The following is a 56,817-nucleotide window of genomic DNA, read 5'->3' on the forward strand; positions in this document are numbered from 1 at the left end:
CGGAGAGGTGGAGGTGTGGAGGCTGGGGTGCTGGTGCTGGTGCTGGTGCTGGTGCTGGTGCTGCTGCGGCTGGGGGCGGCCGGTGCGGGTGTCCGGGCCCGAGGGCGGGGCCGAGGCCGGGCCCGAGGCCGGTGCCGTGGCCGATGTCCGGTCAGCTGCCCGGTCCGTGGCCAGGTCCGAGTGCCGGGCCGGTGCCGGGGTGCCGGGGGCGTCGTGGCGGGGCAGGGCGAGCAGGACGGCGACGGCCACGGCGGTGCCACCCAGACGCAGCGTGAGGCGGAGCGGGTCGTCGGGCAGGGGTTCGCCGAAGGTGAAGGTGCCGCACACGGTCGTGAAGACGCAGGTGACGGTGGAGCAGACGGGGACGATCACGGAGGCGCGGCAGCGTTGCAGGGCGGTCTGGGACAGGACCAGGCCGGTGGCTCCCGTGAAGAGGAGAAGGTAGGGATACGGCGAGCGGAGGAGTTCCGCGGCGGCGCCGGGGATGTCCCGGGTGGTGAGCAGGCCGGCGACGCCTTTGATCGCCAGCGAACTGACCCCGTAGAGGAGGCCGACGGCCACCCCGTAGGGGACGCCGGCGGTCGGCAGGCGGTGGCGGCGCCTGGCACGGCGTTCCGCCGAGCCGTACAGCAACAGACCTGCGGCCAGGGCCGGTACGGCGATGGCGAGCAGCGTCGCGGGCGGCGCGGTGCGGGCGATCGCCCTCGCGTCGTCACTCTGGAGGGAGGAGACGACCATCACCAGCGCGACGAGGATCGCCACGATGCTGCGCCGCTCCCGGCCGCTGGTCCGTTCACCCAGCACGACCGAGGAGAGCAGAAGCAGCAGGACCAGGCCCGAGACGAAGATGCCCTGGGCCGCGGCGATGGGGAGGGTGCGGTAGACGGCGAGTTGGGCGGCGAAACCGGCGGCCAGGGCGAGCGAGCCGCCGATCCACAGCGGGCTGCCGAGGAGGTGGCGGACCACCCGGGCCGGCCGCCGGGTGCTCAGCGCGGGCAGCGTGGACAGCGCGCGCTTCTCCAGCACGAAGCCGGTGCTGTACAGGACGTTGGCGAGCAGTGCGGACGCCACGCCCCACCACAGCATCGCCCTACTCCCTTCTCCGACGGGCATGCGCGAGCAGGATGGAGGCCAGCGACGGGACGTGGCAGGCGGCGCGGTCCAGGGGGCGCAACGGGCGCGGCACGTCGTGGTACGGCGCCCCGGCGATCCGTACGACGTCGAAGCCGGAAGAGGTGAGGAAGCCGCGCAGCGCGCGAGCGGTGTAGAGGCGCAGATGGCCGACGACCTGGGTGCCGGGCCGGCCGTGGATGCGGCGCATGCTCACCTCCGAGAAGACGGGCTGCACTCCCGCGAGCAGCAGGCCGCGGTTGTACCAGGCGGCGAGGTTGGGGGTGGACAGCATCAAGTGGCCGCCGGGACGCAGGACGCGGCGCAGTTCGTCGAGGGCGGCGTCGGGGTCGACGAGGTGTTCGATGACCTCGCTGAACAGCACGGCGTCGGCCGTCCCGGACGCGAACGGCAGCCCGCCGTCGGTCAGTTCACCGCGTACCGCGTAGGGAATGCGGGCCGCGGCGCGGCGCAGGGCGTCCTGCGACCAGTCGACGCCGACCAGCCGATGCCCGGCGAGGGCGTCCGCGGCGGTGGCCGCCGCGGTGCCGTCGCCACAGCCGATGTCGAGGATGGTGGCGGCCGGCGCCCCGGAGCGTACGGGCCCCAGGGCGCGGGCCAGCAGCAACGCTTGCCGCCGGCTCCGGGCGTCGCCGGACGCGACCGGCACGGCTGGATTCTCGTAGAAGTCGCGCAGTCCGTCGGGTGGGGCGGTGTCGGCGGCCCGGTGGCCCGTGCCAAGGGGCCTCGACGGCGTGGCCGGGCTCGCGGTGGAGCGGGTGTCGGGCGGCCGGGTCATGGGGCGTCTCCTTCGGCCGGGGGAGCGAGAGGGCGCGGTGGTAAGGAGCGAGGGTCGGCGTTAAGGGGCGCTGTTGGTGGGGGAGTTGCCGGCGCCGGTGGTGCTGGTGGTGGGGGTGGAGAGCCGGGCGAGGGGGCGGTCCAGGCGGTGGCGGTGAGGGAGGCGGCGAAGAGGGCGCCCAGGCGCGCACCGGCCGCGTCGTCCAGGAGGGCGTGTGACCAGCGCAGTGCGAGCTGGATGCGGCCGCCGACGGACACCGTGGTGACGGTCAGCCCACGTGGCATCCGGGCCGGGGCGGAGAACCACACCGCGGTGGGGCGGCCGGCGTCGCCGAAATCCAGCGGGTAGGGGATGCGGCCGATGTTGGAGAGCAGGGTGGTGGAGGTCCAGGGCGCGGCGACGGTGCGCAGGGCGCGGGTGGCGGCCGCGCGAAGTCCGACGGGCAGGGCCGGGGTCGTCAGCAGCGTCCCCGCCAGACCGAGTTGCGAACCGGGAGCCGACTTGAGGGCTCGGGTGCGCGACGCTGTACGACGCAGCAGCCGGGCCACCGCGTCCGGGTCGGGCGGGTCGGCGCACAGCAGCTCGGCGTCCCGGCGCTCCTCCGGGCCGAACCCGACCGAGACCAGCCGGGTGCCGTTTCCGATGGGCATGTTCGACCCGCGCGGACGGTCATCGACGGGCATGGTGACGACGACGGGGGAGGCGGGGCTGCTGCCGTGCAGCCGGTTCCAGCGGGCGACCGTCAGACAGGTGGCGACGAGGAGTTGGTCGTTGACCGTGTGCGGCGCCCGGCCGTCGACACGCGGCGGCCGGGCCGGCACGGGCAACTCCACGATCAGCATGCCGTTGCCGTGGGCGGAGCTGGAGCTGGAGCCGGGGCCGGGGCCGAGTTCGGAGTCGTAACCGGCGCCGTACCCCGTGCCCGTGCCCGTCCCTGTGAACGCGCCGTTGTCCTTGCGCCCGTGTGCCTGCTCATGCCCCTGCCCTCCGCCGTGGTCGGCTGCGATGCGGGCCGGGCGGGAGAGGGCGCGACGGGGGGCCGGTGGGGAGTCGGGCCGGGCGGGGGCGGTGCGGGGGCCGGTTTCGTGGGGGCGTACCGGTGGTGGGGCGGGGGAGTTGTCGGCGCCGCCGTACAGTTCGGCGGCGGTGGCCAGGACGCGGAGGCAGGCCGGGCCGTCCAGCGCTGTGTGGTTGATGGTGAGGAGCAGGACGGTGCCGCCGGTCCCACCCGGTTGTTCGATCACCTCCAGCCGTACGGGTGGTGACGCGTCCAGTGGTGGGCAGTTGGCGAGCGCGCGCTGCCTGGCCTGGGCGAGTGCGTCAGCGGTGGGGGGCGGGAAGACGACCGGGTCGGTGTCGGGGATGGCGGTGAGCTGCCACTGGTAGCGGCGGCGCCACCAGCGGACGGGGGCCTGCCGCATCAGGATGCGGGGGTGACGGGCGAGCGCCTGGTGGAACGCGGCGCGGATCCGGGCGCGGTCGATTCGGCCGGGGAGGTGCACTTCGATATGTACGGTCTCCGGCTCGTCGTCCTGAAGACAGTGGCGGGCGATCTCGTCGACGACCGGGAAGGGGACGTGGCCGACCACGGGCGCGCGAGCCGTGGTGGAGCTGACGTTCTGCCGGGCGTCCGGGGCGATGTGGGCGTCGGGAGCCGTGGGGCTGTCCGGGCTGAAGTGATCCCCCGAAGTGGCATGGTTCCCCAGCCCCGCACGGTCGTCCAGCCCCGCACCGTCACCCGGCCCCGCAGGGTCACCCCGCCCTGCCGCGTCACCCGGGCACGCACCGTCGTTCGAGGTCTCCACGGGCCGGTATCGGCGGTCGGCGGCTTGCTCGCCGGACGCGCGGCGCCGAGCCGGTTCCAGTGCGGTCATCGGGCGGTCTCCTCCCCGCTGTTGTCGGGTCGGCCGGGGCGGTTCCTTCGACGCTGTTCGGCCCACTTCGGTCCGCCGCCCTGCGACCGCCCGCGGGCCATGATCGGCCGCCCGACCTCGGCCGCACCGTTTGCCGCGTCCGCCCGATCCGACCCGTCGGCTGCCACGAACCCGCCGTCCGCGTCCTCGGCCCCCGCCCGCTCGGCCCCCGCCCCTCCGGCCCCTCCGGCCCCTCCGGAGGCTCCCGTCCCGCGCCGGCGGCGAGGCAACGGCGGCCACGTTGACGAGACCGACGGGTCCGACGGGCCCGTCGGGTCCGACGAGGGTGACGAGGGTGACGAGGCCGATGAACGCGACGCGGCCGCCGCGGCCGCCGACGATGACGCCGCATGCCGGTCCGGCACGTGTGGCGCCCTGCTGCTCGTCGCCCCTGTGCCGGAGTCCGTGCCCAGGTCACCGCGCGGGACCGCCGCCGGGCCCACCGCTGTCCCGTTCGCCCGTATCGCGCCGGTGGTTTCCCGCCGCGGGGGTACGGTCACGACCGCTGCCGCGAGCGCCAGGAGGGCCAGTGCCTGTGCCATGCTGCTGAAGGCGCCCCGATCGGCGGCGACGGGTTCGCCGGCACCGAGGGCCGCGGTGATGCCCGCACCGAGCATGGCCAAGAGGGCGAGCGGACCGAGGAGTTCGGGCCATCGGTGGGCGAGGACCGCCAGTACCGGCACGATCAGGGCGTACGGGCCGGCTGCCAGTGCCACCACCGCGGTGAGGGCCAGCGTGCCCACGAGCCAGGAGGGAGCAGGTGGTGCGGGGAGGGCCGGGGGCGGCGTGCGGGGGGAGCGCCGGATCAGGGCGGAGGCGAGGAGCAGCAGCACGCCCAGCGCACCGCCGACCAGGCCGAGGTGGTAGGTGGTGGCCGGGCGGTAGGCCAGTTCCACGGTACCGCCGGCACCGGCCGGGACGAGGAAGGCCTGCTGCCAGCCGTCCACGCGGAGCGGTGTCAGTTCCCGGCCGTTGAGGGTGGCGTGCCAGCCGTCGTTGGCGTTCTCGTGCATCTGGAGGTACGCGCCGGGGCCGGACCCCACGGCGACGGAACGGCGATCGCCGGACCAGACCTTGGCGGTCACCTGGCGCGCGGGGGTGGCGCTGGCGGAGGAGGAACTCCCCGCGACCTTCCCCGTCCCCGTACCCCCGCCCGTCGTCAGCGTGATGTCCGTCAGGGCCAGCGGGCCCTGGTCGCCGGCCTCCACGCGGTGGCGGCCGGCCGGCAGTTCCAGGCGGCCGTCGCGGGCCTCACCGGCGCACAGCTCCACATCGACCGGGCGGCGTTCGGTGAGATCGCGGACGTACCCGGATGCCTTGGTGGCGTGCAGGGTGCCGTCGACGGCGAGGGCCGGGCCCTGGCCGCAGCCGAGGGAGAACCGCTTGCCGGCCGCGGGCCGCGGAGTGCGGTACGCGTCCAAGGCCGGGAGGTAGACCTCGCTGAGGCCGACGGGCAGTTGAAGGGCCTGTCCGGCGACCGGGTTGTGCAGGGTCAGCGGTTTGACCTTGCTGATGGTGATGTCGAGCCGGTCGGTGGTGATCGGGTCGAAGCGGGCCTGCCCGTTCTCGTCGACCCCCGCGGTGGCGGCCCCGTCGGGGGAGTTGATGAGGATCTGCTCGGGGCGGGTGGAGACGCCGCCGGCCGCGGCCAGCACGATCTGGTCGACCTTCTTCCGGTCGGGCCAGCGCAGATGCAGGGTGGGCCGGTCGCCCGCGATCCAGGCGGTCGTCAGATCCCCGTCGACGAGGTTGCGGGGGCTGAGTGACTGGCCGAAGCCGAAGCTGGTGGAGTCGGCGGTGGCGGTGATCCGGTCCTTCTGTTCGGGCGCCGTCCGGTCGAGGAGCTGGTCGAGTTCCGCGCCGGGCACGGCAAGCGCCTTGCCGGAGACGGCGTAGGGCGCGTCCGCGTCGGTACGGAACTGGCGGTGCAGCCCCACCTCGGCGGAGACCGGTGACAGACCGCCGGGGTCGCTGCCGCGGTGCAGGGAGTAGGTCGTGGCGGCGGCGCCGGAGTTCCGGGCGTCGGTGGGGAGTTGCAGCAGGCGGGTGACCTGGACGCCGGGGACGGAGATCTCGGAGAAGCCGGCGCCGGAGAGGCCGGCGCGTGGCGTCTGCGAGCCGAGAATGGTGACCTTCAGCCATTTCGCGGTGCCCGCGGGGGCCTTGACCTGCTGCTTCGTTCCGTCGGGCCGCAGCGGGCTCTCCGCGCTGCCGCGGTCGGTCTCGACGCGCACGGACGTGGGGGCGGCGCGCAGCCCGTCCCCGGGGAGCGGGGTGAGGGAGAGCGCGGCGGGCAGGGTGGTGGGCAGGGTGAAGGCGATCCTGGTCCACTGGCCCACGGGGTCGCCTGCGCTGCCCTCTGCCCAGGCGGTGTCCGGGTTGCCGTCGAAGGCGTTCACCGGGTCGTACTGCGGCAGGTGGAAGAGCCAGTTGCCGCTGGTGGAGGCGGTTACCGAGGAGGCGCCGCGCAGGACGGCGGTGGTCTGGTGGCCGGGTCCGGGCGTGGGGAGGATCTGCCGAGGTGGCCGGCCGGGGTCCTGGACGCTGTCGGGGTGGTTCGTCTCGCCGGCCGTGTAGGTGTACGAGGTGTTGCTGTTGACCAGCCCGAAGCGGGTGTCGGCGCGGCGCAGCCCGTCGGCGGTCAGTTGGAGCGGTGGGGTGCCGATACCGGGGTGGCGGTCCCCAGTCAGCACGGTGGGCCGGTCGCGCAGCGTCGGGTCGGCCGACAGTTGCAGGAGTGTCTCGGGGCCGCCGCTGAGCTGCGCGGTGTCCCCGACTGCCCTGGTGGTGACGGGGCCGGGCTTCGGGGTGTCCCGGGGCCGGTAGATCTCCACGGAGCGCTGGCGGGGATAGAGGCCCTGGATCTGGAGCGGGGCCCCGGCCGGGATGCGGCCGCCGGTGGTCAGCGGGCCGAAGGCCGCCGCCTTGCGGTAGCCGGAGGCTTCCAGGGTGCGTTTGACGGTCTGCGGCGGGACGTAGCCGATCTGGTCCGGGTCGAGATCGTTGCGTACGACCACGTCGTGGAGGCCGGCCCGGTGCAAGTAGTCGCGCAGGCCCGGTACTTGGGCGCCGGTGAGCAGGGCCTGCTCGACGGCGTCCAGGGTGCGGCGGGCGCCGGGTGTGCCGAAGGGGACGAAGTCGCGCTGCGCCCAGGGCGATGTGGCGAGGACGTCCAGGGGCTCGTCGATGGGGGAGCCCCAGGTGTAGATGCCGTGTGCGGTGGCGGGGACGACCAGGGCGCGGTTGCCCGGACTGTGGCTCTTGAGCCAGCCGGCGGTCTGTTCCCAGTAGGCGGGGAGCCGGGTGAAGGCGCCGGGCTGGAGGATGCTGCCGGTCAGGAAGGGCAGGGCGAGGGCGGGCAGTACCAGCACGGCGGTCAGCAGCGGCAGGAGGCGCGGCGGGAGGCGGCGGGCCGGGGCACGGCGGCGGGCGCCTCGGCGCGCGCCGGTGGTGGCGAGCAGATGCGCCAGCCCCAGCGTGAGCGCCAGCGCGAGGCCGGGCGTGAACTTGTAGATGTTGCGGAACGGGCGCAGCCAGCCGTTCAGCCAGTCCTGCCACACGCCGTGCACGGGGCCGCCGAGCGCTCCGCCGTAACCGGCGAGCGCGATCAGCGCGACGGTCAGGACCGTCAGCAGCAGCCAGCGCCGCTCGGGCAGGTCCCGGCGGGCGAGCCCCGCGAGGCCGAGCGCGGCGGCCAGCGCCGAGCCCAGGACCGCGAACGTGTTGGCCGTCATCGTCCAGCCGGCCGGCAGCCAGGGCTCACCGAAGTTGAGGTAGCCGACCCAGTTGCCGGCCCCGCGCAGCAGTTCCGTGGCGGACATGGTGCCCGTGGTGGTGTCGGCCTGCTCGATGAACGGCATGAAGTTCTCGCCGTGCACACCCAGCAGGAGGAGGGGGACCACCCACCAGGCGGTGGCCAGCAGCACACCGGGGACCCACCAGGCGAGCAGCTTCGGCCGCCGTGGCCCGGTGCGGGAGAGCAGATAGAGGCCGACGGGCAGGAGCGACGCCAGCGTCGACGCCGCGTTGACACCGCCCATGAAGGGGATCAGCAGCGCCGAACGGGTCGCGGCCGTGCGGGCGGAGAGCCGCGGGTCGGTCAGCGGTAGCAGGACCCAGGGCAGCAGCGCGCCGGGGAGCGCGGCGGCGGAGGTCGAACCGATGACGATGGTGAAGGTGGGCCACAGGGCGTAGCAGGCGGCTGCCGGCAGCCGGGCCGGTGGGGCGCCCACGCGCAGCCGTTCCATCAGTCGCAGCGCGCCCCAGAACGCGGCCGTGACGATCAGCGACATCCACAGCCGCTCGGCCAGCCAGACGGGCAGCTGCACCAGATCGGCCAGGCCGTAGTAGGGGAGGGTGGGGAAGGCGTAGCCGATGTACTGGTCGGCGATGCCGCCGAAGCCGGCCCGGTCGTGCCACAGCTGCCCGAGGTCACCGAGGAACTTCCACGGGGCGGTGGTCACGCCGAGCTTCGTCTCGAAGGTCATCTGCCCCGGCGAGGGCACGAGGAAGCCGGCCAGGGCGGCCGCCCAGAAGGCGAACAGCCAGCGTCTGCGGCGGGGTTCGCCCGGTGGCGGGCCGGCCGGGGGCGGTGCCGGGGTGCCGCCCGGGTCGGGTGTGCCCGGTGACATGGACTGTTCGAGGGTGTGGGTCATCGTGACCGCCGGGGGACGAGGGGCTGCCGGTGCGCGACGCGGGGCGCGGTCACGGCAGCCGCCGGAGGATGAGGAGAAGGTTCCAGGTGGCGACCTCGCGCACGCCCGGGAGACGGGGGATGGTCTCGGCGAGGAACGGCGCGTAGCGCGAGCGGGCAGAGACGACGGCGATGTCCTCGCGTGCCCGTACGTGGCGCAGCGTGCGGCCGATGTGCACGGCGAAGAGGTTCTCGCCCAGGGTGTGCTTGGCCGGCCGGCCGGTGCGCCGCCGGTAGCGGGTACGGGCCCGCTCGGCTCCCAGGTAGTGCCAGGGCGCGGTCTCGTGGCCGCCCCAGGGGGAGAGCCAGTTGGTGAAGGAGACGTAGATCAGTCCGCCGGGGCGGGTGACCCGGATCATCTCGCTGAGGAAGGTCTGCGGGTCGGCGACATGCTCCAGGACGTTGGAGGAGAAGCAGATGTCGGCGGCGCCGTCGGCGAGCGGCAGCAGATAGCCGTCGGCGACCACCGCGCCCTCCGGGGCGTGGCCGCGGGAGGTCAGCTCGGCCGGGTCGGGCTCGAAGAGATACCCGTGTGCGCCGCGGCGGCGGAACTCGTCGGTGAAGTGTCCGCTGCCGCCGCCGATGTCGGCGACCACCGCGTCCTTCAGGGGGGCGTAACGCTCGACCTGGTCGGCGGCGTCCCGGGCCAGCAGCCCGTAGCAGTGCTCCGGTTCTGTCTGCTCTCGCAGGAAGGCACGGAAGAGGGTGTAGGACCTGCGCAAGGAAGGGTCGCGCACCGGAAGTTCACCGCCTGGGGAGCGTCTGCAGGAAAGCCTCCGCGGCGACCGCCCGGAAGCTGCGGACCGTGTGGCCCCATCGGAAGCGGTCGGCGCGCTGTGCGGCGGCGGCTCCCAGGGCGTGCCGGCGGTGGGCGCTGAGGGCGAGGGAGCACCAGTGCGCCGCGAACGCGCTCTCGCCGCGGGCCAGCAGCCCGGTGGAGCCGTCCTCGACGGAATCTCGGAGGCCGGGGATGTCGAAGCCGACGGCGGGGGTGCGCCGGGCGGCGGCCTCCATGACCACCAGGCCCCACCCCTCGACAAGTGAGGGGTGCAGCAACAGCCAGGCCGAGCAGAGGAGTTGGTGCTTGCGCTGTTCCGAGATGTGGCCGGTGAAGGTGACGTCCGGGCCGGCCATGGCGGTCAGTCGTGCCCGCTCCGGGCCGTCGCCCACGATGACCAGCCGTCCGCCGGTCACCGGGCGGACCCGTTCCCACAGGCGCAGCAGCAGGTCGATGCGCTTGTACTCGACGAGCCGGCCCATGGCGAGGAAGAGCGGCTCCGGCGCCTCGGGCACGAGTGGGCCGGGTTCCTCCACCCCGTTGTGGACCAGGCGGACGCGGTCCGGTGCGACGCCGAGTCCGTGCAGGGCGGTCGCGGTCGAGCCCGAGACGGCGACCATCAGGTTGCGGCGGTGGGTGCCGGCCAGCGCCCAGTGCTCCAGGCGGCGGCCGAGCCGGGCGGCCGGGGCCGGGTAGCGCATGCCCCACAGGTCCGTGTGGACGTGGTTGACCAGGCACAGGGTCGGCCCGCGGTGCCAGAGCGGCGCGAGGTAGGGCATCCCGTTGCACACCTCGACCAGCAGGTCGCAGTCACCGACCCGGCGGTTGAACTGGCGTGGCACCCGCAGGAAATGACCGGCGTCGCCGCCTGCGGACACCACCCGGTAGCCACGGCCGGGGGCGCCTCCCGGCGCGAGCGGAGCCGAGAGCTCGGGGGGAGTCGGCCCGCCGCAGAGCAGCGTGACCTGATGGCCGTGTGCGGTGAGTCCTGCGGCGATCCGGTCCACCAGGAGCTCGGAGCCGCCGGCGGCTGGGTTTCCCAGGTCGCGGCGGGCGAGGAAGACGATACGGCGGGGGACCGGGGGCGGCCCGGAAGCGGGGGGCGCTGATGGTGCGGAGGGTGCGAGCGGGACAGGCGAGGGCGCGAGGGGCAGGGACGGTCGTACGTGCTGGGGCATCTGTGCTCCAACTCGTCTCAGGGTGCGGTACCAGCGGTGGGGGACGTACTGCGTGCTGAGTCGTGGGGGCCGTGCTGCGGCGGGTGCTGCGGTGTGGAGTTGTCGCGCCTTTCCTCTCCGCGGCGAGCAGTGGGGGCTGCTGCCGTGGGCCCGCGGTGTGCGGGACGTACGGGCCGGTGGTCACCGCGGGGGGCGCGGCGGCCACCGGCCCGGTGCCTGCCCTGGGGGAGCGGCGGTTTACCGGATCGGCGTTCCTGGGTGCCGGTTCCGGGACCTGCGGTCTCCGGAACCGGCCGGGCTTGGGGCACTGCGGATTTCTGCCGACCGCATGGCCGGACGTCTGCGTGTGGGGTCGATAGTTTTCGCCGCCGTGTTCGATGCGGCTACTCACCGGAATGACAAAATCCGCCCCCGCCGGGGCTGATGGTTCATCACTTCGCTCAGGACCGGCCGGTCGACCGCCTGCCGCGCACCACCAGCACCAGGCCGGTCAGGGCCAATACCGTGCCCGTCGACGCGGCGCCCACCGGAAGTGTCCGGCCGACCAGTGCGAGCTTGTCGCTGTCCGCCTTCGCCAGTGCCACCTGCGCGCGCTGCGTCGCCGGGGTGAACCGGAGCTTCTCGCCGTGCAGCAGCGTCACCGCGGTACGCCGGGCACCGGGGGCGCGCAGCGTCTTGAGCGGCGAGATCGAGGCGTTGATGATCCGGCCGGTGCGCTGCTCGACGACCAGCTCGATCCCGGAGTTGGCGTACCACTCCTCGGCCTGGATCTGGCCCTGCCCCGGCCGGCCGACCAACCGGCCGGGGACCTGGCGGCTGCCGGTTCTGGTGGCCTGCACCGTCCCGGTGAAGCGATAGCCCTGGTATCCCTGGATCTTCTGCAGACCGGCGAAGCGGAGGGGGACGGCCGCCCCCAGTGTGTTGTCCCACCAGCGGTAGGTCCTGCGCTGCACATCGAAGGGGAATTTGAGGTAGGCGTCGCCGTCGAAGCGGGTCGGGGCCTCCTCGCAGCAGTGCACCGGGGCGTTGCTGTGCCGGTCGGTGACCCAGCGCTCGGTGGTCCACTGGAACGCCTTGCGGGGGTCCTTCAGGGCGAGGGTCCGCGGGGTGTCGACCGTGGTGGAGACGTCCCACACGGCCCGCCCGCTGCGCTCGCTCGCCGCCACATCGCCCAGGACGTGCCGGGTGATGGTGATCTTCTGGCGCTCCCTGGTCCTGAGCGACCCGGTGTCGAAGTAACTGCCGGTGCCGGTGAAGACGGTGGTGGCGTCGACATCGACCGGGGTGGCCTTCGCCCGCGGCGTGACGTACCAGGCCAGCAGGGGTGCGAGGGCCAGCAGGAAGACGCCGAGACCCCACAGGATCAGCGACAGGGGCGACGTCGAGGGAGAGCCTGACTTACCGGATTCACGCATACGAGCACTCCTGGAAGCGGTGAGGGGAGACACGCTCTGGTGCACGTGCGGCGACCTGATGCGCCATGGGCCGGGAACGTAAGGGAACTCTTGACAGGGCGTCAATGCCCTTCCACACTCGGCAGGCACCACGACTGACGTGGTGCCGCGCTGTGGGAACGCGGCACCGAGCCGGACCACTTCCGGGCGCCGGGGGACACCCCCGGGCCCAGGACCGTGCCGGGTGCCGCACCGAACTCGACGGGGACCGACGACCGGTCTCCGGCATCGACGAAGGGGCTCGCCGCGCCATGCACCGAATGCTCGCCGCCGCACTCACCGCGCTGACCGCCACCGCCTTGGCCGTCGGCGCCGCGCTAGGCATCGTCGCCGCCCTGGAAGCTCCGCCCGAGCAGCCGAACGTGCCACTGGTGACCTTCGACCGGGCCGGCGAGTAGGGGCCGGCATGCTGAGGAGGCCGCGTCCATGGTGACCGCCGTCCGCTCCGCCTGGCGGGAGGTCCCGCCGTACCAGGTACGGCAGTTCGCCGCCCAGGCGCTGGAGGAAGTGCCCACCCTGGCGGCGGACATCCTGCGGGAGATCCGCCGCGAGTACCCACAACTCCCCCTGGTGCCGGACGACTTCGGCGAACCCCGCGCGCTGGTCGGCATCCGTCAGTCCCTTGAGCACTTCGTCGCGCACCTGACGGCCGGCCTGGACCGCCCGCACGTCCACCCGCGGGTCTTCCAGGAGTTCGGCCGCGGCGAGGGCATCCAGGGCCGCAGCCTGGACGCCCTCCAGGCCATGTACCGGCTGGGCGTACGGCTGGCCTGGCGACGGCTCGCCGAGATCGGCCAGCAGGTCGCCATCCCGGCCCCCGCGATGTACGAACTCGCCGAGTCGGGCTTCGAATATCTCGACGGGCTGGTCGCCGAGTCCGTACGCGGCTACGCGGAGGCCGCGGCCCGCCAGGCCGGGGAGCGATTACGCCTGCAACGCCGGCTCATGGAGCAGCTGTTCACGAGCGCCGGCAGCCCGGGGCCGGGCGGCGCGGAGGCGAACGCTCCGGGTCCGCGGGCCGAAGGGCACGGCCTGCGGCGCCGGAACCGGGAGGGCTGCGCCGCCGACGCGGACGGCCGGATGCCCGCGCTCGCCGAGCGTGCCGCCCGGATCGGCTGGCCGCTGCCGGAGCGGGTCGCGGTCGCGGTCCTGCTGCGCCCGGCCCGGGAGGCGGTGGCGCCCGCCGTCGCCTCCGACGTGCTGCTGGACATGGAGTGCGAACGCCCACGGATGGTGGTGCCGGAGCCGGACGCCCCCGGCCGCGGTGAGCTGCTGCGCCGCGCGGCCGCCGGCTGGTCCGGCGCGATCGGGCCCGCCGTGCCGCTCCTGGACGCCGCGAAGTCGCTGCGCTGGGCCGGCATCGCGGTCGATCTGATGGAACGCGGCCTGCTGCCCACGGGCGAGCTGCTGCAGTGCACCGAGCACACCGAGGCGCTGGTACTGCTGCCGCCCGAGGAGCTGATCGAGGACCTCGGCCGCCGCCGGCTCGCCCCGCTGACCCGCTGCGGCCCCACCCACGGCCGTCGGCTCGCCGAGACCCTGCTCGCCTGGCTGGAGACCCGCGGCGGCGCCCCCGAGGTCGCCGCCCGGCTGGGCGTCCACCCGCAGACCGTCCGCTACCGGCTGCGCCAGATCAAGGAGTTATGGGGCGAGGACGTGGACGACGCGGACCGCCGCTTCGAACTGGAACTGGTCCTGCGGGCCCAGCGACTGCGCGGAGAGTTGAACTGACGGTCGCGTGGGGCGCGGGCCTCACTCCGGTGCGAGGCCCAGCATCCGCTGGAGCAGCTCCTTGAGCAGGGTGCGCTCGGCGACGGTCAGCTGGCCGAGGGGTTCGCGGGCGAAGTCCAGCGAGCTGCGCAGCCGCTCGGCCGTGCGCGCGCCCTCATCGGTCGGGGCGGCCAGCTTGACGCGGCGGTCGGCCGGGTCGGGGCGGCGCTCCACCAGGCCGCGGGCCTCCAGGCGGTCCACGATTCCGGTGACATTCGACGGCTCGCACTTCAGTCGCTGCGCCACGCGCCGCATGGGCAGCGACTCAACGGCAAGGAGGCTGAGAACCCGCGCCTGGGCGCCCGTGAGGGAGTGCTCGGCCGCGGCGTGCTCGTACTCCTCGTAGTAACGGGCGACGACGGTGCCGATGAGGTCGACGACCTCGACGGTCAAAGGGTCTGCGCGCGGTGTCATGCAAGCCAGGATACCCATTTGCTTGACAAGATGAAATATCGAGGAGCATGGTTGTTTCAGTACATGAAGCATTAGGAGGAGCGCTCTTATGTCCGCACTGCCCACGACCGGCCGTGAATGGCACCTCGTCGCCCGCCCGCACGGCTGGCCCACCCCGGAGGACTTCGCGCTGCGCGAGGCCGCGGTGCCGGAGGTCGGCGAGGGACAGATCCTCGTCCGCACCCAGCACTTCTCGGTCGACCCGTACATGCGCGGCCGGATGAACGACGTCAAGTCCTACGTCCCGCCGTTCCAGCTGGACCAGCCGATGGACGGTGGCGCGGTAGGTGAGGTCATCGCCTCCCGCGCGGACGACATCGCCGTCGGTGACCACGTCCTGCACGGCCTCGGCTGGCGGGAGTACGCGGTGCTGGACGCCAAGCGTGCCGCGAAGGTGGACCCCTCGCTGGCTCCGCTGACCGCCTACCTCGGCGTGCTGGGCATGCCCGGCCTGACCGCCTACGCGGGCCTGCTGGAGGTCGCCTCCTTCAAGGAGGGCGACGTCGTCTTCGTGTCCGGCGCGGCCGGTGCGGTGGGCAGCGAGGTCGGCCAGATCGCCAAGCTCAAGGGCGCCTCCCGGGTCATCGGCTCCGCCGGATCCGACGAGAAGGTCAAGGTCCTGGTCGAGGAGTACGGCTTCGACGCCGCCTTCAACTACAAGAACGGCGACGTCCACAAGCAGCTGAAGCAGGCCGCCCCCGACGGCATCGACGTCTACTTCGACAACGTCGGCGGCGACCACCTCGAAGCGGCCATCAGCGCGCTCAACGTCCACGGCCGCGTCGCCATCTGCGGCATGATCTCGATGTACAACTCCACCGAGCCGTCCCCGGCGCCCCGCAACCTCGCGATGGTGATCGGCAAGCGGCTGCGCCTCCAGGGCCTGCTGGTGAGCGACCACTCCGCACTGCAGCCGCAGTTCGTCGAGGAGGTCTCCGCCTGGATCCGCTCCGGCGAGCTGAAGTACGGCGAGACCAAGGTCGCCGGCATCGAGAAGGGCGTCGAGGCCTTCCTCGGCCTCCTGCGCGGTGAGAACACCGGCAAGATGATCGTGAGCCTCGACGGCTGACCCCGCGGAGCGGACCGTTAGGCTCTTCGGAAGCCGTCGCGATCCGTGGGCGCGAGTCGCGGCGAACCACAGGAGGATTCTGTATGTCCATCCAGACCGTCGACGTCGTCTACACCGCCGTCGCCACCGCTGAGAACGGCCGTGACGGCCGCGTCGCCAGCGACGACGGCAAGCTCGACGTAGTCGTCAACCCGCCCAAGGAGCAGGGCGGCAGCGGCGCCGGCACCAACCCCGAGCAGCTCTTCGCGGCGGGCTACAGCGCCTGCTTCCAGGGCGCGCTCAGCGTCGTGGCCCGTCAGGAGAAGGCGGATGTCTCCGGCTCCCGGGTGACCGCCAACGTCGGCATCGGCAAGACCGAGGCGGGCGGCTTCGGCCTCACGGTCGAGATCACCGCCTCGATCCCCAATGTGGACGCGGCCACCGCCAAGGACCTCGTGGAGAAGGCGCACCAGGTGTGCCCGTACTCCAGCGCCACCCGTGGCAACATCGAGGTCAAGCTGACCGTCGCCTGACGCGTCACGCACAGCCGAAAGCCGAGGGCCGCACCCACCGGGTGCGGCCCTCGGCCGTTGGGCACCCGGGACGCCTAGGGCTCGCGCGCCTCGCGGTCTCGCGTCCGCTGCGCCGCGGTCCCGCAGTTTCGCTGCGCCTCTGCGCCGCGGTCCAGCAGCCCGCGGTCCCGCAGTTCCGCTGCGCCGCAGCCCCACCCCGCTCATGCCGCCCACCGGCGACCACCTGCCACATCGCGAGCGGTGGCCCCGTGTCGGTCGCCGGGCCGTGCCTGCCGCGCCGAGCGGTGGCCTGCGGTCGGTGGCCGGGGCTGGTGCCTGTCTCGCGAGCCCCGTGCCGCCCACCTGTCACATCGCGAGCGGTGGCCTGTTCTCGGGCGCCCGGCGGTGCGCCTGCCCTGCGTGCTGGCCCGCTGCCGGCAGCCCGGAGCCGTTCCTGCCGCGCGTGTGGTGGCTCCGTGTCGGTCGCCGGGCCTGCCTGCCGCCCGTGTGCTGGCCCCTGTGCCGGTCGCCGCGCCGTGCCTGCCTCGCGAGTGGTGGCCCCGTGCCGGTCGCCGGGCCGTGCCTGCCGCGCCGAGCGGTGGCCTGCGGTCGGTGGCCGGGGCCGGTGTCTGTCTCGCGACCCCCGTGTGTGCCGCCCACCTGTCACCTCGCGAGCGGTGGCCTGATCTTGGCCGCCCGGCGGTGTGCCTGCCTTGCGTCGTGGCCCGCTGTCGGCCGCCCGGAGTCGTGCCTGCCTCGCGAGTAGTAGCCGCTTGCCGCTGCCTGCCTGCCGGTCGCTCCGGCGGCCCCCGCCGCCTCGCGAGCGGGCCCGGCCCCTCCCGCCCCGATGCAGGGCCCCTCGCGTCCCGAATGTGACGTACACCACCTCATCGACGCCTTGACGCGCCACGCGTGTAATCGATTACGTGGGGCCTCACGAAATCGATTACACGGCGCCTCGCACAGCCGGGCGCACGTGATCGCACCGACAGGACGGCAACGGCGCCATGGCGAATATCAAAGAGGTGGCAGAACGGGCAGGTGTCTCCGTCGCCACCGTCTCCCGGGTCCTCAACGGCCACGGCCCGGTCGCCGAGACCCGCGAGCGGGTGCTCGCCGCCGTACGCGAGCTGGGGTACCGCCCGAACAACGTCGCCCGCGCCCTGCGCACCGCCAGGACCGGGGCGCTCGGCCTGGTCATCGGTGATCTCACCAATCCGTTCTTCACCGAGCTGGCCGACGCCGTCGAGGACGCGGCCCGCAGCCTCGGCTACAGCCTGGTCATCGGCAACGCCGGTGAACGCCCCGAGCAGCAGGACGACTACATCCGCACCCTGCTGGACCGCCGCATCGACGGCCTGCTGGTCAGCTCGGCCGGGACCGGATCAACGATGCTGACCGAGGTCGTAGCCTCCGGCACCCCGCTCGTCCTGCTGGACCGCACCGTGCCGGGCATCGACGCCCCCTGCGTGCGCGCCGACGGCCGCGCCGCCCTCACCGACCTCGCCGCCCACCTGGCCGCCCTCGGCCGCCGCCGCCCCGCGATCATCGTCGCGCCGGCCGGTACCCCCACCGGCGACGAGCGCCTCGACCTCTTCCGTACGGCGCTGGCCGCGCACGGCATCGCGCTGCCCGACGAGCGCGTCGGCGCCACCCCCGACCTCCAGCACACCGGCGGCCGGCGAGTGATGCGTGACTTCCTCGACCTGCCGGAACCACCGGACGCGGTACTCGCCACCGACAACCTGATGGCGCTCGGCGCGATGGACGAACTCCGCGCACGCGGCCTGCGGGTTCCCGACGATGTCGCGCTGGTGGTCTACGACGACGTGCCGTGGTTCACGCACACCGACCCGCCGCTGACCGCCATCGCCCAGCCCACCAGGGAACTGGGCAGGGCCGCCGTGCAGACCCTGCTGGAGCGCATCGAGGGCCGACCCGCCGACTCGGTACTGCTGCCGGCCCGGCTCGTGACGCGCCGCTCCTGCGGTGAGCCGCCCGCCCCCTGAACCCATCACAGCACCACCCGAGAGCCACCTGAGGAAGCACGACCGAGGAAGAGAGGGGCAGCGCATGACCGGCGTCAAAGACGACGTACCGGGCGGCCGCGAACTGCTGCGCGTCGAGGGGGTGACGAAGTCGTTCCCCGGGGTCCGTGCGCTGGACGGGGTGGACCTGAGCCTGCGTGCCGGCGAGGTGCACGTCCTGCTCGGCGAGAACGGCGCGGGCAAGAGCACGCTCATCAAGATGCTCTCCGGCGCCCACCGCCCCGACGAGGGCAGGATTCTCGCCGCCACCGGCGACAACGGCCCGGACGGCGCGGCGGACAAGCCGCGCGAGGTGCAGATCCGCTCCGCGCAGGACGCCGAACGCCTCGGCATCGCCACCATCTACCAGGAGTTCAACCTCGTCCCCGGCCTGACGGTCGCCGAGAACATCTTCCTCGGCCGGCAGCCGCGGACCGCGCTCGGCCTCGTCGACAAGAAGACGATGCGCACCCGCGCGGCCGAGCTGCTGCGGCGGGTGCGCCTCGATGTCTCCCCGGACACGCCGGTCGCCGCTCTCGGCATCGCCCGGCTCCAGATGGTGGAGATCGCCAAGGCCCTCAGCCTCGACGCGCGCGTTCTGATCATGGACGAGCCGACCGCGGTGCTCACCTCCGAGGAGGTGGGGACGCTGTTCACCATCGTCCGTGAACTGCGCGCGTCCGGCGTCGGCATCATCTTCATCACCCACCACCTCGACGAGATCGGCGTGCTCGGCGACCGGGTCACGGTGCTGCGCGACGGCCGCTCGGTCGGCGAGGTGCCCGCCACCACCGACGAGGACGAGCTGATCCGGCTCATGGTCGGCCGGGACATCGCCGAGCAGTACCCGCGCGAGCGCCCCGAAGAGCCAGGCGCGCCGCTCCTGCGGGTGCGCGGCCTGACCCGGCACGGCGCGAAGGCCGCCAAGGGCGCACCGGCCCGGCCGGTCTTCGAGGGCATCGACTTCGAGGTGCGGGCCGGTGAGGTCGTCGGCCTGGCCGGGCTGGTCGGCGCGGGCCGTACGGAGATCGCGCGGGCGATCTTCGGCGCGGACCGCCACGACGCCGGCACGGTCGAGGTCGACGGCAAGGAACTTGCGCGCGGCGACGTGCGCGCCGCGATGCGCGCCGGGCTCGGCCTGGTGCCCGAGGACCGTAAGGGCCAGGGCCTGGTCCTGGACGCGTCGCTCCAGGACAACCTGACGCTGGCCAGGCTGGATCGCGATCTGCGCGGCGGTCTGGTGGACCGCGGCGGCCAGCGGCGTGCTGCGGCCGAGGTCGCGGGACAGTTGCGGGTCCGCATGAGCGGCCTGGGCCAGAGCGCCCGTACGCTCTCCGGCGGCAACCAACAGAAGGTCGTCATCGGCAAATGGCTGCTGGCCGAGACCAGGCTGCTGATCCTCGACGAGCCGACGCGCGGGATCGACGTCGGCGCCAAGGTCGAGATCTACCAGCTCATCAACGAGTTGACGGCGGCGGGCTGCGCGGTGCTGATGATCTCCAGCGATCTGCCCGAGGTCCTCGGGATGAGCGACCGCGTGCTGGTGATGGCGCAGGGCCGGCTGGCGGGTGAGCTTCCGGCCGGGCAGGCCACCCAGGACGCGGTGATGGAACTGGCCGTCCAGTCCCCGAAGTCCGCCGGCCCGCTCCCGGCCGCCGCGTCCGCGGACGACATACCCCACCCCGACGACACACGTCAGAGCGCGATGGAGGGCTCCGATGACTGAGCTGCTGAAGACCCCCGACCGGACACCCCCGACCGCCGGCGGCAGGGAACATGCGCTCGGGCAGTGGTTCACCCGCGCCGTCCTGAAGAACGGACCGCTGGGCGGGCTCATCGCCCTGGTCGTGGTGATGGCGGTGCTGTCCAAGGACTTCCTCAACGGACAGAATCTCCTCAACGTCGGCGTGCAGGCGTCGGTCACCGCGATCCTCGCCTTCGGCGTCACCTTCGTGATCGTCTCGGCCGGAATCGACCTGTCGGTGGGCTCGGTCGCCGCCCTGTCCGCCACCGTCACCGCGTGGGCGGCCTCCGGCGACGGGCTGCCCGTCGTGGTCGCGGTGCTGCTGGGCCTCGCGGTCGGCGCGGCGGCCGGACTGGTCTCCGGAGCGCTTGTCGCCTACGGCAAACTGCCCGCCTTCATCGCCACGTTGGCGATGCTCTCGGTCGGCCGGGGCCTGGCGCTGGTCATCTCCGGCGGCTCACCGATCCCGTTCCCCACCTCCCTGAGCGCGCTCGGTGACACCCTCGGCGGCTGGCTGCCGGTACCCGTCCTGGTGATGGTCGCCATGGGGCTGATCGCGGCCCTGATCCTGGCCCGTACGTACTCCGGCCGCGCGATGTTCGCGATCGGCGGCAACGAGGAGGTGGCCCGCCTCTCCGGCATCAACGTCAAGCGCCGCAAGCTCGTCATCTACGCGCTGTCCGGCCTGTTCGCCGCGGTCGCCGGCATCGTGCTGGCGGCCCGGCTCACCTCCGCGCAGCCGCAGGCCGCCGGCGGCTACGAACTCGATGCCATCGCCGCCGTCGTCATCGGCGGCGCGAGCCTCTCCGGCGGCTCGGGCAAGGCGTCCGGCACGCTCATCGGCGCGCTGATCCTCGCCGTCCTGCGCAACGGCCTCAACCTGCTGAGCGTCTCGGCCTTCTGGCAGCAGGTGGCCACCGGGCTGGTCATCGCGCTGGCGGTGCTCCTGGACACGCTGCGGCGCCGGAGCGTCCGATGAGGGCCCGGGTCAGGGCCCTGGCGGCGGGATCGGCCGCGGTCGTCGCCCTCGGACTGGCCGGCTGCGACCGCGGCGGCGACACGGATCTGGGTCTCGCGCTGTCCACCCTGAACAACCCGTTCTTCGTGGGCATCAGGGAAGGCGCGCAGGCCGAGGCGGACGCCCGCGGCCTGAAGATCAACATCACCGATGCGCAGAACGACCCCACTCAACAGATCAACCAGATGGAGACGTTCACCAGCCAGGACGTCAGGGCGGCCATCATCAACCCGGTCGACTCCGACGCCGCCGTACCGGCCGTCGGGGTCGCCAACCGGGCGAAGGTGCCGGTCATCTCCATCGACCGCGGCGTCAACGGCGGCGACGTCGGATCGACCATCGCCTCCGACAACGTCGCCGGTGGCCGGCTCGCCGCCAGGACGCTGGCCGCCTCGCTCGGCGGGAAGGGCAAGGTGGCCTTCCTGGAGGGCCAGCCCGGCACCTCCGCCGCCCGGGAACGCGGCCAGGGCTTCGAGGAGGCCATCAAGAAGTACCCCGGCATCCAGGTCGTCGCCCGGCAGCCCGCCGACTTCGACCGCACCAAGGGCATGGACGTGATGTCCAACATGCTCCAGGCGCACCGGGACATCGGCGGGGTGTTCGCCGCCAACGACGAGATGGCGCTCGGCGCGTCCAAGGCCCTCGGCGGCAGGTCAGGCAAGGACGTCAAGGTGGTCGCCTTCGACGGCACACCGGACGGCGTCACCGCGGTCCGCAACGGCAGTCTGACCGCGACGGTCGCCCAGCAGCCGAAACTCCTCGGCAAGCAGGCCGTGGACTGGGCGCTGAAGGCCGCCCGCGGTGAGAAGCTGCCGAAGTCGGTCAAGGTGCCCGTGGTGCTGGTGACGGCGGAGAACGCCGCGAAGTTCGACAGCTGAGGACGGCGGTCCGGCCCGGTGCCGGGCCGCCGGGCAATGACAGGTGAGATGAAATGGGAGAGCGGCGCATGTACGACGTCCTGGTGGTCGGCTCGGCCAACGCGGACCTGACGGTTCGGGTGGAGCGGCGGCCCGGCGCGGGCGAGACCGTGCTCGGCACGGATCTGGTCGAATCGGCCGGTGGCAAGGGCGCCAACCAGGCCGCCGCGGCCGCCCGGCTCGGTGCCCGCACGGCGCTGCTGGCCCGGGTCGGCGGTGACGCCTACGGCGCGCTGCTGCTGGCCGCCCAGCGCGCGGCCGGCACGGACGTCGGGCCGGTCATCGTGGACGAGGCGGCCCGCACCGGCACCGCGATGATCATCGTGAGCCCCGACGGCGACAACAGCATCGTGGTCTCACCCGGCGCCAACGCCGCCCTGACCCCGCAGGACGTGACCGCGGCCAAGGACGTCATCGCCGGTGCCTCGGTGCTCTCGCTCCAACTGGAGATCCCCCTGGAGAGCGTGCGGGCGGCCGCCGCGCTGGCCGAGGACGCCGGCACCCGCGTCGTCCTCAACCCCTCCCCGGCCCCGGACCGCCTGGCGCCCGAACTGCTCGCGGCCGCAGACCCGTTGGTGGTCAACGAACACGAGGCACGGCAACTGTCCGGGCTCGCCGACGGCAAGCCGGCGGAGTGGGCGCAGGCCCTGCGGGAACGGGGCGCGCGCTCGGTCGTCATCACCCTCGGCGGCGACGGTGCGCTGGTGCTGGACGGTTCGGGAGTGAGCCAGGCGCCGGGCGTCGAGGTCAGGGCCGTCGACACCACCGGCGCGGGCGACGCCTTCACCGGCGCCCTGGCCACCCGCCTGGCCCGTGGCGACTCCCTGCCCGACGCGGCCCGCTTCGCCGTGCGCGTCGGCGCCGCCGCCGTCACCAAGCCGGGCGCCCAGCCGTCCTACCCGAGCCTGGCGGAGCTGGACGAACTCCCGGAGGGCTGAGCCGCGGTGGGGCGAGGGGGGCGCCATGCCCCGGTGGTCGGCAGCGGCGCCGGGGCGGGCACCGGTCCGCCCGCCGCACGAGGGCACGGGGGTCGCCGCTACCCGCACGCCCGCATCAGCGCAGCCGCCACCGCCACCTCCGTACCGGCCAGGCCGACGGACGAGAACAGCGTGATGTCCTCGTCACCGGTACGGCCCGCGGCCGCGCCCGCCAGCACGCTGCCCAGTTCGGCCATCGGCGCGGGCCCCAGCAGATGGTCGGTGCCGTAACGTCCGCACTGCGCAAGGGAGTCGGTGACGACGACCGTGGCGCGCCGGGCCAGCTCGGGCGGAATCTCGTGGCGCGTGGTCGTCTTGGGGCCCAGGGTGCTCAGGTGGGTTCCCGGAGCGATCCAGTCCGCCTCCAGGACCGGGGTCGCGCTGTTCGTCGCCACGATCACCACCTCACGGTCGCGCACCGCCTCGCGCGCCGACCCGGCCACCCGCACCGCGAGCCCGAGTTCCGCACGGGCCCGGTCGGCGAACCGCTGCGCGCGCTCGGTCCGGCGCCCGAACACCGTCACCTCCGCGGGCCGGTGCGGGCCGCCCGACAGCGCCCACAGCTGGGTCCAGGCCTGCGGCCCCGTCCCGATCAGCGCCAGCCGGGACGCGTCCGGGCGGGCCAGCGCCCCGACCGCCACCGCACCGATCGCGCCGGTCCTGCGCGGCCCCAGCTCCCGGCCGTGCACCACGGCGACCAGCTCCCCGCTCGCGCTGTCCCACACCGCCACCAGCTGGGCGCCGTGCCCCTTCGTGCCGTACGCCCGGAAGCCGTGCAGCCCGTCCCCGGCCAGCTCACCGACGGTGAACACCAGCTCCGCGGAGCCGAGCGGGGCGTGCAGCCGCGGGGGCGCGGCCAGCCGGCCCGCGTGATGCTCCAGCAGCGCGTGCCGGACGGCCGTCACGGCGCCGGCCGGGTCGAGGCGGTCGCGGACCTCCGCGTCACCGAGCAGCAGGGGCGCGGTCATCAGGCCGGCTCCTTCGGCCCGTACAGGGCGTGATCCGCGCCGGTCGCCAGGGCCCAATAGCGGTCGCCGTAGGACCAGTGCCACCACTCCGTGGGGTAGTTGACCAGCCCCGCCGCGGTCAGGGCCGCGCTCAGCACTCGCCGGTTGGCGCGGGCGGCGGGCGACAGGCCGGGCGCAGCCGTGTAGCAGGCGCCGGCGCTCTCCTCGGGGGAGGCGTTGATCGGCGTCCCCATGTCGACCTCCCCGCCGTCGGCGGTGACGAGGGTGACGTCCACCGCGCCGCCCGCGCTGTGCGGCGCGATGTCCGGCGGGGAGACGTAGCGGCTCGCGGCCGAGTGCAGCCGGGCGGCGTCCCAGTCGGGGTGGGCGGCGCGCAGCTCGTGCGTGTACTCCTCGAAGTAGCGGCGCTGCAGGGCCGGCGGCCGGTAGCCCTCGACGAACTGCAGCCGCAGCCCGTCCGGCAGGGACGCCTGGGCGGTCAACAGCCGCCGCAGCACGCCCTCGCGCAGCCGGGCGAAGGCACCCGCGTGGTCACCCACGCCACTTCCGTCGTCGCCGCTGTCGCCGCTGTCTCCGTTCTCTCCGTTGTCGTCCTTGAGTTCGGAGACGAGGAGCGCGGGCGCCGCGGTCCGTACGTCGAGCAGCTGCTCGCCGCACTCCTTGACGGGTATCGCGGCGACCGCCGGGTCCGCCATCAACGTGATCCCGTCCCGCACATCGCTCAGCACCAGCTCCGCACCGCCGTCCGGGGCGTGCTCCGTCCCGTCGCCGGCCACCGCGACCCGCTCTCCGGTGGGCAGCCAGGCACCGCTGAGCCCGGCCGCCCGGCCGGCGCTGCCGACGCCGGCCCCGTTGGCGAGCAGCACGTGCAGGCCGTGTTCCGCGGCCAGGTCCGCGTACCGCGCCACCCGGTCCGCCGAGTCGTGGAAGGAGCTGGCGAGGAACACCGCGCAGCCGTCCGCCGCGGCCCGCGCCGCCACCTCGGGGAATCCGGTGTCGTAGCAGGTGGCGAGCGCGAACCGGACGCCACCGAGGGTGAACCGGCCGTCGGCGGTACCAGGGGCGAAGACATCGTTCTCCGGCCCGAACAGATGGCGCTTGTCGTAGCGGGTGAGCAGCGTGCCGTCCGGCCCGAGGACGAAGGAGGCGATGGTCGGCCCGGCACCGTCCGCGGGGGCCCGGCCCGGCGCGTTGACGACGGCGCCGACCCCCGCCGCCCGGCACGCCTGGCGTACCGGTTCCAGCCGCGGGTCGTCCGGTGCGACCGTCAGCCGCGGGTCGGCGGCTATCGCCGGCAGGTCGTACTGCGTCAGGGCCAGTTCGGCGAAGACCACAAGACCGGCGCCGCGCGATGCCGCCTCCGTGACGAGGGCGGCCATCCGCGCGGCGTTGGCCTCGATGTCGCCCGGGACCGGTGAGAACTGTGCGGCAGCAATGATCATCTGCCCATGATGCCCGGCACACCCGGTGGGCGGGAGAGGATGCGCCCGCCGCACGTTCCCCCACCCGCGTCCCGGCCTACCGCCGCGCGTCCACCGCCGACGCCGCCACCGTCACGATCTCCCGCACCTGCCCGGTGATCGCCATCCGGTTGCGGACGAAGTCCGGGTCGGTCACCTGTCCGCCCGGGTCGGTGTTGCCGGCGCCGAACGCCAGCACCGGGGTGTGCAGATGCCCGCCCGCGAGCGACGGCCGCACCGCGTCCCGCAGCAGCGTCGCCCGGTAGGCGATCTCGTTGGACAGGTAGTTGCCGCCGCCCCCGGCGCGGGCGGTGGATCCCGGCGTCGGGCCGTCCGGCCGCTCGACCGGCCCGGTGCCGCCGGCGGGGATCTCGGTGACGGTGGTGTGGTCGATCACCGGGAACGGCCCGGTTCCCGCGGCGACGATCTGCCGGTAGGGCAGGCTGGTGGTCGTCCACTGCGGTTGCGGCCGCACCGTCGGCACGCCGTCCGGGATCGGGACGGTTTCGGTACGGGACACCCGCACGTTGTCCGGATAGCCGCCGCGCCAGGCCCCGTTGGTCCGCTCGACGTCGAAGCGGCCCGGCCCGCCCTGGCTGACGGTGGTGAACAGGTCCGCCTGCCGCGGTCCGCGCCGGAAGTGCGGCAGCAGGGTGCGCTCCACGGTCTCCGCCATCCCGCTGTCCGGGGCGTGCGAGGGGCTCCCCGCGAAGTCGGCCCACCGCACCGGGAAGACCGCCGTCTCTATCCGCGCCGGCCGCCCGGACGCGGTGCGCACCGTCGTCCCGTCCAGCGCGAGCGCAGCTGCCCCCGACGGGTTGCTCCGGCGCGCGTCGGCGTCCAGCTGGAAGGGGTCGAATCCGGTCACGACCACCCGCAGAACGCGTCGCCCTGCGGGCAGATCGATGGAGTCCTGGCCGCGCGAGGTCCGCTCCAACGCGCCTACCAACGCTGCCCGTTGCTCATCGCTCAAGCCGAACCCCGGCTGCCACCCCCGCAGTTCCCTGGTCATGGCGAGTCGTGCCCAGTACAGCGGACGGTCGTCGTCCCGGCTCAGATCGCCGCCCGCCGGTCCGCGGCCCTGCGCCCGGTCCACCGCCCGCTTCCACAGTGCTCGTCCTTCACCCGCGACATACCGCTTCGCCTCCGGGTACGTCGCCATCCGCGCCAGTCCGCGGGCGAACTCCGGCTGCCACCGGTCGAATCCGCTGCGGCGCAGAATCTCCTGCGGGGCGGCCTGGGGCAGGCGTTCCTCCTCCACCGTGGTGGCGGAAGCATCCGCGCGAGTGCCGACGGGCGCCGCTGAGGCCGGGACCGTCAGGGACAGGGGAGCGGCGGCGAGCAGCGCGACGCCGAGCGCGCTCAGCCGGGTGCGTAGGGGTCTCATGGGGGTGAGTAAAGCCGGTGGGGGCCGTGGGGCGGTAGAGGGCGGGGAGCCGGTGGACGGCCGCCTTCCTACCGGCTCTCCGGCGCCACCACGTCCTGCCGCAAGCCGCTCAGCCGGCGGTCGACGGGCCGTCGGGCCGATCGGCCGGCTCCTCGCCCGCACCGAGCAACACCAGGAAGTCCCGGAACGACGCCGGCATGTCCACGTCCTCCGGGTCCAGCAGCCACTGGAGCTGCAATCCGTCCATCACGGCGACCAGCAGCGGCGCGGCCCGCTCCGGCGTCAGCCCGCCGGGCAGTACCTCACCGAACTCCGCCCGCAGCGCATCGGCCAACGCCTCCCGCACCGCCCGGAACCGGGACTCGAAGAACGCGCGGGCCGGGTGACCCTCGGTGACGCTGTCGCCGGACAGGACGGTATAGGTGCGGACGATGCCGGGGCGGGTGGCGTTGTAGTCGACGAGCTGCGCGAGGAGCTCGGTGCGCCCGACGCCGGAGGCCGCCGCGGCGGAGGCCAGGTCCCAGCGGTCGCGGGCTTCCAGGACGCCGACCAGCAGCAGCTCCTTCGTCGGGAAGTGGTGCAGCAGACCCTGCTGGGTCAGTCCGGCACGCTCGGCGACGGCGGCCAACGACGTGCTGCGATAGCCCCGTTCGGCGATCAGCTCCATGGCGGACCGCAGGATGGACTCCCGCCGCTCCGCGCGCTGTGCCGCCCGCCCGCCGCCAAGCCGGCTGCCGCGGGGCGGGCTCTGCTCTCTCCCGGTCACCGGCCGAGCGTAACCCCACCGGGCGACCGCTCGGAGGGCAAGATAACGCTACGATAACGTCGCCTACTGCGCACACGGTCGGTGCGGAAGAATGCGCCGAGGGACCGACCGCACACGCAGGGAGTGTCGTATGTCCGACCAGCCCCACGCCGACCACCGCGCCACCGCCCCGGCCGGCCGCGCGGACGCGCACGCCGCTGCGGTGGAGAAGGCGCTCGCCGCCCTCGACCTCGACACCAAGGCCGCGCTGCTGTCCGGCCAGGACATGTGGACGCTGCCGGCCGTCCCCGCCATCGGACTGCGCTCGATGGTGCTGTCCGACGGCCCCGTGGGGGTGCGCGGCCAGGAGTGGAGCGCGGCGGACCACTCGGTCGTCCTGCCCAGCCCCACGGCGCTGGCCGCGACCTGGGACCCCGCACTGGCCCGCCGCGCCGGTCACCTCCTCGCCCAGGAAGCCCGCCGCAAGGGCGTCCACGTCCTGCTGGCCCCGACCGTCAACCTGCACCGCTCACCCCTCGGCGGCCGCCACTTCGAGTGCTACTCCGAGGATCCGCTGCTCACCGGCGCGATCGGCACCGGGTACGTCCGCGGAGTGCAGGAGGGCGGTGTCGGCACCACGGTCAAGCACTTCGTCGGCAACGACGCCGAGACCGACCGGCTCACCGTCGACAACCGCATCGCCCCGCGCCCCCTGCACGAGCTCTACCTCGCGCCCTTCGCCCACCTCGTCGAAAACGCCCGCCCCTGGGGCATCATGACCGCCTACAACCAGGTCAACGGCTCGACGATGACCGAGCACCACCACCTCGTCAACGACGTCCTGCGCGGCGAATGGGGCTTCGACGGCTGCAACGTCTCCGACTGGACGGCCGCCCGCCACACCGTGCGCGCCCTGCGCGGCGGCCTCGACGTGGCGATGCCCGGCCCCCGCACCGTCTTCGGAGCCCCGCTCGCCGCCGCCGTACGCGCCGGTGAGGTGGCCGAGCCCGAGGTGGACGCCGCGGTCCGGCGGGTGCTGCTGCTCGCCGCCCGCACCGGTTGCCTGGCCGGAGTGCCCGCCGCCGTCGACCCCGAGGCCGTGCCGCGCGGGATCGACGGCCCGGCGATGGCCCGCGAGATCGCCCGGCGCTCCTTCGTCCTGGTGCGGAACGAGCCGGTGGGCGTCGCGCGCCGGACGCTGCCGATCGACGCCGCCGCGGTCCGCAAGGTCGCCGTCATCGGGGCGGCCGCCCGCGACACCCGGGTGCTCGGCGGCGGCTCCGCCACCGTCTTCCCCGAGCGTGTCGTCTCCCCGCTGGCGGGGTTGTGCGCCGCGCTCCCTGAGGAGGTCGAGGTCACCTTCGCCGCAGGCGCCGACCCCCGCACCCGCGTCCCGCACGCCCGCGAGGGCTTCGCGCTGCGCGTCCGCTACCTCACCGCGGACGGTCAACTCCTCCTGGAGGAACACCGTTCCGACGGCGGGGTGCTGGTGATGGGGAGGTTCCCCGAGGGCGTCACCCAGGAGACTCTCGGCGCGGTCGAGCTGACCGGCGGCTTCACCCCGCAGACCACCGGCAGCCACACCCTCGCCGTCTCCGGCACCGGCACGCTGCGGCTGACCGTCGACGGCGCGGTCCTCTTCGACGGCCACTGCGCCCCGGAGGGCGGCGATCCGTTCGAGGCGTTCATGCATCCCGTCGAGCGGCGGGTGCAGGTGCCGCTGACGGCCGGTGAACAGGTCGCGGTGACGCTGCGATACGCGCCGGCCGGCACGGGCCTGGGTTCGGACATCGACGCACTGAACTTCGCCCTCGGACACAGCGCACCGCGGGGCGACGCGGATGCCGAGATCGAGGAGGCGGTCCGCGCGGCGGCGGGCGCCGATGTCGCGGTGGTCGTCGTCGCCACCACCGAGGAGGTCGAGTCCGAGGGCTTCGACCGCACCCATCTGCGGCTGCCGGGCCGTCAGGACGAGCTGGTCACCCGTGTCGCCGCCGCCAACCCGCACACCGTCGTGGTGGTCAACTCCGGCTCCCCGGTGGAACTCCCGTGGCGCGAGGCGGTCCCGGCGGTACTGCTGAGCTGGTTCCCCGGCCAGGAGGCCGGGGCGGCACTGGCCGACGTCCTGCTCGGCGCCCACGAACCAGGCGGCCGCCTGCCCACCACCTGGCCGGCCCGCCTGGAGGACGCCCCGGTCACCCGCGTCACCCCCGAGGACGGCGCACTGCCGTACTCCGAGGGCCTGTTCATCGGCTACCGGGCCTGGCAGCGGTCCGGGACGGCGCCCGCGTACGCCTTCGGCCACGGTCTGGGCTACACCGACTGGGAGTACGAAGCGCTGGACACCACCGCGGAGTCGGTCCGGGTCCGGCTGCGCAACACGGGGGAGCGGGCGGGCCGAGAGGTCGTGCAGATCTATCTGGCCCCGGTGGACCGAAGCACCCAGGAGGGTTTCGGACGGCCCGACCGCTGGCTGGCGGGCTTCGCCGCCGTCGAGGCCGGCCCCGGCGAGAGGGTCGAGGCCGAGATCCCGCTGCCGCACCGCGCCTTCGCGATCCGGCACCCGGAGGGCCGTTGGGCCCGGGTGCCGGGCGTCTACCGCGTCGAGGCGGCGCACAGCGTCGAGGACCGACGGCTGGCCGCGGAGGTCACCGTCGCCGGGGAGTGAGGAGCGGTGGCGCCGGGTCGCGGGGTGCGTCGCCACCGTTCAGGAGGGCACCACCGACACATCGCCGCCGCTGGTCTCCGCCTCCACCGTGTGCGCGGAGCTGCCGCCGGTGGGGACGGTGACCTTGCGGGTGCCGCCGCTGGTGGAGGCGTCGATCGCGTACGAGCCCTTCGGCAGCCGGATGGTGACGTCCCCTCCGCTGCTCCTGCCCGACACCTCGTCGGGCACCGTCGTGAGGGCGACGTCGACGTCCCCGCCGCTGGTCCGCACCTTCGCCGTGCGGGCGGCGGAGTCCGTGACGGTGATGTTGCCGCCGCTGGTCTCCGCCGCGATACCGCCGGCGGCTCCGCGGACGGTGATGTTGCCGCCGCTGGTGTGCAGATCGACCGAGGCGCCGCGCGGCAGCAGCACCTTGTAGCCCACCTCGCACCGGCCCTCCGCGTCGTCGCAGTCGTCAGCCGTGAGCGTGAGCCGGCCGCCCTTGACCGAGTGCGTCGGCGTCGGCTTCTGCCCGTCGTAGACGTACTTCTCGGTGACCTTGACCGATCCGCCGGCGTCCACCGGCACGATCTCGATGTTCCCGCCGTGCGTCGTCGCCGCCAGGGATGTGACCGCGCCGTCCACGCGGTACGTACGCTCCGCCTTCGTGCCCGGGCCGAGGTCCGTCAGCGAACAGCCGGTCAGCAGGGCGGCCGTGGCGGCACAGGGCAGGACGAGACGGAGCGGGCGGAGGCGGGTCATGGCGAGAGGTCTCCCGGAGGCAGGCGGCTGAAGCGACCGCACCCATCCTTCAGCCCCCGCCCGCCCCGTTCCTCCCCGAAGCGGATGACCTTCCCCGGCCGCACCCCTAGGGGTGCCCCGAGGAACTCACTCGTGGCCGGTCGCTCCGGGGCGCGTCGAGAAGGTGTAGACGCTCTCCGAGCGGAAGGTCTCGCCCGGCCGGAGGGCGGTGGTGGGATAGTCCGGGCGGTGCGGTGAGTCGGGGAAGTGCTGGGTCTCCAGCGCGAGCCCGGCCACCGGCCCGTACGGAGCCCCCGAGGCGCCCGTCAGGGAGCCGTCGAGGTGGTCGGCGGTGTAGAGCTGGAGCCCTGGTTCCGTGGTGGCCAGCTCCAACGCCCGGCCGGAGAGCGGGTCGTACAGCTCCGCGACGGTGCGGGGCTCCGGCGTCACGCCGCCGTCCAGGACGAAGTTGTGGTCGTAGGGGCGGCCGACCGCGCGCGCCGTACGGAAGTCGAAGCGGGTCCCGCCGACTTCGGCGGGCTCGCCGCCCAGCGGGATGCCGGTGTCGTCGGCGGGTGTGTAGCGGGAGGCGGCCAGGCGCAGCAGATGGCCCGCGGCGCTGCCACTGCCGTCACCACCGAGGTTGAGATAGGTGTGGTTGGTGAGGTTCACGACCGTCGGGGCATCGGTGTGCGCCCGGTAGGCGATGCGCAGCGAACCGCCGGGACCCAGGGTGTACGTCACGCGCACGTGAAGACTGCCAGGGAAGCCCTCCTCCCCGTCGGGGCTGACCCGGTGCAACTCCACGCCGTTCTCGACCGGACGGGCGTCCCACACCACGCGGGAGAAGCACCGCGCGCCGCCGTGCAGGCTGTGCGGCCCGGCGTTCGCGGCGAGGGCGTGGACCCGGCCGTCGAGGGCGAAGGACGCCCCGGCGATCCGGTTCGCGTAGCGCCCGACCAACGCGCCGAAGTACGAGCCGCTGTCCGCGGCGTAGGGCGCGAGACCGGCGAACCCCAGCGCCACCTGGCCGGACTTCCCGTCCCGGTCCGGGGTTTCGATGCTCTGGACGATGCCGCCGTACGTCAGGACGGCGACCCGCAGCCCGCCCGATGCCAGCGTCCAGCGGTGGACGGCGGTGCCGTCGTCCAGCGTGCCGAAGAGTTCCGTACCGACCTGCGTGCTCATGGGCGCGAGCCTATGCCCGTGGATGCGGCACGAACTCTCCCGGGCCGCGGTGCGCGGGCCCTACGCCTTCGGCTCCTCGCGGGTGATCGCGCGGTAGGCCAGCGCCGCCAGTTCCTTCTGACCCTGCAGGCCCGGGTGGAACCAGTCCCAGGTGCTCAACTGCTGCCCGGTGAAGCGGTAGTCGAAGACCGAGGCGTCGAACCGGCACAGCGGGTCCTCGCGGCAGACGTCCTTGAGGTCGGTGTTGTACTCCATCACGCGGTCCCGGACTTCCAGGCGCCGGTCCTCGGCCGCCTTCGTCAGATCGTCCGGGTCGCGCAGCATCGCGCCGCAGATCCCCAGCTTCCACACCTGCTTGCCCAGCTGGTTCTTGCGGCCCTCCGACCACAGCCGCAGCAGGTCGGGCACCGCGGCGACATAGACCTGGGTGTGCGGCAGGGCGCGTCGCAGCTTCTTCATCGAGGCGGCGAAGTCGGCGCGGAAGGAGGCTCGGGGCGTCATCGCGCGCACATCGTTGCGGCAGGCGTCGTTGGCGCCGATGAGGACCGTGACCAGCTCGGGGTCCCGGCGGGCGGCCTCCTCTACCTGCTCGGGGAGATCGCTCATCAGCGCGCCGGTCCTGGCGTGGTTCCAGCTGTGCTTGGCGGGGTTCTTCAGCAGCCGCCGGGCGAGGCTGTCGACCTTCGGGTCGGTGCCGGTGGCCCAGGAGACCTCAGGGCAGTCGGAGAGGACGGTGCAGGCGTCGAAACCGACCGTGATGGAGTCGCCGAGCGCGGCGATCGATCGGGGGTCGGTCTTCCAGACGGGCCCGGCCTTGACGGCCGGGTGTGTGACCGTCGAGCTGGCGTGCGGGGAGGCGGAGTTGTCGTCGGAGGAGCAGCCGGCCAGGCTGACCAGCAGGGCGACGCCGGTGGCGGCCGCGGTAAGGGGAACGAGGGCGGAGGACCGGTCACGCCGAGGGCGAAAGCGCCGATCGATCTGCGTCATCCCCTGTCCCCTCAGGCGTGCGAGTGATATCTCTTCCGGTACCGACGGTACGTCACCCGGTCGACCGGCACCGCGCGGTAGCTTTGCCCCATGCCTGGCGGGCGGTGACCTGAAGGGCATGTGTAGTCGGCTCAGACAAATTACATCACGTCATTTCCTGTCCCTTTTGCGGCAAATTAAGTCTCATGGTGTTTACTGTAGGTCACCTCGCATGCTGGTGCCGAAGTGATCACTGGGGCAGAATGTCAGCAGCTGTCCCGACCGCATCCGGAACGGGCACGAGGCCGCTGGGGAAGGCGAACCTCGAACCGCACTGGAGGTCCCGGTGACGACACGTGGAGTTCTGTACGTCCACTCCGCTCCGCGCGCGCTGTGCCCGCACGTCGAATGGGCCGTGGCGGGCGTCCTCGGCGTGCGCGTCAATCTCGACTGGATCCGCCAGCCGGCCTCCCCCGGCACCTGGAGAGCGGAGTTCTCCTGGCAGGGCGAGGTGGGCACGGCCTCCAAGCTGGCCTCCGCGCTGCGCGGATGGCACCTGCTGCGCTTCGAGGTGACCGCGGAACCCTGCTCCACCGCCGAGGGCGAGCGCTACAGCGCCACCCCCGACCTGGGCATCTTCCACGCCGTCACGGGCATCCACGGCGACATCCTCATCCCCGAGGACCGGCTGCGGGCCGCGGTCGCCCGCTCGGCGCGCGGTGAGACCGAGCTGGCCGCCGAGGTCTCCAAGCTGCTGGGCAAGCCATGGGACGACGAGCTGGAGCCGTTCCGCTACGCCGGCGAGGGCGCCCCCGTCCGCTGGCTGCACCAGGTCGTCTGACGCCCGCCTCCGGCGGGGCGGGGCCCGCCGGTGTCGCGCTTGCCTTCGAGCCCGCTCCACGCCCTAGCGTGCCGCCATGGCTGACAACACCTCAGTAGCGGTGCTCGGCACCGGAATCATGGGCAGCGCGATGGCCCGTCATCTCGCCCGCGCCGGCCTGGACGTCCGGGCCTGGAACCGGACCCGCGCCAAGGCCGAGCCGCTGGCCGCCGACGGGGTACGCGTCACCGACACGCCCGGGGAGGCGGTCGACGGCGCGGCGGTCGTGCTCACGATGCTGCTCGACGGCCCCGCCGTGCTCGACGCCCTGCGGCAGGCCGTCCCCCGGCCGGCCGCCGGCACGCTGTGGCTCCAGATGAGCACGGTGGGCATCGACGGGATCGCCCCGCTCGCGGAATTCGCCCGGGAGCAGGGGCTCGTGTTCGTCGACGCCCCCGTCCTGGGCACGAAAGCGCCTGCCGAGAAGGGTGAGTTGACGATTCTGGCGGCCGGTCCGCCGGACGTGCGGGAGCGGGCGGCGAAGATCTTCGACGTCGTCGGGCGCGCCACGCAGTGGGTCGGCGAGGACGGTGCGGCCGGGGCCGCGAGCCGCCTCAAGCTGGTCCTCAACAGTTGGGTGCTGACCCTCATCAACGGCACCGGCGAGGCCCTCGCGCTCGCGGACGGGCTCGGTGTGAACCCGCGGGACTTCCTCGCCGCGGTCGCCGGCGGGCCGCTCGACGTGCCCTACCTGCACATGAAGGCCGAGCTGATCCTCTCCGGCGACTACCCGCCGAGCTTCACGGTCTCCGCGGCGCGCAAGGACGCCCGGCTGATCACCGAGGCGGCCCGGCAGGCCGGCGTACGGCTGGGCCTGGCGGAGGCGGCAGCGGAGCAGCTGCGGCGCTCGGAGGAACTCGGCCACGGCGAGGAGGACGCCGCGGCCGTGCACTTCGCCGCCGTCGACCGCTGATCCGGGCGGCAGGACACGCCGAGGGCCCGCCCGGTCGGTGTGACCGGGCGGGCCCTCGGGACGTGCGGAGCGATCAGATGGTGCGGAACGCCAGCACGACGTTGTGACCACCGAAGCCGAACGAGTCGTTCAGCGCGGCGATGCGGCCCTCGGCGGGGAGCTTGCGGGGCTCGTCGCGGACGATGTCCGCGTCGGCCTCCGGGTCGAGGTTCTCGATGTTGATCGTCGGCGGTGCCACCCGGTGGTACAGCGCCAGGATCGAGGCAACCGTCTCGACGCCGCCCGCGCCGCCCAGGAGATGGCCGGTCATCGACTTCGTACCGGAGATCGCCATGTGGTCGACGTCGTCGGCGAAGACCTTGCGCAGCGCCTTCAGCTCGGCCAGGTCACCCTGCGGGGTCGAGGTGGCGTGCGCGTTGACGTGCACGACCTCGGCCGGGTCCAGGTCACTTGCGTCGAGAAGGTTCTGCAGGGCGTGCGCGATGCCGTTGCCGGAGGGCTCGGGCTGCACGATGTCGTGGCTGTCGGCGGAGATGCCCTGACCGACGGCCTCGGCGTAGACCCGGGCGCCGCGCTTGGCGGCGTGCTCGGCCGACTCCAGCACGATGACGCCGGCGCCCTCACCGAGGACGAAGCCGTTGCGCGCCGAGTCGTAGGGGCGGGAGGCGCCCTGCGGGTCGTCGTTGGACTTCGACATCGCCATCATGTTGCCGAACGCGGCGATCGGCAGCGGGTGGATGGCCGCTTCCGTACCGCCCGCGATGACGATGTCGGCACGGCCCGTACGGATCATCTCGATGGCGTAGCCGATGGCCTCGGAACCGGACGCGCAGGCGCTGACCGGGGTGTGCACACCCGCGCGGGCGTTCACATCCAGGCCGACGTTGGCGGACGGACCGTTGGGCATCAGCATCGGCACGGTGTGCGGGGAGACGCGGCGTACGCCCTTCTCCTTCAGCACGTCGTACTGGCCGAGCAGGGTCGTCACGCCACCGATACCGGAGGCGATGACGGCGCCGAGCCGGTCGGGGTCGACGGAGGCGTCCTCACCGGCCCTGGCGGTGAAACCGGCGTCCGCCCACGCTTCGCGGGCCGCGATCAGCGCGAACTGCGCGGAACGGTCCAGCTTGCGGGCCTGCGCCCGGGGGAGAACCTCACCCGGGTCGACGGCCGCCTGCGCGGCGATGCGGACGGGCAGTTCAGCGGCCCAGTCCTGGTCGAGGCTGCTCACACCGGACCGGCCGGCGAGCAGTGCCTCCCAGGTCGAAGCGCTGTCGCCACCCAGCGGTGTGGTTGCGCCGATACCGGTGACGACCACGGTGCGATTGGTCGCGTTCACGGGAATTCTTACTCCACGGGTAGAGGGGTCTGAATCGACGGCGCCACCGCGGGGTGGCGACATGCGCAGCGGCTGGATCAGCCCTGGTGCTTCAGGATGTACTCGGTCGCGTCGCCGACCGTCTTGAGGTTCTTGACGTCGTCGTCCGGGATCTTCACGTCGAAGCGCTCTTCAGCGGCGACGACGACCTCGACCATGGACAGCGAGTCGACATCCAGGTCATCGGTGAAGGACTTGTCCACCTGGACGTCCTCGGTGGGGATCCCGGCGATCTCGTTCACGATCTCGGCGAGACCGGCGACGATCTCTTCCTGGGTGGCGGCCATGATGGCGCTCCTTCATATTGGGGAAAACTGCGGATATTGCGGTGAAGCCCTGTACAGCGGCCGAATCGTACGAAGACGTAGGGCGCTGCGCAGATCTTCGCCTAGGGGAGGGTAACGACCGTCGCGGCGTATACGAGACCCGCCCCGAAGCCGATGACCAGCGCGGTGTCGCCGCTCTTGGCCTGTCCGGTCGCCAGCAGCCGCTCCATCGCGAGCGGAATCGAGGCGGCCGAGGTGTTGCCGGTGGTCTCCACGTCACGGGCGACCGTGACGCTCTCCGGCAGCTTCAGAGTCTTCACCATCGAGTCGATGATCCGCATATTGGCCTGGTGCGGAATGAAGACGTCCAGGTCTTCCGGGCTGACTCCGGCCGCGTCCAGCGCCTGCTGGGCGACCTTCGCCATCTCGAACACCGCCCACCGGAAGACGGCCTGCCCCTCCTGCGTGATGGCGGGGTAGCGGATGTCCTCCGGAGCGGTGCGCTCCTCGGGGCCCTGGCCGCCGGGCACCGGGGTGGTGCGGTAGGCATCCCAGGCCACGGTCTGCTTGATCGTCTCGGACTTGTCGCCCTCCGAGCCCCAGACGGTCGGGCCGATCGCCGGCTCGCCCGCGGGGCCGACGATCACGGCGCCCGCGCCATCACCGAAGAGGAAGGCCGTCGCGCGGTCCTCCAGGTCGGTCAGGTCCGAGAGCCGCTCGACGCCGATGACGAGGACGTACTCCGCCGAGCCGTCGGTGACCATGCCCTTGGCGAGCGTCAGGCCGTAGCCGAAGCCGGCGCAGCCCGCCGAGATGTCGAACGCGGCCGGCTTGCCCGCGCCGATGCGGTGGGCGATCTCGGTCGCGACGGCCGGGGTCTGCTTGAAGTGCGAGACCGTGGAGACGATCACGCCGCCGATCTGCTCGGGCGTGATGCCCGCGTCGGCGATCGCCTTGCCGGACGCCTCCACCGACATGGTGGCGACGGTCTCCTCCGGGCTCGCCCAGTGGCGCGTGGCGATGCCCGACCGTGAGCGGATCCACTCGTCGGACGAGTCGATGTGCTTGAGGATTTCGTCGTTGGGCACCACACGCGTCGGGCGGTAGCCGCCGACGCCCATGATCCGCGCGTACGGGGCACCCTTCGCGGGCTTGATCTTCGATGTCATGCGCGGGGCGCTCCTATTCGGCCGGTGCAGCGGTGTCGGCCCCTGCCTCAGCAGCGGATGTCACTTCGGCGATCAGCGCGCGCGCCGCGTCGAGGTCATCGGGCGTCTTGAGGGCGAGGGTCTGCACGCCGGGCAGGGCGCGCTTGGCGAGGCCCACGAGCGTGCCACCGGGGCTCACCTCGATGAGCCCGGTGACGCCGAGCTCCTTGAAGGTCTCCATGCACAGGTCCCAGCGCACGGGGTTGGCCACCTGGCCGACCAGCCGCCGCACCAGATCCTGGCCGGAGGTGACCACCTGCCCGTCCTTGTTGGAGACGTAGCGGGTGTGGGGATCGGCGACCGACAGTTCGGCGGTCGCGGATTCCAGGGTCGATACAGCAGGCGCCATGTGGTGAGTATGGAACGCGCCGGCCACCTTCAACGGTACGACCCGACGGGTGCCTTCCGGCTTGTCGTCGACCAGGGCCGCGATTTGCTCCGCCGTGCCCGCGGCGACGATCTGGCCCGCGCCGTTCATGTTGGCCGGGGTCAGCCCCAGCTTCTCCAGATGCGGCAGGATCGCGGCCTCGTCGCCGCCGAGCAGCGCGGCCATGCCGGTCTCGGTGACGGCCGCGGCCTCGGCCATGGCCAGCCCGCGCTTGCGCACCAGCGACATCGCGGCGGCCTCGGAGAGCGTGCCGGAAAGCGCGGCGGCAGCGAGCTCGCCGACGCTGTGGCCGGCGGTGGCGCCGACCCGTGCGGTGAAGTCCTCGGCGGTGGCGAACAGCTGCCGGGAGGAGACCAGGGAGGCCGCCACCAGCAGCGGCTGGGCCACCGCGGTGTCGCGGATCTCGTCCGCGTCGGCCTTCGTGCCGTAGTGGACCAGGTCCAGGTCGATGGCGGCGGACCACTCACGGAGCCGGTCTTCGACACCGGGGAGGTCGAGCCAGGGGGTCAGGAAGCCGGGCGTCTGAGCGCCTTGGCCGGGAGCGACGAGTACGAGCACCCTCACACTCTCTCTTGCGGGAGGTCCCGCCCGCCCGTGGGGACAGGGACGAAGAACCATCGGGGGAATTGTTGGTGTCCGACAAAAGTCTAGAGTTGCGTCTCGCCGTCAGCCAGACGCCCCAGGATCAGGGCGATACGGAGGGTGAACGCGGAGCGCACATCGGAAGGCGACCAGCCGGTGACGTCGGTCACACGTCGCAGCCGATAGCGCACGGTGTTGGGGTGCACGAACAGCATGCGGGCGGCGCCCTCCAGGCTGCTCGCCTGCTCCAGGTAGACGCTCAGCGTCTCCAGCAGCGCCGACCCCGCCTCCTCCAGCGGTCTGTAGATCTCCTCCACCAGCTGGTCCCGCGCGACCGGGTCGGAGGCCATCGCGCGCTCGGGCAGCAGATCGTCGGCGAGGACCGGTCGCGGGGCGTCCGGCCAGGCGGCGCACGCCCGCAGCCCGGCGGCCGCGGCCTGCGCGGAGCGGGTCGCGGCCAGCAGGTCGGAGACCACCGGGCCGGCCACGACGGGACCGGCGGCGTACGGGCCGATCAGTGACTTCGCGGCCTTGAGGGGGTTGTCCGAGCCGCCCGCGATCACCACGAGACGGGTGCCCAGCACGCCGGTCAGCACCTGGAGCTTGGCGTGCCGGGCTGCCCGCCGGATCGCCTCCACGGTCAGTTCGCTGTCCCCGTCGGGGGCCGTGCCGAGCAGCACGCAGACGTGTTCGGGGGAGTTCCAGCCCAGTGCCGCCGCGCGGGAGACGGCGCCCTCGTCGGCCTCACCGGAGAGCACCGCGTTGACCACCAGGGACTCCAGCCGGGCGTCCCACGCGCCGCGCGCCTCGGCCGCCTGGGCGTAGACCTGGGCGGTGGCGAAGGCGATCTCCCGGGCGTAGACCAGCAGGGCCTCCCGCAGCACGGACTCGTCGCCCGGCGCCGCGACCTCGTCGATCGCGGTCTCCATGACCTCGATGGTGGTCCGCACCATCTCCACGGTCTGGCGCAGCGTGATCGCGCGGGTCAGCTCACGGGGCGCCGTACCGAAGACGTCGGTGCTGATCGCCTGGGGGGTCTCGGGGTGCCGGAACCACTCGGTGAACGCCGCGATACCTGCCTGCGCCACCAGTCCGATCCACGAGCGGTTCTCCGGTGGCATCGCGCGGTACCACGGCAGCGTGGCATCCATGCGAGCGATGGCCGCGGCCGCCAGTTTGCCGGCCGACTGCTCCAGGCGGCGGAGGGTCGCGTAGTGCGGGTGCGCGTCGCGCGAAGCGGGTTCAGACACGGGACAAGCCTGCACTATCGGGGCGAGGGGGGTGTGCGGCGGGGCTACGGTGGCGGAATGATTCAGGTGCGCAGGGCCGAGGGACGCTACCGGGACAACGACGCGGACACCGGGATCGATTCCCTGCACGCGTTCTCCTTCGGGCCGCACTACGACCCCGACAACCTGCGCTTCGGCGCGTTGATCGCCTGCAACGAGGAGCGGCTGGCGCCCGGCGCCGGCTTCGACGAGCACCCGCACCGCGACACCGAGATCGTGACCTGGGTCGTCGAGGGCGAGCTGACGCACCGCGACTCCGCGGGCCACGGGACGACGGTACGCCCCGGCGATCTCCAGCGGCTCAGCTCGGCGGGCGGCGTACGGCACGTCGAGCGCAACGACGCGGACCGGCCGCTGCGCTTCGTCCAGATGTGGCTGACCCCGGACACCGTCGGCGGTGACCCGTCGTACGAGGTGGTCCGCGGCATCGCCGACGGCACTCCCTACGCGGTTCCGGCCGCCGGCGCGATGCTGCACGTCCGGCGTCTGGGTGACGGTGAGCGCACCGCGGTCCCGGACGCGGCGCGGGCGTATGTGCACGTGGTGCGGGGCGCCGTACGCATCGGCGCGGAGCTGCTGGACGTCGGCGACGCGGCCCGGATCACGGACGCGGACGGGCTTGAGCTGCGGGGCGTGACCGAGGCGGAGTGCCTGATCTGGGAGATGGGGCCGGAGCCGACCTTCGGGTGAGGGCGGGCGGCCGATGCCGTTACGGCCGTGGGGCCCGGCGCGCGCACCTTCGGTGGCGGTCCGGGCCCCGGCCGTCGTTCAGCTCAGCTCAGTTCGGCGAGGACCGCGTCGGTCAGCGGCGGCCATGCCTCGACCGCCCACGGACCGAAGGCACGGTCGGTCAGCGCGACGCAGGCCACGCCGCCGCCGTCCGCACCCGCCTCCGGGTCGACCCACAGGAAGGTGCCGGACTGCCCGAAGTGTCCGAAGGTGCGCGGCGAGGAGAAAGCGCCCGTCCAGTGCGGTGCCTTGCCGCCGCGGATCTCGAAGCCCAGGCCCCAGTCGTTGGGCCTTTGGTGGCCGTAGCCGGGCAGGACGCCGGTCAGGCCGGGGAATGCCACGGACGTCGCCTCGGCGAGCGTCTGCGGGGCCAGCAGCCGCGGGGCCAGCAGCTCGGCGGCGAACCGGGTCAGGTCGGCGACCGTGGAGACGGCGTCCTTGGCGGGCGAGCCGGGCAGCTCGGTCGCGGTCATCCCGAGCGGCTGGAGGACGGCCTCGTGGAGGTACTGCGGGAACGGGATGTCGGTCGCCTTGGCGATGTGGTCGCCCAGCACCTCGAAGCCGGTGTTGGAGTACAGCCTGCGGGTGCCCGGCTCGGCCATCGTGCGCTGCTCGTCGAAGGCCAGGCCGGAGGTGTGGGCGAGCAGATGACGCACCGTGGACCCCTCAGGTCCCGCCGGCTCGTCCAGCTCGACGGCGCCCTCTTCCACGGCCAGCAGCGCGGCGTAGGCGGCGAGCGGCTTGGTGACGGACGCGAGCGGGAAGCGGTGGTCCACGGGCCCGTAGGATCCGGCCACCGTGCCGTCGGCACGTACGACGGCGGCCGCAGCGGTGGGCACCGGCCAGTTCTCGATCATCCGCAGGCTCAGCATGTGCCGAGCCTAACGCGACCGAATTCCGGTCAGGACTGCGCTTGCTTGGAGTGCACTCGAAGTCTCTAGCGTTGAAGACGTCGAGAGGAAATCCGGCGACCGGGGATTCCGCCCGGCCGGCGGCCGGCGGGCGTCCCGGCCCGGTGGCGACGGCTCGGACGGAAGATCCAGAAGGGGGAGACGCGGTATGACGGTGACACAGAGCGAACCTGTGATGAGCGGCGCGCTCGCGACCGAGGACCGGCAGGGGAGGACGGGCGGCCGCACCGAGGGACCGGGGGGCCCGGTGCACGACTGTTCCGCGCCGCTCGCCCATCCGCGGCCGACCGGCCGTGACCAGTACACGATCAGCGAGGTGGCCGACCACACCGGGCTGAGCGCCCACACCCTGCGCTGGTACGAGCGGATCGGCCTGATGCCGCATGTGGACCGCACGCACACCGGGCAGCGCCGCTTCACCAACCGTGACCTGGACTGGCTGAGCCTGGTGACCAAGCTGCGGCTGACCGGCATGCCGGTCGCGGACATGGTCCGCTACGCCGAGATGGTGCGGGCGGGCGAGTGCACCTTCGCCGCGCGTGAGGAGCTGCTGACCGCGCACCGCGAGGACGTACGGCAGCGCATCGCGGAGCTGCAGAGCACGCTGGACGTACTCGACTACAAGATCGACATCTATGCAGACGCCCGGCGGGCGTCCGAGAGGTTCTGAGGTCTCCATGGGTAGCGAGAAGATCGAAACGGTCGAGCTGGGCACCGGCGGCCCGCGGGTCGGCGTGCAGGGGCTCGGCTGCATGGGCATGAGCTTCGCCTACGGCCCGACCGACGCCGACGAGGCGCGGGCCACGCTGGAGCGCGCGCTGGAACTCGGCGTGACGCTCTACGACACCGCGGATGTGTACGGCATGGGGGAGAACGAGAAGTTCCTCGCCCCGTTCCTGAAGGAGCACCGCGACGAGGTCGTCCTCGCCACGAAGTTCGCGCTGTCCTACGACCCAGAGAAGCCGGCGCAGCGCGTCATACGCAACGACCGCGCCTACATCCGGCAGTCCGTCGAGGCCAGCCTGCGGCGCCTCGGAGTGGACACGATCGACCTGTACTACATGCACCGCCGCGATGTGCACGTCCCGATCGAGGAGTCGGTCGGCGCGATGGCCGAGCTGGTGGCCGAGGGCAAGGTCAAGCACCTGGGGCTGAGCGAGGTGGCCGGCTCCGAACTGCGCGCCGCGCACGCGGTGCACCCGATCACGGCCCTGCAGTCCGAGTGGTCGCTGTTCAGCCGGGACGTCGAGGACGGCGTGGTGGCGGTCGCGGCGGAACTCGGCGTCGGCTTCGTGCCGTATTCGCCGCTCGGCCGCGGCTTCCTGACCGGCTCGTTCGTCAGCGCCGACAAGGAGCTGACCGAGGACGACTTCCGGCGTCAGCAGCCCCGCTTCACCGGCGACAACGCGGCCGCCAACGCCGCCCTGCTGGAGCCGGTCCGCCAGGTCGCGAAGGCCCATGGCGCGACGCCCGGCCAGGTCGCGCTGGCCTGGGTGCAGCAGCAGGCCGAGGCGCGCGGTCTGGCCGTCGTCCCGATCCCCGGTACGCGCAAGCGCAGCCGGATCGAGGAGAACACCGCCGCGACGCGGATCGCGCTGAGCAAGGAGGACCTCGCGCTGCTGGAGCCGATCGCGGGGCAGGTCGCCGGGGAGCGGTACGCGGACATGACGTACACGTCGGCCGGCCGGGAGTAACACCGCTTGCTGCCGGCGCCGGTGTCCTCCCCTGCCGCGTACGCCCGCGCCGCCGCTCCCGTCCGGGTGGCGCGGGTCAGGCCAGTCCGAGGGCGAAGGCCCCGAAGCACGCGGCCAGGACGGCCGCCAGGGCGCGCCGGAAGCGGGTGACGCCCGTCCACGGAGCCTCGAAACGCCGGGTGGCAGCGCCGATCAGGAGCAGCGCGGCGGCGAAGACGGGGAGCCAGGCGAGCCGGACGAGGATCCAGCCCGCGGTGTCGGGCGCCACCGTGAGGCCGGGGACCGCGCCCGCGAAGGACGCGGGCACCGCGGCGGAGAGCATCGCCGTCTGGTGCCAGCACAGAATCGTCATCGCCGAGAGGTTGATGACGACGACCGGTGCCCACAGGGCGGGCCTGCGCAGGAGCCGTGCGAGCCGGTCGCGGAGCAGGATCGCGGCGCCCGACTGCGCCGCGGCCAGCGCGAGGACCAGCAGCGACGGCGGGTGCGAGTTCGTACGGGACGCACCGGGCACGCCGACCATGCTCGCCGGGTAGTGGAAGAACAGCAGCAGCGCGGCGAAGAGGGCGGCACCGCCGATCAGCAGCGTCAGGGCGGCGCGTACGCCGAGCCGCTTCTCTCCCCAGGAGACGCCGAGTTGGTAGGCGAACAGCCAGCCGGGCAGAAGGTTGAGCAGGCTCAGCCAGGACGGCACGGCATCGGCGAGGGGGCCGTAGCGCAGCAGGTCCACGAGGGCCACCGCCGCGAGCAGGGGAGCCGCGGCCCAGGCGCCCCACCGTCGTGCGGCGCGCAGGCAGTACGGCGTCAGTGCGGTGACCACCGCGTAGACCCCCACGAACCACAGGGGTTGGATGACCAGCGTCGCCCCGGTCCGCAGCGTCTGCTCCGGCACGCCCAGGGCGAACAGGACAGGGATCAGCATCGCCCAGAGGGCGGTCACCGCGAGCACCGGGCGGCCCAGCCGCAGCAGCCGGCCGCGCAGCCAGACCCCGGTGGAGCCGCCCTGTTCCGTGTGGCGGCGCAGCGACAGCACCGAGGCGTGGCCGCCCACCAGGAAGAAGATCCCGAGCATCTGCAGCACCCAACTGGCGGGCGAGAGGAAGCCGGAGGTGGACAGCGGGCTCGCGTTGTGCAGCGCGCCCTCCGCGTCGAGGGTGAAACCGCCGAGCAGCCAGTGGCCGGTGGGCACGGCGAGCAGCGCCAGGGCGCGCAGGCCGTCGAGGGCACGGTCGCGATGCGCGGGAGTGCGCTCCTCGATCGCGCGGACCGCGCCGCGGACCGTACGGCGCAATGGGGTACGAAGTGCGGTGGCCATGAGGCGTCCTCGGGTGAGAAGTGACGGCGAGGCGGAGGGCGGGGAGGTCGTGTCCTGGCGGGCTCAGCGCACGTCGGCGTAGTGGCCCAGGGCGATGGCGGCGAAGCTGCGGAGGGAGTCCGTTCCGGGCGCGAGGTAGCCGGTGTGGCCCTCGGCCCGCGCGGCGGAGACGTGCCGGGCGCCGAAGTCGGGGCCGGTCGGGTCCGCGCCGTGGCCCAGGCCCAGCAGCTCGACGTTCGGGATGTCGTCGATCCAGTCGGACGCGTCGCGGGCCGCCCAGACCCGCGCGGTGGTGCGCAGGTCCGCGACGGTGTCCTGCCGCATGCCGGGGGAGGCGAAGACGACCAGGTCGGCGAGGTCGCCGCGGTCCAGCCGCGGTACGGCCAGCCCGCAGAGCACCGAACCGTAGCTGTGGCAGAACACCGCGGGGGCGGGCGCGCCGGCCGCGGCAAGGCCGGACAGGAAGCGCGCCAGGCGCGGCGCACCGGCCTCCGCGAGCCGGCCGGTGGCGGCGTCCGGACCGACCCCGACCGGCGTGGTGTAGCCGACCCAGGCGATGACGGCGGTACGCGTGTGGGGGGCGTCGGCCGCCATCCGCGCGCGCAGCGACCTGGCCATGCCGGTGGGGGTGCCGTACGGGTCCTTCGCCCGGTCGAAGGAGGCCAGGTCGATGTCCGAGCCGGGCACCAGCACCGCGGTGCGTTCCGCGGTGGTCAAGTCGCCGTGTACCTCGGCCACTTGACCCCGTCCGCGCGGATCGAAGGCGAGTATGTGCCGGCCGGGAGTGAGCAGACCGGCGCAGCGGTCGGCCGCTTCCCTGGCCTGCTGGTGGTCCTGGAGCGTGGCCGCCGGGTCCTCGGCCAGGGCGAGCTGCCGGCGGCGTTCGGCGCGCAACGCCAGGGCGTTGGCCTCGTACCGCAGGGCGATGGGCGCACCGTCGAGGTTGCCGACAGTCAGCGGGTGGCGGACCGCGAGGGCGTGCCGCTGGGGGCCCGTCAGCGAGGCGAAGAAGCGCACGACTTCGGCGGGGGAGGCGCTCGCGGGGTCCGGCAGCCGCACCCCCAGGGCGTGGTCCGCGCGCCAGGCGGCGGCGCCGGGCGCGGGGCCGGTGACGGCGGTCTGTGCCGAGCCGGCCGCCCACCCGCCGGTCGCGGCGACGATGACCGCCGCGAGGGCAGCGGCGACGAGCGTGCGCCTGCGGCGTCGAGCGGTGGTGCGCGGCACGGACATGGTGGCGTCTCCCTTTTCCGTCGGTGGGACGGAGGGAAACGTAGAAAGCAGGTGGGTGACGGGGCGTCACACCGCGGAGCCAACTCCCGGGTGATACCGGGGTAGGGGGTGCCGCCGCCTCTCGTCCTCAGGGAGGACAGCCACCGCTGCCCTCGGGGAGGACGGCGTGCGGGGCGCGGCCCGTCACCCCTCGCCGGGTGTGACCAGCCCCGACTCATAGGCGAAGATCACGGACTGGGCGCGGTCGCGCAGCTCCAACTTGGCCAGCACGCGCCCGATATGGGTCTTCACGGTCTGCTCGGCCAGGACCAGCGTGTCGGCGATCTCCTGATTGGACAGGCCGCGCGCGATCAGCTCCAGGACCTCCGTCTCACGCGGGGTCAGCCCGTTCAGCCGGAGCGCGGCCCGGTCCTTGCGGGGGGCGGGCCTGCGGCGGGCGAAGTCGGCGATCAGCCGCCGGGTCACCGACGGCGCGAGCAGCGCCTCACCGGCCGCCACGACGCGTACCGCGGAGATCAGATCGGCCGGCGGCGCGTCCTTGAGCAGAAAGCCGGACGCCCCCGCCCGCAGCGCCTCGTAGACGTAGTCGTCGACATCGAAGGTGGTCAGCATCAGCACCTTCGGGCGATGGGTGACGCCGGGCGGCGGATCGAGCAGCCGCCGGGCCGCCTCCAGTCCGTCCATCTCCGGCATCCGGACGTCCATCAGCACCACGTCGGGGTGCGTACGGCGACTGAGCTCCAGGCCCTGCACGCCGTCCGGCGCGTCGCCCACCACGTCGATATCGCTCTGGGCGGCCAGCAGCGCGGCGAAGCCCGCCCGCACCATGGCCTGGTCGTCGACGATGATCACCCGAGTGGTCATGCGGATCCGGAATCCTTAGCTGGGAGGGGAGTTGCCGAGGGGGAGGGCGCGGCGAGGGGGAGCTGGGCCGCGACGCGGAAGCCGCCGTCGGGCAGCGGCCCGGTGTCCAGCGAGCCGTCCAGCAGCCGCACCCGCTCCCGCATCCCGACCAGACCGTGCCCGGTGCCGGTGGTCTCCAGCGGCGCGGACGGCGCGGGGGGAGCGGAGTTGACGATCAGTACGGTCAGCCGCGAGCCGTCGGACGTGGCGGTCACCGACACCCGGGTCCGCGCGCCGGGGGCGTGCCGCACGACATTGGCCAGCGCCTCCTGCACGATGCGGTACGCCGACAGATCCGCGGCAGGCTCCAGCGGCACCGGCTGCGCGGGCAGCGCCAACTCGACCGGCACACCGGCCCGCACGGTCCCCTCCACGAGCTTCGGCAGCTGGCCGAGGCCCGGCTGCGGGGCTTTCTCGGGGCCGCCGTGCCGCTCCGTCTCCTCGCTGCGCAGCACCCCCAGCAGCCGGCGCATCTCCGCCAGCGACTCCCGCGCGGTGGCGGCGATCGACCCGAACTCCTCCTGCGCCTCCTGGGGGATGCCGCTGATCCGGTAGGGCGCGCTGTCGGCCTGGACGGTGATCACCGACATGTGGTGGGCGACGACGTCATGCAGTTCGCGGGCGATGCGGGTGCGTTCCTCCAGCAGCGTGCGGTGGGCGCGCTCGGCCTCGCTGATGGTCTCCTGCTCGATCAACTTCCTCTGGGCGTCGCCCCGTTCCCGCAAGGTGGCGCCCATCATGAGCATCACGCCGCTGAGTACGAAGAGCAGCACCCACGTATGGGCGGTGCCCATGGGGGCGAACATCTCGAAGAGGAAGCCCACCGCTCCGGTCGTCAGCCAGACGGCGATGAGCGTGCGGCGGCGCTCGCGGAGCGACAGCGCCAGCATCAGCACGAGATAGCCCACGATCACCATGGGCGGCCAGGGCCAGGCGTGGCCGGCGAGGTGGTCGGCGCCGAGAAGCGTCAGGGCGCACACGACATCCGCGGCGAAGACCACCCACCAGGCCTGCAGGGGCCGGCTGACCGCGAGCAGCAGCGGCACGGTCTGCGCGGTCGCGAGTCCGCCGGCCGGGCCGCCGCTCATGCCGTAGTCATCGGTGAGGACGGTCACCGTCGTCGGCAGGAGGGAGATCGCGAACGCACACGCGACCAGATACGGCAGCCGTCGCAGCCAGCGGTTCTGCACCGTGCCGAACAGGGGCGTACCGGGGGTGGTCGGGGTCCCGAGTTCCACGGCGAGGACGCGCAGCGCCTGTTGCACGGCGCGCCAAAGGCGGGCGCCGGCCTGGCCGCGTCCGGCGCCGCGGGCGGGTTCGGCTTCTGGGGGGAGAGATTGTCGGGGCATCGCGAGTCCATCCAAGCGGACCGCGGCTGCCGGGGCGTCATACCAGGGTCGCGGCTTGCGACCGATACCACGGTATGACGCCCGGACCCCGCGGATGGTCGAGGCCGTGTCCGATGGGTCGCATGGCTTCTTCCCCCTGCTCACACCCGTGTTAGTCAGTTGTTAGCGGAGCGGCAGCCTCGCGCTAGTGGCTCCGATCAGAGTGGGTGACGTACCGAGGAAACAACGACACCGACTGCCCCGGGGGACCCCAAATGAGCTCCAGCACCACCGCCCGCACCGCTCGCCGCCGCACCCTGCGCATTGCCGTCGCGGCCCTGACCGCGGCCGCCGGCCTCACCCTGACCGCCTGCTCCGGCTCGGACGCCGCCGACGCGAAGTCCGCGGGACACACGAGCACGAGCTCGCCCGCCGCCAATTCCAAGGCGAGCCCCGATGCCAAGACCGGCACCAAGCCGGACGCCGCGGGCAAGGCGTCGAGCGGCACGCAGGCCACCGGCGCCGGCAAGACGGCATCCCCGGCCCGCACCGAGACCCTGGTGGACGGCAGCAAGGCCGAGATCTACGACCTCGGCTCCCAGCGCTACCGCGCCAAGATCATCAGCGACGGTGCGGTCGTCGCCACGATGGAGACGACGGGGCAGGACGCCGACGCCGGGCTCGACGCCAACGGCATGTACGTCGTGCTCACGATGGGCGGCAAGATCCACTCCTGGATGGGCGGCGAGCACCAGGGACCGGGCACCTTCAAGCTCGTGGGCGGCTGGAAGGCCAAGGTGACGAAGGTCGGCGAGCTGCAGTACCGCGCGCAGATCATCGGCTCCGAGGGCGTGGCCGCCACCCTGGAGACGAAGGGCCACGACGTCGGGGTCGACGCCAACGGCGTGTACATCGTGCTCAGCGCCGGCGGCGTGATCAGCGCCCACGAGTAAAGACCCGCCCGACTGCGCGGTGGAGCCACCTCCGGCGGGGCGGCTTCCACCGCCGCAGTGACGGAAGCGCCCGACCGGCCCTGAGGGCTGTCCGTAAGGCGGTCACGCGGATCCGGACACGCCCTAGAGCTCCGCGAGCAGATCGGCCTTCTTCGCGCTGAACTCGTCGTCCGTCAGCAGACCCGCCTCGTGCAGGTCGCCGAGGTGCCGTATCCGGTCGGCGATATCGGCCGGGTCCCGTCGGGTGTCCCCGGCCCGGCGCATCGGCTCGCGGTCCGCGGGGTCCGGTGCCGCATCGGCGGCCCGTACGGCCTGGAGCACCGCGGCGGCGAACGGCAGCGATTCGTGCACCGGGCCGTAGCCCAGTCCGAAGACCACCGCGGCCGGGTCCTGATCGGCCTCGCCCGGACTGTCGTCCTGTGCCCCGCGCCCCAGCAGCCGCAGATAGCCGTGGAAGATCTCCGGCGAGCGCCACTCCACCCCGGCCAGGTCGCCGACCGGGAAGCTCTGGTCGCCGCTCTTCCACTTCGCCGAGGACGCCCCCGTCCAAAACCAGCGGAAGGCGACCGACCGGCCGTCGAAGGACGCCTTGGCGTCGTACGCCTTGAAGTGCATCGGAGGCTCCGGCGCGGCCACGAGATGACGGTCGGCGGGCTTGAGGGCGTCGGGGCCCAGCACACCGCGCAGCTCGTCGGCGTAGAACTCGGCCAGCGTCTCGCGTTCGGCCGGCAGCACCAGCCGATACGGGTCGGCGTCCTCCTTCAGCTGTCCGTCCGCCGCCTCCATCAAGGGGTCGGCGCCGTGCCGCGGCACGGCGTGCAGCACCACGGTGCCGCGTCTGCCCTCGGACAGCTCGACAGACCTCAACGCCTCGTACGGAATGCGTCGCTCGCCGAGCGCCTGGAACAGCCTCGGCCTGCGGATCCCCCGTTCGAAGCGGATGAGCACGGAGTCGGTGTCGAACTCCCAGACGGCGTGAAAACCGGCCAGCACATCACCCATGCGGCTCATCGTATGCGGGCGGTTGCCCACCCGTCCCCCTTCCGCACACCTTGCGCTACGCGCGTCCGCGACACCCGGCCCGTCTCCTTGGGCGTCCTCGTGGCCGCGACGGCGGCGGATTCCGCAGGCACGGCCCGTCCCCGGGCGCCGGGCCGTGCCTGCGGACACCCGTCGCGCGGCATACGGCAATCAGACAAGGTCGGTGCTGCAACGCGGGTCGTCGGTCGCGCAGTCGACGGCGTCGGCGGCGCCGACCCCGACCAGGGCGAAATTCTGCAGGCTGCGGGTGCCGGGCGCGAAGTAGCCCGCGTGTCCGACGGCGCCGTCGGCCGACAGGACCCGCGAGCCGAAGGAGGGCTCGACCGGGTCCGCGCCGTGGCCGAGACCGCCGACCTCCAGATACGGCACATCCTTGATCCAGTCGTCCGCGTCCCGCATCGCCCAGACCCGGGCCCGGGTGTTCAGGCCGGACAGGCTGTCGGCCCGCATCCCCGGGCTGCCCGCCACCGCGATGTCCTCGACGTTGGACGGCAGATTCCGGGCGGCGACGCCGCAGACCACGGACCCGTAGCTGTGGCAGAACAGCGAGACCGGGCTGCCGTTGGGCAGCGACTCCACCAGACCGCGCAGCCGGACCGCGCCGGCCTCCGCCATCTGGCCGGTGGCCGCCCCGACCCCGAGCCCGGCGGGCGAGGTGTAGTCCGCCCAGGCGATCACGGCGGTACGGGTCCCCGGGCGGGCTTCGCGCTCGGCGTCGTACAGGGATCGCGCCATGCCGACGGGGGCGGTGGTGGCACGTGCGGTGCGCTCGAAGGTCGAGAGGTTGGTGTCCACACCGGGCACCACGACCGAGACGCGGTCCGCCTTGTTGAGGTTGCCGAAGACCTCGGCCGCGCGGCCGCCGCCGGCCGGATCGAAGGCGAGGATCTGGCGGCCGCTGGTCAGCATCGACTCCAGCCGGTGCATCAGTCGCCCCGCCTCCTGGCGGCCGACGGGCGTGAGCTTGCGGTCACCCATGCGCTGCTGTTCCTCGGCGCGGGCATGGTCGATCGCCATCCGGTTGGCCCGGTAGCGCAGCTGGACGGGGGCGCCGCCCATGTTGCCGACGACCAGCGGATAGCGGGTGGCGAGCTGCTTGCGCTCGGCGCGGTCGAGCGAGGAGAAGAAGGCGCGGAGCTTCGACGGGGAGTCGTCCGGGTCGGGCAGCGCGCGTCCGTGGAAGGTGGCGCCCTGCCAAGCGGCCTTGGCGGTGGCCAGCGGGTTGGCGTCCCCCTTGCTTCCTCTGATGGCGGTCCAGCCGGTCATCGCAAGCATCACGAACACCACCACCAGGGCGAGTGCGGCGCGCCAGGCGGGGGACTGAAGGAAACCGGAGGAGGGGCCGAGCCCTGGGAAGGAAGTCACCGCGAGCCACCCTAGGAGACGCGACAGGGCGGCCGCTGAGGCCGTGAGTCATCTCACGTTTCACGGTGGGTATAACGACCAAATCGGACAGCGAGCATGAATTTCCGGTGCTCAGACGTGCAGAAGCAGTCTCATTGAGCAGTGAAATGATCACGCTGTGGCGGATGGCCGTTACGGGGGGTTGACGTGGTGTCAGTGGGCGGGCCCCGGGCGTGTCGCCCTGCCTCCCGCGAGGGGGTCGCCGGCGAACCGGCCCGGCGGTCTCACCGGGCCCGCCAGTCGTCCTCCATCGCCGGGCCGATGTGATCCAGGTAGGACTTCGTCAGCTCGCGGATCGACGCCACGCTGCAGTCCTGCCCCTCGCCCCACACCTTGCCCGCCACCCGCATCACCCCGCTGAACGCGGCGACCAGGACCCGCGGGCGCGGATCGATGTCCACGTCCAGCCCCTCGCGCCCGGCGATCAGTCGGGCGATCTGCTCCTCCAGCTCGGAGGAGCGCCGTAGGTGGGCCGCGATCAGCGCGGGCGTCGACTCGATCATTCGGTACGAGCGCATGTGCAGCTCCACCGGGACCACCGACTCGATCGCGCCCCCGATGTCGTCCCAGGCCACCATCACCGCGCTGCGCAGCGCGGTCAGCGGGGCCTCGCTCTGCGGGCGGGTCCGCAGCTCCTGGAGGAAGCGGGCCTCCACCATCTCCTGGACGGCGAAGACGACCTCCTCCTTGTTGGCGAAATACCGGAAGTAGGTGCGCTGGGAGACGTCCACCGCCTCCGCGATCTCGTCGATGGTCGTCGCGTCGTAGCCCTGTTCCGTGAACAGCTCCAGCGCGGCGCGGATCAGCGCGTCGCGGGTGCGCTGCTTCTTCCGTTCGCGCAGCCCGCTCCGGGGTGCCGCCTGCGGCGTCGGGGTCGCCATCCTGCGCCGCCTTTCGGAGGTGTTATCGCTGCTCAGGATACCTGTGAGCTAAATGACAGTTACCGACTCATGAAACACTTTGTCAACTGTCAGTGGCTGACATTAGCCTTCGGGGTATGAGCTCTCAGACCCCGGTTGCCGCTGCCGCGCCGGAACTTCCCGTACCGGAGCCCCGCAAGGGGCTGCGCGGCCATCCGTGGCTGACCCTCTTCTCCGTCGCCATCGGCGTCATGATGGTCGCGCTGGACGGCACCATCGTCGCCATCGCCAATCCGGCCATCAAGCAGGATCTGGGCGCCTCGCTCGCCGATGTGCAGTGGATAACCAACGGCTACATGCTCGCCCTTGCCGTCTCGCTGATCACGGCGGGCAAGCTCGGTGACCGCTTCGGCCACCGCCAGACCTTCCTCATCGGCATCCTCGGCTTCGCCGTCGCCTCCGGCGCCATCGGCTTCTCCGACGAGGTCTCGCTGGTCATCACCTTCCGGGTGCTGCAGGGCCTCTTCGGCGCCCTGCTGATGCCCGCCGCGCTCGGCCTGCTGCGCGCGACCTTCCCGGCCGAGAAGCTCAACATGGCCATCGGCATCTGGGGCATGGTCATCGGCGCCTCCACCGCCGGCGGCCCGATCGTCGGCGGTCTGCTGGTCGAGCACGTCAGCTGGCAGTCGGTCTTCTTCATCAACGTCCCGGTCGGCGTCCTCGCCCTGGTCCTCGGCGCGGTGATCCTCAAGGACCACCGCGCGGAGAACGCCCCCCGGTCCTTCGACATCCCCGGCATCGTGCTGCTCTCGGCCGCGATGTTCTGCCTCATCTGGCCGCTGATCAAGGCCACCGCGTGGGGCTGGGGTGACCTCAAGACCTGGGGCTTCCTGGTCGGCGCGATCGTCCTCTTCGTGCTGTTCGGCGTGCTGGAGACCAAGGTCCGCGAGCCGCTCATCCCGCTGCGGATGTTCCGCTCCCTGCCGCTGACCGCGGGCACGGTGCTGATGGTCCTGATGGCCTTCGCCTTCATGGGCGGCCTCTTCTTCGTGACGTTCTACCTCCAGAACGTGCACGGCATGAGCCCCGTCGACAGCGGGCTGCACCTCCTCCCGCTCACCGGCATGATGATCGTCGGCTCGCCGCTCGCCGGGGCCGCGATCACCAAGTTCGGCCCGCGGGTTCCGCTGGTGGGCGGCATGCTGCTGACCGCCATCGCGATGTACGGCATGTCCGGCCTGGACACGCAGAGCAGCACCGGCCCGATGTCCCTGTGGTTCGCCCTGCTGGGCCTGGGCCTCGCGCCCGTCATGGTCGGCGCCACCGAGGTCATCGTCGGCAACGCCCCGCTGGAGCTCTCCGGCGTCGCCGGCGGGCTGCAGCAGGCCGCGATGCAGGTCGGCGGCAGCCTCGGCACGGCCGTGCTGGGCGCGGTGATGGCTTCCCGCGTCGACGAGCAGCTCCCGGTCAACTGGCAGTCGGAGGGCCTCCCGCCGGTCCCGCCCGCGCAGATGTCCCAGGCGGCCGACGCCGTCTCGGCGGGCATCGCGCCGGTGCCGAAGGGCACCCCGCCGGAGCTGGCCCAGAAGATCACCTCCGTCGCCCACGACACCTTCGTCTCCGGCATGGGGCTGGCCTTCACCGTCGCCTGCGGCGTGGCGCTCGTCGCGGCCCTGGTCGCGACCCTCACCAAGCGCGGCGCGAACGCCGAGGCGGGCGCCGGAGCCGCCCACATCTGACGGCTCCGCCCGGCAGCCGCCCGCAGAGGCAGCAGCCAGGAGCACCCGGCAACACCCGGCGCGCGGCCGGCCGAGTCACCCTCGGCCGGCCGCGCGCTTGTGCTTGCGCGGTAAGCACCCTCTACGCACCGGAGCACCCGCCGTACGCGCCGAACCAGCCTCGGTGCCCGCCGCGCGCCTGCCGTGCCGGCCATCCCTCGCGGACACAGGCCGTCGCCCCGGCGCGTCAGCCGGCACCCGGAGGCGTTGAGCGCGTCAACCGGACGTCGCGAGCCGCCGCCACCGGCCACCCGCCGTACGCCTGGCGTCAGTTGACCGGACGCCAGCCACCGGAATCCCTCATCCGGATGACCCGTTCCGGGAACCAGCAGCGCCGATGCCCTGGCGCAGGTCCCGGTCCCGCCGGCCGACCGCCTTCCCCGGCACCGGGCGAACGGTTTTTGCGGACGCTCCCGCCCCCACGGCACGCGTCAACCCCGCTCCGCGCGGCGCCGGGATCGAGCGGCACGGCCGTCCCCATCCCTGATCCGGGTGGGCTCTCCGCCACGGCCTTGGCAACCGCGCCGGGCACCGGTGAAGCTCGGCGGACAGCGGGCGACCGGCCCGCCGCACGACATCGTCGTCACACTCCACGGGGGAGAATTCCTGTGCGCATGCGTACGCTCCACACCACCGCGCTCGTCACCGGCCTCGCCGCGCTGGCCGCCGCGCTCACCGCTCCGTCCGCCGTCGGCGCGCCCGCCGCCCCGGGCAGTCGCACCGCCGCGGCCTCCGGCGACTGCGCGGTCGGCCGGCTGTGCCTCTGGCCGAAGGCGGACTTCGGCGGCAAGCCGCGGACCCATGAACTGTCCGACACCGACATCGAGAGCTGCGTCCCGCTGGGCAAGGGGGCGAGCGCCGCCTCGCTCGCCAACCGCACCGGCCGGCCGGTCACCACGTATCAGAGCGCGGAGTGCGCCGAGACCGGCGAATTCGACACCTACCCGGGCGGCGGCAGCTGGGTCCCCCGGTCCCCGTACGAGGTACGGGCGTTCAAGGTCTGGGAGCGCTGAGCGGCCTTCGCGGGCCGCCCGCACACCACCGCGCCCCCCGGCCGCGAAGAACGCGGGCCGGGGGGCGCGGGTGGAGGCGATGCCGCAGCCGGATGGGGGCACCTCCCAGCGGTAGCTGGGGGAAGGTCGGTCAGGCGTCGCCGCCGGCCTCGCCCGCCTCGGCGGCCGAGACATCCAGCAGCTGGTAGCGGTCGATGGCCTGCTTCAGCAGCGAACGGTCGACCTTGCCCTCCCTGGCGAGCTCGGTGAGCACGCCCAGCACGATCGACTGCGGGTCGATGTGGAAGAAGCGGCGGGCCGCGCCACGGGTGTCGGCGAAGCCGAAGCCGTCGGCGCCCAGCGACTGGTACGTACCGGGGACCCAGCGGGCGATCTGGTCCGGCACGGCACGCATCCAGTCCGAGACCGCGACCTTCGGGCCCTCGGCGCCCTGGAGCTTGCGCGTCACATACGGGACGCGCTGCTCCTCCTCCGGGTGCAGAAGGTTGTGCTCCTCGACCTCGACGGCGTCGCGCCGCAGCTCGTTCCAGGAGGTCGCCGACCAGACGTCCGCCTTGACGTTCCACTCGTCCGCGAGGATCTGCTGGGCCTCGATGGCCCACGGCACCGCGACACCCGAGGCGAGGATCTGCGCGGCGTGCTCGCCCTTCTCGGCGCTCGCCACACGGTGCAGACCCTTGAGGATGCCTTCGACATCCGCCTCGGCCGGCTCCGCCGGGTGCTGGATCGGCTCGTTGTAGACGGTCAGGTAGTAGAAGATGTCCTCGGCGTTCTCGCCGTACATCCTCCGCAGACCGTCCTTGACGATGTGCGCGATCTCGTAGCCGTAGGCCGGGTCGTAGGCGACACAGGCCGGGTTGGTCGACGCCAGCAGCTGGGAGTGACCGTCCGCGTGCTGCAGGCCCTCACCCGTCAGCGTCGTACGGCCGGCGGTCGCGCCGAGCACGAAGCCGCGGGCGAGCTGGTCGGCCATCTGCCAGAACTGGTCACCGGTGCGCTGGAACCCGAACATCGAGTAGAAGACGTAGACCGGGATCAGCGGCTCGCCGTGCGTGGCGTAGGCGGAGCCCGCCGCGATCAGCGAGGCCGTGCAGCCCGCCTCGGTGATGCCGTCGTGCAGCATCTGGCCGGTCGGCGACTCCTTGTAGGCCAGGAGCAGTTCACGGTCGACCGACTCGTACTGCTGGCCCAGCGGGTTGTAGATCTTCGCCGACGGGAAGAACGCGTCCATACCGAAGGTGCGGTACTCGTCGGGCGCGATCGGCACGAAACGCTTGCCGATCTCCTTGTCCCGCATCAGGTCCTTCAGGACCCGGACGAACGCCATGGTCGTGGCGATCTTCTGCTGCCCCGAGCCCTTCTTGGCGGCCGCGTACATCTTGTCGTCCGGCAGCTGCAGCGGCTTGCTGCGCACCACACGGGTCGGTACGTAACCGCCCAGCGAGTTGCGGCGGTCGTGCATGTACTGGATCTCTTCGGAGTCCCGGCCCGGGTGGTAGTAGGGCGGGACGCCGCTCTCCAGGTCCTTGTCCGCGATCGGCAGGTGCAGCCGGTCACGGAAGGCCTTGAGGTCGTCGACCGTCAGCTTCTTCATCTGGTGGGTCGCGTTGCGGCCCTCGAAGTTCGGGCCGAGCGTCCAGCCCTTGACGGTCTGCGCGAGGATCACCGTCGGCTGGCCCTTGTGGGCCTTGGCCGCCGCGTACGCCGCGTAGATCTTCTTGTGGTCGTGACCGCCGCGGCCCAGGTGCAGGATCTGGTCGTCGGTCATGTTCTCGACCATGGCGCGCAGCCGCTGGTCGTCACCGAAGAAGTGCTGGCGGATGTACGCACCGGTCTCGGTGGCGTACGTCTGGAACTGCCCGTCGGGCGTGCTGTTGAGCTTGTTGACCAGGATGCCGTCCCGGTCCTGGCCGAGCAGCGGGTCCCAGCTGCGGTCCCACACCAGCTTGATGACGTTCCAGCCGGCGCCGCGGAACTGCGACTCCAGCTCCTGCATGATCTTGCCGTTGCCGCGGACCGGGCCGTCCAGGCGCTGGAGGTTGCAGTTGACGACGAAGGTCAGGTTGTCCAGGCCCTCGCGGGCGGCGATGGACAGCTGGCCGAGCGACTCGGGCTCGTCCATCTCGCCGTCACCGAGGTAGGCCCAGACGTGCGACTTGGAGGTGTCGGCGATGCCGCGCGCCTCCATGTAGCGGTTCATGCGGGCCTGGTAGATCGCGCCGAGGGGGCCGAGGCCCATCGAGACGGTCGGGAACTCCCAG

General features: G+C 72.9%; 44 protein-coding genes and 2 pseudogenes (2 of these 46 running past the window's edge). 17 read left to right on the forward strand and 29 right to left on the reverse strand.

Features of this window, described 5'->3' with window-relative positions:
• The 7 genes from ACH4FH_RS23105 to ACH4FH_RS23135 all read right to left on the reverse strand — a co-directional run.
• Window positions 1-1,086 carry the 5' portion of a DMT family transporter gene (locus tag ACH4FH_RS23105; RefSeq protein WP_398557760.1) on the reverse strand. It extends 9 nt beyond the left edge of the window, so 1,086 of the gene's 1,095 nt are visible here — the first part of the coding sequence; it begins with the start codon at window positions 1,084-1,086; its stop codon lies beyond the left edge, outside the window.
• Between the two features lie 4 nt (window positions 1,087-1,090).
• Complete coding sequence (locus ACH4FH_RS23110; RefSeq protein WP_398557761.1) at window positions 1,091-1,909, reverse strand: class I SAM-dependent methyltransferase; 819 nt, start codon at window positions 1,907-1,909, stop codon at window positions 1,091-1,093.
• Window positions 1,906-3,783, reverse strand: a complete 1,878-nt coding sequence (locus tag ACH4FH_RS23115) for a condensation protein (protein WP_398557762.1) — start codon at window positions 3,781-3,783, stop codon at window positions 1,906-1,908. Before ACH4FH_RS23115 ends, ACH4FH_RS23110 begins: the two co-directional genes overlap by 4 nt.
• Window positions 3,780-8,477 (reverse strand): alpha-(1->3)-arabinofuranosyltransferase family protein, encoded by a 4,698-nt coding sequence (locus tag ACH4FH_RS23120; RefSeq protein ID WP_398557763.1) that lies wholly within the window; start codon window positions 8,475-8,477, stop codon window positions 3,780-3,782. Before ACH4FH_RS23120 ends, ACH4FH_RS23115 begins: the two co-directional genes overlap by 4 nt.
• A gap of 49 nt (window positions 8,478-8,526) precedes the next feature.
• The gene (locus ACH4FH_RS23125; RefSeq protein WP_398557764.1) at window positions 8,527-9,252 is read right to left on the reverse strand and encodes a class I SAM-dependent methyltransferase; all 726 of its coding nucleotides are present in this window, start codon (window positions 9,250-9,252) and stop codon (window positions 8,527-8,529) included.
• Between the two features lie 7 nt (window positions 9,253-9,259).
• The gene (locus ACH4FH_RS23130; protein ID WP_398557765.1) at window positions 9,260-10,471 is read right to left on the reverse strand and encodes a glycosyltransferase family 4 protein; all 1,212 of its coding nucleotides are present in this window, start codon (window positions 10,469-10,471) and stop codon (window positions 9,260-9,262) included.
• Between the two features lie 440 nt (window positions 10,472-10,911).
• On the reverse strand, window positions 10,912-11,886 hold the full coding sequence (locus tag ACH4FH_RS23135; protein WP_398557766.1) for a DUF3068 domain-containing protein: 975 nt from the start codon (window positions 11,884-11,886) through the stop codon (window positions 10,912-10,914).
• A gap of 290 nt (window positions 11,887-12,176) precedes the next feature.
• Between ACH4FH_RS23135 and ACH4FH_RS23140 the strand changes: the two genes are divergently transcribed.
• Window positions 12,177-12,323, forward strand: coding sequence for a hypothetical protein (locus ACH4FH_RS23140; protein WP_398557767.1), 147 nt, complete (start codon window positions 12,177-12,179; stop codon window positions 12,321-12,323).
• Between the two features lie 28 nt (window positions 12,324-12,351).
• Entirely contained in the window at window positions 12,352-13,656 is a 1,305-nt protein-coding gene (locus tag ACH4FH_RS23145; protein WP_398557768.1) for a helix-turn-helix domain-containing protein, read from the forward strand.
• 21 nt (window positions 13,657-13,677) lie between these two features.
• On the opposite strand, the gene ACH4FH_RS23150 is transcribed toward ACH4FH_RS23145, so the two are convergent.
• The gene (locus ACH4FH_RS23150) at window positions 13,678-14,109 is read right to left on the reverse strand and encodes a MarR family winged helix-turn-helix transcriptional regulator (RefSeq protein ID WP_398557769.1); all 432 of its coding nucleotides are present in this window, start codon (window positions 14,107-14,109) and stop codon (window positions 13,678-13,680) included.
• 88 nt (window positions 14,110-14,197) lie between these two features.
• Between ACH4FH_RS23150 and ACH4FH_RS23155 the strand changes: the two genes are divergently transcribed.
• From ACH4FH_RS23155 to rbsK, 6 genes and pseudogenes are all read left to right on the forward strand, one after another.
• Complete coding sequence (locus ACH4FH_RS23155; protein WP_398557770.1) at window positions 14,198-15,217, forward strand: NADP-dependent oxidoreductase; 1,020 nt, start codon at window positions 14,198-14,200, stop codon at window positions 15,215-15,217.
• 83 nt (window positions 15,218-15,300) lie between these two features.
• Entirely contained in the window at window positions 15,301-15,729 is a 429-nt protein-coding gene (locus ACH4FH_RS23160; protein WP_398557771.1) for an organic hydroperoxide resistance protein, read from the forward strand.
• Between the two features lie 986 nt (window positions 15,730-16,715).
• Entirely contained in the window at window positions 16,716-17,717 is a 1,002-nt protein-coding gene (locus ACH4FH_RS23165) for a LacI family DNA-binding transcriptional regulator (protein WP_398557772.1), read from the forward strand.
• A gap of 64 nt (window positions 17,718-17,781) precedes the next feature.
• Window positions 17,782-19,461 carry a sugar ABC transporter ATP-binding protein gene (locus tag ACH4FH_RS23170; RefSeq protein ID WP_398557773.1) on the forward strand — a complete coding sequence of 560 codons (1,680 nt, stop codon included), beginning with the start codon at window positions 17,782-17,784 and terminating at the stop codon, window positions 19,459-19,461.
• Window positions 19,454-21,375: pseudogene (locus tag ACH4FH_RS23175) on the forward strand (substrate-binding domain-containing protein). The gene ACH4FH_RS23170 and the pseudogene ACH4FH_RS23175 overlap by 8 nt, the downstream one beginning before the upstream one ends.
• A gap of 68 nt (window positions 21,376-21,443) precedes the next feature.
• Window positions 21,444-22,352, forward strand: coding sequence for a ribokinase (rbsK, locus tag ACH4FH_RS23180; protein ID WP_398557854.1), 909 nt, complete (start codon window positions 21,444-21,446; stop codon window positions 22,350-22,352).
• Window positions 22,353-22,450: 98 nt separating this feature from the next.
• Here rbsK and ACH4FH_RS23185 read toward each other — a convergent pair whose 3' ends face one another.
• From ACH4FH_RS23185 to ACH4FH_RS23200, 4 genes are all read right to left on the reverse strand, one after another.
• A complete protein-coding gene (locus tag ACH4FH_RS23185; RefSeq protein ID WP_398557774.1) occupies window positions 22,451-23,359 on the reverse strand; it encodes an ornithine cyclodeaminase family protein in 909 nt (302 codons plus the stop codon).
• On the reverse strand, window positions 23,359-24,801 hold the full coding sequence (locus ACH4FH_RS23190) for a nitrilase-related carbon-nitrogen hydrolase (RefSeq protein WP_398557775.1): 1,443 nt from the start codon (window positions 24,799-24,801) through the stop codon (window positions 23,359-23,361). Before ACH4FH_RS23190 ends, ACH4FH_RS23185 begins: the two co-directional genes overlap by 1 nt.
• Before the next feature lie 76 nt (window positions 24,802-24,877).
• The gene (locus ACH4FH_RS23195) at window positions 24,878-26,206 is read right to left on the reverse strand and encodes a pyroglutamyl peptidase (RefSeq protein WP_398557776.1); all 1,329 of its coding nucleotides are present in this window, start codon (window positions 26,204-26,206) and stop codon (window positions 24,878-24,880) included.
• A gap of 109 nt (window positions 26,207-26,315) precedes the next feature.
• On the reverse strand, window positions 26,316-26,972 hold the full coding sequence (locus tag ACH4FH_RS23200; RefSeq protein ID WP_398557777.1) for a TetR family transcriptional regulator: 657 nt from the start codon (window positions 26,970-26,972) through the stop codon (window positions 26,316-26,318).
• Between the two features lie 130 nt (window positions 26,973-27,102).
• Here ACH4FH_RS23200 and ACH4FH_RS23205 point away from each other — a divergent pair, with 130 nt between their 5' ends.
• Entirely contained in the window at window positions 27,103-29,619 is a 2,517-nt protein-coding gene (locus ACH4FH_RS23205) for a glycoside hydrolase family 3 protein (protein WP_398557778.1), read from the forward strand.
• A gap of 39 nt (window positions 29,620-29,658) precedes the next feature.
• On the opposite strand, the gene ACH4FH_RS23210 is transcribed toward ACH4FH_RS23205, so the two are convergent.
• The 3 genes from ACH4FH_RS23210 to ACH4FH_RS23220 form a co-directional block, all read right to left on the reverse strand.
• Complete coding sequence (locus tag ACH4FH_RS23210; protein ID WP_398557779.1) at window positions 29,659-30,360, reverse strand: DUF4097 family beta strand repeat-containing protein; 702 nt, start codon at window positions 30,358-30,360, stop codon at window positions 29,659-29,661.
• Between the two features lie 126 nt (window positions 30,361-30,486).
• Window positions 30,487-31,527, reverse strand: coding sequence for an aldose epimerase family protein (locus ACH4FH_RS23215; RefSeq protein WP_398557780.1), 1,041 nt, complete (start codon window positions 31,525-31,527; stop codon window positions 30,487-30,489).
• Between the two features lie 60 nt (window positions 31,528-31,587).
• Window positions 31,588-32,514: an SGNH/GDSL hydrolase family protein gene (locus ACH4FH_RS23220; protein WP_398557781.1), complete on the reverse strand. Its 927-nt coding sequence runs from the start codon at window positions 32,512-32,514 to the stop codon at window positions 31,588-31,590.
• Between the two features lie 325 nt (window positions 32,515-32,839).
• Between ACH4FH_RS23220 and ACH4FH_RS23225 the strand changes: the two genes are divergently transcribed.
• Together ACH4FH_RS23225 and ACH4FH_RS23230 are read left to right on the forward strand one after the other, a co-directional pair.
• Window positions 32,840-33,334 (forward strand): DUF3145 domain-containing protein, encoded by a 495-nt coding sequence (locus ACH4FH_RS23225; protein ID WP_393891995.1) that lies wholly within the window; start codon window positions 32,840-32,842, stop codon window positions 33,332-33,334.
• A 76-nt stretch (window positions 33,335-33,410) separates the two neighbouring features.
• The gene (locus tag ACH4FH_RS23230) at window positions 33,411-34,286 is read left to right on the forward strand and encodes an NAD(P)-dependent oxidoreductase (RefSeq protein ID WP_398557782.1); all 876 of its coding nucleotides are present in this window, start codon (window positions 33,411-33,413) and stop codon (window positions 34,284-34,286) included.
• Window positions 34,287-34,359: 73 nt separating this feature from the next.
• Here ACH4FH_RS23230 and ACH4FH_RS23235 read toward each other — a convergent pair whose 3' ends face one another.
• The 5 genes from ACH4FH_RS23235 to ACH4FH_RS23255 all read right to left on the reverse strand — a co-directional run bounded on the left by ACH4FH_RS23235 (window position 34,360) and on the right by ACH4FH_RS23255 (window position 39,358).
• Window positions 34,360-35,625: a beta-ketoacyl-[acyl-carrier-protein] synthase family protein gene (locus tag ACH4FH_RS23235; RefSeq protein ID WP_398557783.1), complete on the reverse strand. Its 1,266-nt coding sequence runs from the start codon at window positions 35,623-35,625 to the stop codon at window positions 34,360-34,362.
• Window positions 35,626-35,702: 77 nt separating this feature from the next.
• Window positions 35,703-35,951 carry an acyl carrier protein gene (locus tag ACH4FH_RS23240; protein ID WP_018088056.1) on the reverse strand — a complete coding sequence of 83 codons (249 nt, stop codon included), beginning with the start codon at window positions 35,949-35,951 and terminating at the stop codon, window positions 35,703-35,705.
• A gap of 101 nt (window positions 35,952-36,052) precedes the next feature.
• On the reverse strand, window positions 36,053-37,099 hold the full coding sequence (locus tag ACH4FH_RS23245; RefSeq protein ID WP_398557784.1) for a ketoacyl-ACP synthase III: 1,047 nt from the start codon (window positions 37,097-37,099) through the stop codon (window positions 36,053-36,055).
• A gap of 13 nt (window positions 37,100-37,112) precedes the next feature.
• Entirely contained in the window at window positions 37,113-38,084 is a 972-nt protein-coding gene (locus ACH4FH_RS23250; RefSeq protein WP_398557785.1) for an ACP S-malonyltransferase, read from the reverse strand.
• Between the two features lie 89 nt (window positions 38,085-38,173).
• Window positions 38,174-39,358: a PucR family transcriptional regulator gene (locus ACH4FH_RS23255; RefSeq protein ID WP_393891999.1), complete on the reverse strand. Its 1,185-nt coding sequence runs from the start codon at window positions 39,356-39,358 to the stop codon at window positions 38,174-38,176.
• Window positions 39,359-39,415: 57 nt separating this feature from the next.
• Here ACH4FH_RS23255 and ACH4FH_RS23260 point away from each other — a divergent pair, with 57 nt between their 5' ends.
• On the forward strand, window positions 39,416-40,087 hold the full coding sequence (locus tag ACH4FH_RS23260; protein ID WP_398557786.1) for a pirin family protein: 672 nt from the start codon (window positions 39,416-39,418) through the stop codon (window positions 40,085-40,087).
• A gap of 83 nt (window positions 40,088-40,170) precedes the next feature.
• On the opposite strand, the gene ACH4FH_RS23265 is transcribed toward ACH4FH_RS23260, so the two are convergent.
• Entirely contained in the window at window positions 40,171-40,998 is an 828-nt protein-coding gene (locus ACH4FH_RS23265) for a serine hydrolase domain-containing protein (RefSeq protein ID WP_398557787.1), read from the reverse strand.
• 187 nt (window positions 40,999-41,185) lie between these two features.
• Here ACH4FH_RS23265 and ACH4FH_RS23270 point away from each other — a divergent pair, with 187 nt between their 5' ends.
• Both ACH4FH_RS23270 and ACH4FH_RS23275 read left to right on the forward strand, forming a co-directional pair.
• On the forward strand, window positions 41,186-41,707 hold the full coding sequence (locus ACH4FH_RS23270; protein ID WP_398557788.1) for a MerR family transcriptional regulator: 522 nt from the start codon (window positions 41,186-41,188) through the stop codon (window positions 41,705-41,707).
• Between the two features lie 7 nt (window positions 41,708-41,714).
• Complete coding sequence (locus ACH4FH_RS23275; protein WP_398557789.1) at window positions 41,715-42,731, forward strand: aldo/keto reductase; 1,017 nt, start codon at window positions 41,715-41,717, stop codon at window positions 42,729-42,731.
• A 76-nt stretch (window positions 42,732-42,807) separates the two neighbouring features.
• On the opposite strand, the gene ACH4FH_RS23280 is transcribed toward ACH4FH_RS23275, so the two are convergent.
• The 4 genes from ACH4FH_RS23280 to ACH4FH_RS23295 all read right to left on the reverse strand — a co-directional run bounded on the left by ACH4FH_RS23280 (window position 42,808) and on the right by ACH4FH_RS23295 (window position 47,528).
• Window positions 42,808-44,046 (reverse strand): acyltransferase family protein, encoded by a 1,239-nt coding sequence (locus ACH4FH_RS23280; RefSeq protein WP_398557790.1) that lies wholly within the window; start codon window positions 44,044-44,046, stop codon window positions 42,808-42,810.
• Window positions 44,047-44,109: 63 nt separating this feature from the next.
• Entirely contained in the window at window positions 44,110-45,276 is a 1,167-nt protein-coding gene (locus ACH4FH_RS23285; protein WP_398557791.1) for an alpha/beta hydrolase, read from the reverse strand.
• 183 nt (window positions 45,277-45,459) lie between these two features.
• Window positions 45,460-46,140 (reverse strand): response regulator, encoded by a 681-nt coding sequence (locus ACH4FH_RS23290; protein WP_398557792.1) that lies wholly within the window; start codon window positions 46,138-46,140, stop codon window positions 45,460-45,462.
• A complete protein-coding gene (locus ACH4FH_RS23295) occupies window positions 46,137-47,528 on the reverse strand; it encodes a sensor histidine kinase (protein WP_398557793.1) in 1,392 nt (463 codons plus the stop codon). Before ACH4FH_RS23295 ends, ACH4FH_RS23290 begins: the two co-directional genes overlap by 4 nt.
• Window positions 47,529-47,782: 254 nt before the next feature.
• Between ACH4FH_RS23295 and ACH4FH_RS23300 the strand changes: the two genes are divergently transcribed.
• Window positions 47,783-48,460 (forward strand): hypothetical protein, encoded by a 678-nt coding sequence (locus ACH4FH_RS23300; RefSeq protein WP_398557794.1) that lies wholly within the window; start codon window positions 47,783-47,785, stop codon window positions 48,458-48,460.
• 123 nt (window positions 48,461-48,583) lie between these two features.
• On the opposite strand, the gene ACH4FH_RS23305 is transcribed toward ACH4FH_RS23300, so the two are convergent.
• The 3 genes from ACH4FH_RS23305 to ACH4FH_RS23315 form a co-directional block, all read right to left on the reverse strand.
• Window positions 48,584-49,462 carry a DUF4429 domain-containing protein gene (locus tag ACH4FH_RS23305; protein ID WP_398557795.1) on the reverse strand — a complete coding sequence of 293 codons (879 nt, stop codon included), beginning with the start codon at window positions 49,460-49,462 and terminating at the stop codon, window positions 48,584-48,586.
• Between the two features lie 189 nt (window positions 49,463-49,651).
• Entirely contained in the window at window positions 49,652-50,866 is a 1,215-nt protein-coding gene (locus ACH4FH_RS23310; protein ID WP_398557796.1) for an alpha/beta hydrolase, read from the reverse strand.
• A gap of 263 nt (window positions 50,867-51,129) precedes the next feature.
• Window positions 51,130-51,786 (reverse strand): TetR/AcrR family transcriptional regulator, encoded by a 657-nt coding sequence (locus ACH4FH_RS23315; protein ID WP_398557797.1) that lies wholly within the window; start codon window positions 51,784-51,786, stop codon window positions 51,130-51,132.
• A gap of 116 nt (window positions 51,787-51,902) precedes the next feature.
• Here ACH4FH_RS23315 and ACH4FH_RS23320 point away from each other — a divergent pair.
• Both ACH4FH_RS23320 and ACH4FH_RS23325 read left to right on the forward strand, forming a co-directional pair.
• Window positions 51,903-53,514 (forward strand): annotated as a pseudogene (locus tag ACH4FH_RS23320) (MFS transporter); the annotation flags it as partial.
• Window positions 53,515-54,157: 643 nt separating this feature from the next.
• Window positions 54,158-54,556 (forward strand): peptidase inhibitor family I36 protein, encoded by a 399-nt coding sequence (locus ACH4FH_RS23325; RefSeq protein WP_398557798.1) that lies wholly within the window; start codon window positions 54,158-54,160, stop codon window positions 54,554-54,556.
• Between the two features lie 130 nt (window positions 54,557-54,686).
• Here the strand turns inward: ACH4FH_RS23325 and aceE are convergent, their stop codons facing one another.
• Window positions 54,687-56,817 carry the 3' portion of a pyruvate dehydrogenase (acetyl-transferring), homodimeric type gene (aceE, locus tag ACH4FH_RS23330; protein WP_398557799.1) on the reverse strand. It continues 602 nt past the right edge of the window, so only the last 2,131 of its 2,733 coding nucleotides appear in the window; the start codon falls outside the window, past its right edge; its stop codon occupies window positions 54,687-54,689.

Source organism: Streptomyces sp. NPDC017993 (assembly GCF_044328065.1).
In the GTDB taxonomy this organism is placed as follows: Bacteria; Actinomycetota; Actinomycetes; order Streptomycetales; family Streptomycetaceae; genus Streptomyces.

What these genes read in the sequence shown, in the direction of transcription:
- ACH4FH_RS23260 (WP_398557786.1), top strand. Translation starts at nt 39,416, where the DNA reads ATGATTCAGGTGCGCAGGGCCGAGGGACGCTACCGGGACAACGACGCG.
- ACH4FH_RS23300 (WP_398557794.1), top strand. Translation starts at nt 47,783, where the DNA reads ATGAGCTCCAGCACCACCGCCCGCACCGCTCGCCGCCGCACCCTGCGC.
- ACH4FH_RS23185 (WP_398557774.1), bottom strand. Translation starts at nt 23,359, where the DNA reads ATGACCGCGCCCCTGCTGCTCGGTGACGCGGAGGTCCGCGACCGCCTC.
- ACH4FH_RS23295 (WP_398557793.1), bottom strand. Translation starts at nt 47,528, where the DNA reads ATGCCCCGACAATCTCTCCCCCCAGAAGCCGAACCCGCCCGCGGCGCC.
- ACH4FH_RS23160 (WP_398557771.1), top strand. Translation starts at nt 15,301, where the DNA reads ATGTCCATCCAGACCGTCGACGTCGTCTACACCGCCGTCGCCACCGCT.
- ACH4FH_RS23230 (WP_398557782.1), top strand. Translation starts at nt 33,411, where the DNA reads ATGGCTGACAACACCTCAGTAGCGGTGCTCGGCACCGGAATCATGGGC.
- ACH4FH_RS23305 (WP_398557795.1), bottom strand. Translation starts at nt 49,462, where the DNA reads ATGGGTGATGTGCTGGCCGGTTTTCACGCCGTCTGGGAGTTCGACACC.
- ACH4FH_RS23245 (WP_398557784.1), bottom strand. Translation starts at nt 37,099, where the DNA reads ATGACATCGAAGATCAAGCCCGCGAAGGGTGCCCCGTACGCGCGGATC.
- ACH4FH_RS23135 (WP_398557766.1), bottom strand. Translation starts at nt 11,886, where the DNA reads ATGCGTGAATCCGGTAAGTCAGGCTCTCCCTCGACGTCGCCCCTGTCG.
- ACH4FH_RS23220 (WP_398557781.1), bottom strand. Translation starts at nt 32,514, where the DNA reads ATGACGCAGATCGATCGGCGCTTTCGCCCTCGGCGTGACCGGTCCTCC.
- ACH4FH_RS23205 (WP_398557778.1), top strand. Translation starts at nt 27,103, where the DNA reads ATGTCCGACCAGCCCCACGCCGACCACCGCGCCACCGCCCCGGCCGGC.
- ACH4FH_RS23165 (WP_398557772.1), top strand. Translation starts at nt 16,716, where the DNA reads ATGGCGAATATCAAAGAGGTGGCAGAACGGGCAGGTGTCTCCGTCGCC.
- ACH4FH_RS23140 (WP_398557767.1), top strand. Translation starts at nt 12,177, where the DNA reads ATGCACCGAATGCTCGCCGCCGCACTCACCGCGCTGACCGCCACCGCC.
- ACH4FH_RS23285 (WP_398557791.1), bottom strand. Translation starts at nt 45,276, where the DNA reads ATGTCCGTGCCGCGCACCACCGCTCGACGCCGCAGGCGCACGCTCGTC.
- ACH4FH_RS23325 (WP_398557798.1), top strand. Translation starts at nt 54,158, where the DNA reads ATGCGTACGCTCCACACCACCGCGCTCGTCACCGGCCTCGCCGCGCTG.
- ACH4FH_RS23145 (WP_398557768.1), top strand. Translation starts at nt 12,352, where the DNA reads ATGGTGACCGCCGTCCGCTCCGCCTGGCGGGAGGTCCCGCCGTACCAG.
- ACH4FH_RS23270 (WP_398557788.1), top strand. Translation starts at nt 41,186, where the DNA reads ATGACGGTGACACAGAGCGAACCTGTGATGAGCGGCGCGCTCGCGACC.
- ACH4FH_RS23170 (WP_398557773.1), top strand. Translation starts at nt 17,782, where the DNA reads ATGACCGGCGTCAAAGACGACGTACCGGGCGGCCGCGAACTGCTGCGC.
- ACH4FH_RS23110 (WP_398557761.1), bottom strand. Translation starts at nt 1,909, where the DNA reads ATGACCCGGCCGCCCGACACCCGCTCCACCGCGAGCCCGGCCACGCCG.
- ACH4FH_RS23155 (WP_398557770.1), top strand. Translation starts at nt 14,198, where the DNA reads ATGTCCGCACTGCCCACGACCGGCCGTGAATGGCACCTCGTCGCCCGC.
- ACH4FH_RS23150 (WP_398557769.1), bottom strand. Translation starts at nt 14,109, where the DNA reads ATGACACCGCGCGCAGACCCTTTGACCGTCGAGGTCGTCGACCTCATC.
- ACH4FH_RS23275 (WP_398557789.1), top strand. Translation starts at nt 41,715, where the DNA reads ATGGGTAGCGAGAAGATCGAAACGGTCGAGCTGGGCACCGGCGGCCCG.
- ACH4FH_RS23280 (WP_398557790.1), bottom strand. Translation starts at nt 44,046, where the DNA reads ATGGCCACCGCACTTCGTACCCCATTGCGCCGTACGGTCCGCGGCGCG.
- ACH4FH_RS23195 (WP_398557776.1), bottom strand. Translation starts at nt 26,206, where the DNA reads ATGAGACCCCTACGCACCCGGCTGAGCGCGCTCGGCGTCGCGCTGCTC.
- ACH4FH_RS23210 (WP_398557779.1), bottom strand. Translation starts at nt 30,360, where the DNA reads ATGACCCGCCTCCGCCCGCTCCGTCTCGTCCTGCCCTGTGCCGCCACG.
- ACH4FH_RS23215 (WP_398557780.1), bottom strand. Translation starts at nt 31,527, where the DNA reads ATGAGCACGCAGGTCGGTACGGAACTCTTCGGCACGCTGGACGACGGC.
- ACH4FH_RS23315 (WP_398557797.1), bottom strand. Translation starts at nt 51,786, where the DNA reads ATGGCGACCCCGACGCCGCAGGCGGCACCCCGGAGCGGGCTGCGCGAA.
- ACH4FH_RS23115 (WP_398557762.1), bottom strand. Translation starts at nt 3,783, where the DNA reads ATGACCGCACTGGAACCGGCTCGGCGCCGCGCGTCCGGCGAGCAAGCC.
- ACH4FH_RS23240 (WP_018088056.1), bottom strand. Translation starts at nt 35,951, where the DNA reads ATGGCCGCCACCCAGGAAGAGATCGTCGCCGGTCTCGCCGAGATCGTG.
- ACH4FH_RS23265 (WP_398557787.1), bottom strand. Translation starts at nt 40,998, where the DNA reads ATGCTGAGCCTGCGGATGATCGAGAACTGGCCGGTGCCCACCGCTGCG.
- ACH4FH_RS23120 (WP_398557763.1), bottom strand. Translation starts at nt 8,477, where the DNA reads ATGACCCACACCCTCGAACAGTCCATGTCACCGGGCACACCCGACCCG.
- ACH4FH_RS23130 (WP_398557765.1), bottom strand. Translation starts at nt 10,471, where the DNA reads ATGCCCCAGCACGTACGACCGTCCCTGCCCCTCGCGCCCTCGCCTGTC.
- ACH4FH_RS23190 (WP_398557775.1), bottom strand. Translation starts at nt 24,801, where the DNA reads ATGATCATTGCTGCCGCACAGTTCTCACCGGTCCCGGGCGACATCGAG.
- rbsK (WP_398557854.1), top strand. Translation starts at nt 21,444, where the DNA reads ATGTACGACGTCCTGGTGGTCGGCTCGGCCAACGCGGACCTGACGGTT.
- ACH4FH_RS23290 (WP_398557792.1), bottom strand. Translation starts at nt 46,140, where the DNA reads ATGACCACTCGGGTGATCATCGTCGACGACCAGGCCATGGTGCGGGCG.